Annotated in this window: 59 protein-coding genes, 3 pseudogenes and 1 riboswitch (2 of these 63 running past the window's edge); of the genes and pseudogenes, 30 read left to right on the plus strand and 32 right to left on the minus strand. The window is 59.3% G+C overall.

The genetic code is table 11. The features are described from left to right. Together ptsP and FYJ43_RS02930 are read right to left on the minus strand one after the other, a co-directional pair. Positions 1-2, minus strand: a 2-nt sliver of a protein-coding gene (gene ptsP / locus FYJ43_RS02925) for a phosphoenolpyruvate--protein phosphotransferase (RefSeq protein WP_154561760.1). Its footprint begins 1,672 nt before the window's first position; only 2 of the gene's 1,674 nt are visible here; only part of the start codon is in view: it crosses the left edge, with 2 bases visible at positions 1-2; the stop codon falls past the left edge of the window. Positions 3-6: 4 nt separating this feature from the next. Further along, positions 7-273, minus strand: a complete 267-nt coding sequence (locus FYJ43_RS02930) for an HPr family phosphocarrier protein (protein WP_154561762.1) — start codon at positions 271-273, stop codon at positions 7-9. A gap of 95 nt (positions 274-368) precedes the next feature. On the opposite strand from FYJ43_RS02930, the gene ispD reads away from it, so the two are divergent. Further along, positions 369-1,172 (plus strand): 2-C-methyl-D-erythritol 4-phosphate cytidylyltransferase, encoded by an 804-nt coding sequence (gene ispD / locus FYJ43_RS02935; RefSeq protein ID WP_154561764.1) that lies wholly within the window; start codon positions 369-371, stop codon positions 1,170-1,172. Beyond that, complete coding sequence (gene ispF, locus FYJ43_RS02940; protein ID WP_154562206.1) at positions 1,172-1,675, plus strand: 2-C-methyl-D-erythritol 2,4-cyclodiphosphate synthase; 504 nt, start codon at positions 1,172-1,174, stop codon at positions 1,673-1,675. Before ispD ends, ispF begins: the two co-directional genes overlap by 1 nt. Here the strand turns inward: ispF and FYJ43_RS02945 are convergent. After that, entirely contained in the window at positions 1,622-2,026 is a 405-nt protein-coding gene (locus FYJ43_RS02945) for a PTS glucitol/sorbitol transporter subunit IIA (protein ID WP_154561766.1), read from the minus strand. The two genes, ispF and FYJ43_RS02945, sit on opposite strands and share 54 nt — an antisense overlap. Before the next feature lie 252 nt (positions 2,027-2,278). Between FYJ43_RS02945 and FYJ43_RS02950 the strand changes: the two genes are divergently transcribed. Beyond that, positions 2,279-2,572, plus strand: coding sequence for a PTS sugar transporter subunit IIB (locus FYJ43_RS02950; RefSeq protein ID WP_326833257.1), 294 nt, complete (start codon positions 2,279-2,281; stop codon positions 2,570-2,572). Positions 2,573-2,697: 125 nt separating this feature from the next. On the opposite strand, the gene FYJ43_RS02955 is transcribed toward FYJ43_RS02950, so the two are convergent. Beyond that, positions 2,698-3,183: a CarD family transcriptional regulator gene (locus FYJ43_RS02955; protein WP_154561768.1), complete on the minus strand. Its 486-nt coding sequence runs from the start codon at positions 3,181-3,183 to the stop codon at positions 2,698-2,700. Between the two features lie 182 nt (positions 3,184-3,365). Between FYJ43_RS02955 and FYJ43_RS02960 the strand changes: the two are divergent. Next, positions 3,366-3,921 (plus strand): annotated as a pseudogene (locus tag FYJ43_RS02960) (hypothetical protein). A gap of 37 nt (positions 3,922-3,958) precedes the next feature. Here FYJ43_RS02960 and FYJ43_RS02965 read toward each other — a convergent pair. Continuing rightward, entirely contained in the window at positions 3,959-4,639 is a 681-nt protein-coding gene (locus FYJ43_RS02965; RefSeq protein ID WP_154561772.1) for a response regulator transcription factor, read from the minus strand. Then, positions 4,636-5,817: a sensor histidine kinase gene (locus tag FYJ43_RS02970; RefSeq protein WP_154561774.1), complete on the minus strand. Its 1,182-nt coding sequence runs from the start codon at positions 5,815-5,817 to the stop codon at positions 4,636-4,638. Before FYJ43_RS02970 ends, FYJ43_RS02965 begins: the two co-directional genes overlap by 4 nt. Before the next feature lie 161 nt (positions 5,818-5,978). On the opposite strand from FYJ43_RS02970, the gene phoU reads away from it, so the two are divergent. Continuing rightward, a complete protein-coding gene (phoU, locus tag FYJ43_RS02975) occupies positions 5,979-6,647 on the plus strand; it encodes a phosphate signaling complex protein PhoU (RefSeq protein WP_154561776.1) in 669 nt (222 codons plus the stop codon). 137 nt (positions 6,648-6,784) lie between these two features. Here the strand turns inward: phoU and FYJ43_RS02980 are convergent. Beyond that, positions 6,785-6,970 (minus strand): annotated as a pseudogene (locus FYJ43_RS02980) (hypothetical protein). 46 nt (positions 6,971-7,016) lie between these two features. On the opposite strand from FYJ43_RS02980, the gene FYJ43_RS02985 reads away from it, so the two are divergent. Then, positions 7,017-7,853 (plus strand): polysaccharide deacetylase family protein, encoded by an 837-nt coding sequence (locus FYJ43_RS02985; RefSeq protein ID WP_326833311.1) that lies wholly within the window; start codon positions 7,017-7,019, stop codon positions 7,851-7,853. Positions 7,854-7,924: 71 nt separating this feature from the next. Here the strand turns inward: FYJ43_RS02985 and FYJ43_RS02990 are convergent, their stop codons facing one another. From FYJ43_RS02990 to cysS, 13 genes are all read right to left on the minus strand, one after another. Beyond that, entirely contained in the window at positions 7,925-8,674 is a 750-nt protein-coding gene (locus tag FYJ43_RS02990; protein WP_154561780.1) for a phosphoglyceromutase, read from the minus strand. 143 nt (positions 8,675-8,817) lie between these two features. After that, complete coding sequence (locus FYJ43_RS02995; RefSeq protein WP_154561782.1) at positions 8,818-9,270, minus strand: PTS sugar transporter subunit IIA; 453 nt, start codon at positions 9,268-9,270, stop codon at positions 8,818-8,820. A 67-nt stretch (positions 9,271-9,337) separates the two neighbouring features. Further along, a complete protein-coding gene (locus FYJ43_RS03000) occupies positions 9,338-9,739 on the minus strand; it encodes a hypothetical protein (protein ID WP_154561784.1) in 402 nt (133 codons plus the stop codon). 18 nt (positions 9,740-9,757) lie between these two features. Continuing rightward, positions 9,758-11,242 (minus strand): PTS galactitol transporter subunit IIC, encoded by a 1,485-nt coding sequence (locus FYJ43_RS03005; RefSeq protein WP_154561786.1) that lies wholly within the window; start codon positions 11,240-11,242, stop codon positions 9,758-9,760. A gap of 73 nt (positions 11,243-11,315) precedes the next feature. Further along, positions 11,316-11,609, minus strand: a complete 294-nt coding sequence (locus tag FYJ43_RS03010) for a PTS sugar transporter subunit IIB (RefSeq protein WP_154562208.1) — start codon at positions 11,607-11,609, stop codon at positions 11,316-11,318. A gap of 230 nt (positions 11,610-11,839) precedes the next feature. Further along, positions 11,840-12,133, minus strand: a complete 294-nt coding sequence (locus tag FYJ43_RS03015) for a PTS sugar transporter subunit IIB (RefSeq protein WP_154561788.1) — start codon at positions 12,131-12,133, stop codon at positions 11,840-11,842. A 199-nt stretch (positions 12,134-12,332) separates the two neighbouring features. Next, the gene (locus FYJ43_RS03020) at positions 12,333-13,328 is read right to left on the minus strand and encodes an asparaginase (RefSeq protein WP_326833312.1); all 996 of its coding nucleotides are present in this window, start codon (positions 13,326-13,328) and stop codon (positions 12,333-12,335) included. Beyond that, complete coding sequence (locus tag FYJ43_RS03025) at positions 13,329-14,777, minus strand: amino acid permease (RefSeq protein WP_154561792.1); 1,449 nt, start codon at positions 14,775-14,777, stop codon at positions 13,329-13,331. A gap of 339 nt (positions 14,778-15,116) precedes the next feature. After that, on the minus strand, positions 15,117-16,592 hold the full coding sequence (locus tag FYJ43_RS03030) for a glycine hydroxymethyltransferase (protein WP_326833258.1): 1,476 nt from the start codon (positions 16,590-16,592) through the stop codon (positions 15,117-15,119). A gap of 115 nt (positions 16,593-16,707) precedes the next feature. After that, positions 16,708-17,808 (minus strand): sugar kinase, encoded by a 1,101-nt coding sequence (locus tag FYJ43_RS03035; RefSeq protein WP_154561794.1) that lies wholly within the window; start codon positions 17,806-17,808, stop codon positions 16,708-16,710. Next, complete coding sequence (eda, locus tag FYJ43_RS03040; RefSeq protein WP_326833259.1) at positions 17,805-18,452, minus strand: bifunctional 4-hydroxy-2-oxoglutarate aldolase/2-dehydro-3-deoxy-phosphogluconate aldolase; 648 nt, start codon at positions 18,450-18,452, stop codon at positions 17,805-17,807. Before eda ends, FYJ43_RS03035 begins: the two co-directional genes overlap by 4 nt. A gap of 98 nt (positions 18,453-18,550) precedes the next feature. After that, on the minus strand, positions 18,551-19,507 hold the full coding sequence (gene rlmB / locus FYJ43_RS03045; protein WP_154561796.1) for a 23S rRNA (guanosine(2251)-2'-O)-methyltransferase RlmB: 957 nt from the start codon (positions 19,505-19,507) through the stop codon (positions 18,551-18,553). 13 nt (positions 19,508-19,520) lie between these two features. Beyond that, a complete protein-coding gene (gene cysS, locus FYJ43_RS03050) occupies positions 19,521-20,951 on the minus strand; it encodes a cysteine--tRNA ligase (protein WP_326833260.1) in 1,431 nt (476 codons plus the stop codon). Between the two features lie 47 nt (positions 20,952-20,998). On the opposite strand from cysS, the gene FYJ43_RS03055 reads away from it, so the two are divergent. After that, positions 20,999-21,217 carry a hypothetical protein gene (locus tag FYJ43_RS03055; RefSeq protein ID WP_154561798.1) on the plus strand — a complete coding sequence of 73 codons (219 nt, stop codon included), beginning with the start codon at positions 20,999-21,001 and terminating at the stop codon, positions 21,215-21,217. A 10-nt stretch (positions 21,218-21,227) separates the two neighbouring features. Here FYJ43_RS03055 and FYJ43_RS03060 read toward each other — a convergent pair whose 3' ends face one another. Together FYJ43_RS03060 and FYJ43_RS03065 are read right to left on the minus strand one after the other, a co-directional pair. Beyond that, the gene (locus tag FYJ43_RS03060; protein ID WP_326833261.1) at positions 21,228-22,625 is read right to left on the minus strand and encodes a DUF4032 domain-containing protein; all 1,398 of its coding nucleotides are present in this window, start codon (positions 22,623-22,625) and stop codon (positions 21,228-21,230) included. 62 nt (positions 22,626-22,687) lie between these two features. Beyond that, the gene (locus tag FYJ43_RS03065) at positions 22,688-23,857 is read right to left on the minus strand and encodes a trans-sulfuration enzyme family protein (RefSeq protein WP_154561802.1); all 1,170 of its coding nucleotides are present in this window, start codon (positions 23,855-23,857) and stop codon (positions 22,688-22,690) included. A gap of 149 nt (positions 23,858-24,006) precedes the next feature. On the opposite strand from FYJ43_RS03065, the gene FYJ43_RS03070 reads away from it, so the two are divergent. The 8 genes from FYJ43_RS03070 to FYJ43_RS03105 are packed head-to-tail and all read left to right on the plus strand — an operon-like array spanning position 24,007 to position 27,911. Beyond that, a complete protein-coding gene (locus FYJ43_RS03070) occupies positions 24,007-24,534 on the plus strand; it encodes an Asp23/Gls24 family envelope stress response protein (protein WP_154561804.1) in 528 nt (175 codons plus the stop codon). Positions 24,535-24,545: 11 nt separating this feature from the next. After that, positions 24,546-24,731 (plus strand): DUF2273 domain-containing protein, encoded by a 186-nt coding sequence (locus FYJ43_RS03075; protein ID WP_154561806.1) that lies wholly within the window; start codon positions 24,546-24,548, stop codon positions 24,729-24,731. Next, a complete protein-coding gene (locus FYJ43_RS03080; RefSeq protein ID WP_154561808.1) occupies positions 24,731-25,144 on the plus strand; it encodes an Asp23/Gls24 family envelope stress response protein in 414 nt (137 codons plus the stop codon). The genes FYJ43_RS03075 and FYJ43_RS03080 overlap by 1 nt, the downstream gene beginning before the upstream one ends. Before the next feature lies 1 nt (position 25,145). Then, the gene (locus FYJ43_RS03085) at positions 25,146-25,700 is read left to right on the plus strand and encodes a DUF6286 domain-containing protein (RefSeq protein WP_154561810.1); all 555 of its coding nucleotides are present in this window, start codon (positions 25,146-25,148) and stop codon (positions 25,698-25,700) included. Further along, complete coding sequence (gene amaP, locus FYJ43_RS03090) at positions 25,697-26,413, plus strand: alkaline shock response membrane anchor protein AmaP (RefSeq protein WP_154561812.1); 717 nt, start codon at positions 25,697-25,699, stop codon at positions 26,411-26,413. The genes FYJ43_RS03085 and amaP overlap by 4 nt, the downstream gene beginning before the upstream one ends. A gap of 58 nt (positions 26,414-26,471) precedes the next feature. Then, entirely contained in the window at positions 26,472-27,041 is a 570-nt protein-coding gene (locus FYJ43_RS03095) for an RNA polymerase sigma factor (RefSeq protein WP_154561814.1), read from the plus strand. Continuing rightward, a complete protein-coding gene (locus tag FYJ43_RS03100; RefSeq protein WP_154561816.1) occupies positions 27,032-27,556 on the plus strand; it encodes an Asp23/Gls24 family envelope stress response protein in 525 nt (174 codons plus the stop codon). Before FYJ43_RS03095 ends, FYJ43_RS03100 begins: the two co-directional genes overlap by 10 nt. Beyond that, positions 27,549-27,911, plus strand: coding sequence for an Asp23/Gls24 family envelope stress response protein (locus tag FYJ43_RS03105; RefSeq protein WP_154561818.1), 363 nt, complete (start codon positions 27,549-27,551; stop codon positions 27,909-27,911). Before FYJ43_RS03100 ends, FYJ43_RS03105 begins: the two co-directional genes overlap by 8 nt. A gap of 54 nt (positions 27,912-27,965) precedes the next feature. Here the strand turns inward: FYJ43_RS03105 and FYJ43_RS03110 are convergent, their stop codons facing one another. Continuing rightward, positions 27,966-29,066, minus strand: a complete 1,101-nt coding sequence (locus tag FYJ43_RS03110; protein ID WP_154561820.1) for an ABC transporter ATP-binding protein — start codon at positions 29,064-29,066, stop codon at positions 27,966-27,968. A gap of 813 nt (positions 29,067-29,879) precedes the next feature. Continuing rightward, the gene (locus FYJ43_RS03115; protein ID WP_326833262.1) at positions 29,880-31,310 is read right to left on the minus strand and encodes an L-serine ammonia-lyase; all 1,431 of its coding nucleotides are present in this window, start codon (positions 31,308-31,310) and stop codon (positions 29,880-29,882) included. A 246-nt stretch (positions 31,311-31,556) separates the two neighbouring features. On the opposite strand from FYJ43_RS03115, the gene FYJ43_RS03120 reads away from it, so the two are divergent. The 3 genes from FYJ43_RS03120 (at position 31,557) to FYJ43_RS03130 (ending at position 36,261) form a co-directional block, all read left to right on the plus strand. Next, positions 31,557-33,857 (plus strand): ROK family protein, encoded by a 2,301-nt coding sequence (locus FYJ43_RS03120; protein ID WP_326833263.1) that lies wholly within the window; start codon positions 31,557-31,559, stop codon positions 33,855-33,857. Between the two features lie 138 nt (positions 33,858-33,995). Beyond that, positions 33,996-35,033: an L-threonine 3-dehydrogenase gene (tdh, locus tag FYJ43_RS03125; protein WP_154561824.1), complete on the plus strand. Its 1,038-nt coding sequence runs from the start codon at positions 33,996-33,998 to the stop codon at positions 35,031-35,033. 37 nt (positions 35,034-35,070) lie between these two features. After that, the gene (locus tag FYJ43_RS03130) at positions 35,071-36,261 is read left to right on the plus strand and encodes a glycine C-acetyltransferase (protein WP_154562212.1); all 1,191 of its coding nucleotides are present in this window, start codon (positions 35,071-35,073) and stop codon (positions 36,259-36,261) included. Between the two features lie 25 nt (positions 36,262-36,286). Here FYJ43_RS03130 and FYJ43_RS03135 read toward each other — a convergent pair whose 3' ends face one another. From FYJ43_RS03135 to FYJ43_RS03150, 4 genes are read right to left on the minus strand one after another with little or no spacing between them, the layout of a single operon-like run. Then, on the minus strand, positions 36,287-37,210 hold the full coding sequence (locus FYJ43_RS03135; RefSeq protein ID WP_154561826.1) for an ABC transporter substrate-binding protein: 924 nt from the start codon (positions 37,208-37,210) through the stop codon (positions 36,287-36,289). A gap of 11 nt (positions 37,211-37,221) precedes the next feature. Next, positions 37,222-37,917 carry an ABC transporter permease gene (locus tag FYJ43_RS03140; protein ID WP_154561828.1) on the minus strand — a complete coding sequence of 232 codons (696 nt, stop codon included), beginning with the start codon at positions 37,915-37,917 and terminating at the stop codon, positions 37,222-37,224. Further along, entirely contained in the window at positions 37,914-38,561 is a 648-nt protein-coding gene (locus FYJ43_RS03145) for an ABC transporter permease (protein ID WP_326833264.1), read from the minus strand. The genes FYJ43_RS03140 and FYJ43_RS03145 overlap by 4 nt, the downstream gene beginning before the upstream one ends. Beyond that, positions 38,558-39,406 (minus strand): ABC transporter ATP-binding protein, encoded by an 849-nt coding sequence (locus FYJ43_RS03150; protein ID WP_154561830.1) that lies wholly within the window; start codon positions 39,404-39,406, stop codon positions 38,558-38,560. The genes FYJ43_RS03145 and FYJ43_RS03150 overlap by 4 nt, the downstream gene beginning before the upstream one ends. A gap of 124 nt (positions 39,407-39,530) precedes the next feature. Between FYJ43_RS03150 and FYJ43_RS03155 the strand changes: the two genes are divergently transcribed. Then, on the plus strand, positions 39,531-40,355 hold the full coding sequence (locus tag FYJ43_RS03155) for a DedA family protein (RefSeq protein WP_154561832.1): 825 nt from the start codon (positions 39,531-39,533) through the stop codon (positions 40,353-40,355). Positions 40,356-40,592: 237 nt separating this feature from the next. On the opposite strand, the gene FYJ43_RS03160 is transcribed toward FYJ43_RS03155, so the two are convergent. Beyond that, entirely contained in the window at positions 40,593-41,108 is a 516-nt protein-coding gene (locus FYJ43_RS03160) for an O-acetyl-ADP-ribose deacetylase (RefSeq protein ID WP_154561834.1), read from the minus strand. Between the two features lie 127 nt (positions 41,109-41,235). On the opposite strand from FYJ43_RS03160, the gene FYJ43_RS03165 reads away from it, so the two are divergent. Together FYJ43_RS03165 and FYJ43_RS03170 are read left to right on the plus strand one after the other, a co-directional pair. Beyond that, positions 41,236-42,252 carry an NADP-dependent oxidoreductase gene (locus FYJ43_RS03165; RefSeq protein WP_154561836.1) on the plus strand — a complete coding sequence of 339 codons (1,017 nt, stop codon included), beginning with the start codon at positions 41,236-41,238 and terminating at the stop codon, positions 42,250-42,252. Between the two features lie 114 nt (positions 42,253-42,366). Beyond that, positions 42,367-42,665, plus strand: a pseudogene (locus FYJ43_RS03170) (ABC transporter ATP-binding protein); the annotation flags it as partial. A 106-nt stretch (positions 42,666-42,771) separates the two neighbouring features. Here FYJ43_RS03170 and FYJ43_RS03175 read toward each other — a convergent pair. After that, entirely contained in the window at positions 42,772-43,326 is a 555-nt protein-coding gene (locus FYJ43_RS03175; protein ID WP_326833313.1) for a histidine phosphatase family protein, read from the minus strand. A gap of 69 nt (positions 43,327-43,395) precedes the next feature. Here FYJ43_RS03175 and FYJ43_RS03180 point away from each other — a divergent pair, with 69 nt between their 5' ends. Both FYJ43_RS03180 and FYJ43_RS03185 read left to right on the plus strand, forming a co-directional pair. Continuing rightward, positions 43,396-44,427: a cobalamin biosynthesis protein gene (locus FYJ43_RS03180; RefSeq protein ID WP_154561840.1), complete on the plus strand. Its 1,032-nt coding sequence runs from the start codon at positions 43,396-43,398 to the stop codon at positions 44,425-44,427. Beyond that, a complete protein-coding gene (locus FYJ43_RS03185) occupies positions 44,424-45,896 on the plus strand; it encodes a cobyric acid synthase (RefSeq protein ID WP_154561842.1) in 1,473 nt (490 codons plus the stop codon). Before FYJ43_RS03180 ends, FYJ43_RS03185 begins: the two co-directional genes overlap by 4 nt. A gap of 12 nt (positions 45,897-45,908) precedes the next feature. Here the strand turns inward: FYJ43_RS03185 and FYJ43_RS03190 are convergent, their stop codons facing one another. Then, positions 45,909-47,336, minus strand: coding sequence for an MFS transporter (locus tag FYJ43_RS03190; protein ID WP_154561844.1), 1,428 nt, complete (start codon positions 47,334-47,336; stop codon positions 45,909-45,911). Between the two features lie 93 nt (positions 47,337-47,429). After that, positions 47,430-47,612: riboswitch (cobalamin riboswitch) on the plus strand. On the opposite strand from FYJ43_RS03190, the gene cobI reads away from it, so the two are divergent. From cobI to FYJ43_RS03215, 5 genes are all read left to right on the plus strand, one after another. After that, positions 47,605-48,360 (plus strand): precorrin-2 C(20)-methyltransferase, encoded by a 756-nt coding sequence (cobI, locus tag FYJ43_RS03195; protein WP_154561846.1) that lies wholly within the window; start codon positions 47,605-47,607, stop codon positions 48,358-48,360. (Overlaps the previous riboswitch by 8 nt.) Then, entirely contained in the window at positions 48,357-49,328 is a 972-nt protein-coding gene (gene cobM, locus FYJ43_RS03200) for a precorrin-4 C(11)-methyltransferase (RefSeq protein WP_326833265.1), read from the plus strand. The genes cobI and cobM overlap by 4 nt, the downstream gene beginning before the upstream one ends. Continuing rightward, on the plus strand, positions 49,325-51,913 hold the full coding sequence (gene cobJ / locus FYJ43_RS03205) for a precorrin-3B C(17)-methyltransferase (protein WP_154561848.1): 2,589 nt from the start codon (positions 49,325-49,327) through the stop codon (positions 51,911-51,913). The genes cobM and cobJ overlap by 4 nt, the downstream gene beginning before the upstream one ends. After that, on the plus strand, positions 51,906-53,174 hold the full coding sequence (locus FYJ43_RS03210) for a CbiX/SirB N-terminal domain-containing protein (protein WP_154561850.1): 1,269 nt from the start codon (positions 51,906-51,908) through the stop codon (positions 53,172-53,174). The genes cobJ and FYJ43_RS03210 overlap by 8 nt, the downstream gene beginning before the upstream one ends. A gap of 69 nt (positions 53,175-53,243) precedes the next feature. Continuing rightward, positions 53,244-54,074, plus strand: coding sequence for a VOC family protein (locus FYJ43_RS03215; RefSeq protein WP_326833266.1), 831 nt, complete (start codon positions 53,244-53,246; stop codon positions 54,072-54,074). Between the two features lie 98 nt (positions 54,075-54,172). Here the strand turns inward: FYJ43_RS03215 and FYJ43_RS03220 are convergent, their stop codons facing one another. Further along, a complete protein-coding gene (locus tag FYJ43_RS03220; RefSeq protein ID WP_326833267.1) occupies positions 54,173-54,826 on the minus strand; it encodes a precorrin-8X methylmutase in 654 nt (217 codons plus the stop codon). A gap of 303 nt (positions 54,827-55,129) precedes the next feature. Between FYJ43_RS03220 and FYJ43_RS03225 the strand changes: the two genes are divergently transcribed. Beyond that, positions 55,130-55,813 (plus strand): energy-coupling factor ABC transporter permease, encoded by a 684-nt coding sequence (locus FYJ43_RS03225; protein WP_154561852.1) that lies wholly within the window; start codon positions 55,130-55,132, stop codon positions 55,811-55,813. Then, positions 55,806-56,161 carry the 5' portion of an energy-coupling factor ABC transporter substrate-binding protein gene (locus FYJ43_RS03230; protein ID WP_154561854.1) on the plus strand. 79 nt of this gene lie beyond the right edge of the window, so only the first 356 of its 435 coding nucleotides appear in the window; the start codon lies at positions 55,806-55,808; its stop codon lies off the right edge, out of view. Before FYJ43_RS03225 ends, FYJ43_RS03230 begins: the two co-directional genes overlap by 8 nt.

Genomic DNA, 56,161 nt, shown 5'->3' on the forward strand with positions numbered 1-56,161 from the left:
ATGAGGTCAGGCCTCCGGATCAGTCTGCAGGTTCGCGACGAGGGCATCGAGCACTTCGTCAGCGTTGTCGCCCTCTGCGGTCAATTCGACGGTTTCGCCGTGCTTGGCTCCCAGCCCCATGACTGACAAAATCGAGCGGGCGTCTACTGGCTCTTCACCAGGACGTCCGATTTTGACGGCCAGGCCGGACTTCGACGCCGCCTGAACGAACATGGCTGCGGGACGGGCATGCAGACCGGCCTCGGCTGCAATGGTGGTGGTGCGGCTCGGCATGGTTGCCTCCTTAGTGGGGTGAAAACGTTAGGTTCGACGATAGCCGACTGTGTGATGATACGAAGTGGTGGGTCGGGGTCGATAGAGTGCGAAGCATGGTTAATGAGCACACGCCGCCCGTCGTCGCTGTTGTGGTAGCGGCTGGCCTTGGGACACGGTTCGGCGGCCCTGTTCCCAAGCAGGTGACGTCGCTTACCGGAAAGGCTGTCGTCGCCGTCGCAGTGGAATCCCTCGCCGCAGGTGGTTGCGACGAGGCCGTCGTTGTGGTCAAGGAGGGCATGCACAACCACCTACAGATAGCTCTGGCCGCATCCCCAATTCCGGTTCACTTCGTTACCGGGGGCGATACGCGCCAGGATTCGGTTCGCAACGGATTGAGGTTTATCGCCCAGCATCATCGGTTGAGCGACGCTACGACGGTGCTCATTCACGATGCCGTGCGTCCGTTGGTGCCGGCTTACGTCGTCGAGAATGTTATTGCGGCCGTCGACAATGGCGCTGTTGCGGTGACCCCGGTGATAGATGTGGTTGACACCATACGTCAGATTGACGGCGATACCTCGTCAGTCGTTGACCGTTCGACACTGCGCGCAGTCCAGACTCCGCAGGGGTTTAATCGGGCCGTCATCACTGAGTGTCACGAGCAGCTCGCTGTCGAAGGCGGTTCGGTGACGGACGACATCTCGTGTTGTGAGCGCTACGGCCACCATGCCACTCTCATTGAGGGCTCGAGAATGTCTCTCAAGATCACTGAACCAGTCGATCTCGACATTGCGGAGGTGTTTGCGAAGGCAACTGCTGGGGCTGGTCACCATTCCGGACGCCGTATTGGCAGGATGTTGCGCGCCGCCAAGCCCTCGACCGTTGCGCGAAGGTTGAGCCGAGGGAATCGACGGTGATGGAGATCCGGACAGGGATTGGGACGGACGTCCACCAGTTGAGCCAGGGCGTGCCGATGCACGTTGCCGGGCTTTTCTTTCCCGACGAGGAGGTCGGATTGGCAGGGCACTCTGACGGTGACGTCGCCTGCCACGCCATTTGCGACGCTTTGCTATCGGCTGCCGGGATGGGCGATGTCGGCTCAGTGTTTGGCACGGCGGATCCGACGTGGGCCGGGGCGGCCGGAGTCGCGTTGCTGAGCCATGTGGTCGCTCTCGTCACCGAAAAAGGATGGACGATCCAGAACGCTGCGGTGCAGGTCATTGGTCAAAGACCGCGTATGGCCGCCCGCAGGAGTGAAGCGGAAGCCACTCTGTCAGGCACTCTGGGGGCTCCGGTGTCAGTGTCGGCGACGACAACTGATCATTTGGGGTTTACCGGGCGTGGCGAGGGGGTAGCGGCTGTTGCGTCAGCCCTTGTTACTCGGGGGTTCAAAGGTGAGGATAGCTCCTTGCCCCGGTAGCTGAGGCGGTGGGCCAGACACCTTGATAGCTCCGGTAAGGAGCGACTGGTCTGGGGAATTGAAATACACCACGACGTGACCAAGATCGGCAAGGTTAGAGGTTGCTGCCTCTCCGACCTCGTCGATGGTGTAGCGAGTGCCGGCAAGGTTGAGGACATCTCCGGGAAGTAAGTTGCGTTGGGAGGCCAGCGGGGAGCGACCGCCGCGATTGTGGACGATGCAGATATCAGATAACGCCTCGGGGACGGGTTCTCCGAAAAGGACCATCACTCCGGTATCCAGCATCCCCTGAGCACCTTTTCCGGTGCGCAGCACCACAGCATTCCACAATGTGCTGGACGTAGTCGCCATGGCTGACCCCCTTGAGACGGACGCTGTGTCCTTGACGGCACCGTACCATTACTGGCCGTTCTCACGGTGCCATGATCGCAACGGCCCACCCCGTCGACGCGAGTCATGGGCCAGTGCTCCGGCGTCGTGCGCCAACTGTTCAGGCCCACCCCCCGTCGAAGCCGGAACAGGGGTGCGTTTACCATCGTGGAGGAATCCCTTGGTAGACCACATCCAAGGGGCGACGAAGTTTCCCGGAGAGGGGTGGTCACCGTGATCGACAAGAAGATTCTCGTCTGCTGCGGCACTGGCATCGCGACGTCAGTGCAGGTCGCCAACAAGTTGCGGCGGTTGTTGCGTGAGCGTGGGGTCAACGCTCGCATGGAGCACTGCCGTGTCGCGGAGGTTCCGCGCGTCGTTGAGGAATATCACCCTGACGCGATCGTCTCCACAACGGCTGTGAAGCAGCCCAACAAGAATGTGAAGATGTTCCGCGGCGTCGCATTCCTCACCGGCGTTGATGAGGGACAGTTGGCAGACGAGATTGCCGACGCACTGAAATCGTGACGATTCCCTCGTCCTTGAAAGCATAAAAACGGGAGTTCACTCAGGTGAACTCCCGTTTTCTCAGTACGTATGAATCAGCAGTACGTATAAATCAGGAATACGCAGAAATTAGCAATACGTATGAATCAGGAGGCGAGAACCTCGTCGAGCATCTCCTCAGCCCGGTCATCCTCGACCTTTTTGGCAAGGGCAAGCTCGGACACGAGGATCTGACGAGCTTTTGAGAGCATTCGCTTCTCGCCGGCTGATAGGCCACGGTCGCGCTCGCGGCGCCACAAGTCGCGGACGACCTCGGCGACCTTAAGGACATTGCCAGAATGGAGTTTCTCAAGGTTGGCCTTGTAACGACGAGACCAGTTAGAAGGTTCCTCAACGTTGGTCTTCCGAAGGACCTCGAAAACTTTTTCTAGGCCCTCGTCGTCAACAACGTCACGGACGCCGACAAGATCAAGATTGCTGGCTGGCACTCGCACAACCAAATCGTTCTGTCCGAGGATTCTCAGAACGAGGTAGAGCTTTTCCTCGCCCTTAATAGTGCGAGTCTCGATGTCTTCAATTACGGCAGCGCCATGATTCGGGTAGACAACGGTTTCACCAACATTGAAAGTCATTTGTGTGGCCCCTTTCGGCAGTTAATTTTATCACATATAAGTCATTGAGGTCAATAAAAAACTCATTCGGACGGCTTCGGCAGTGTTAGAAGGTTCTTTCTTCTCTCGCTGACTGATCGCCCATCCATCGGGGCTCCCGGGTACGACAGGTGAGCTGTCTCGGTCCGCCGGATGACACCCCCATGACCACCGATTCGGCTAAACTCAGCGGCGACTACGCACCCCCGAAAAGGAGATTCCACGATGATCGACCGTCGCCGGATGACTGCCGTCTTTGCTGCCATCGGGGTTTTCGCTTTGGCCGCCTGTGGTTCCGACCCTAAGGTCTTGACTAGTTACACTCCGGCAGCTGGGGTAAGTGGCTCCTCGGACACCGTCAAGGTGCAGAATCTCGTCCTCATCAACGGTGACGGGCTCGCCCGTGTTTCCGCTGCAGTTGTTTCTCGCTCCGACGACACAGTTGTGGGGATTACGGGGCAGCCGCTCAAACCGGACAATTCCCTTTCCGGGCAGTCTTTCGCCGTCAAGACGGTGGACGTCAAGCTTCCGGCTCAGACATCGGTCGACCTCACGCAGTCGAATCTTCAGGCACCCGTCGAAGGGCTGTCGGATGGCCTGTTGGCTAAGGTGACGATCACGTTCGCTCACTCAGCACCGATTATTCTGAATGCCCCGGTCGTGCCGTCCACCCATCCGGACTTCGAAAAACACGCGCCCTCTGCGTCGGCTCAATCCTGAGTCGGCTCAGTCCTGAGGGAGAAGACGCGCCAGTGGGTCAGGCTTGAAACTTGTAGCCCAGCCCTCGCACGGTCGTGATCCGCACCGGATGCGATGGGTCCTGCTCGATCTTCGCGCGCAGCCTCTTAATATGGACGTCGAGGGTCTTGGTATCACCGACATAGTCGACCCCCCAGACCCGGTCGATCAGGGCCGCTCGGGTCATGACGCGTCCCGCATTGCGCAGCAGCACCTCGAGTAGGTCGAATTCCTTGAGGGCCAGTTGTACGGCCGTCCCGTCGACGCTGACTTCGTGACGCTCGACGTCCATACGGACTCCGCTCTCCTCAAGTACGTCGGGGGAGAGCTCGATCTCGGGGCCGCCTCGACGAGTAACGGCGCGGATTCGCGCGACGAGTTCTCGGTGGCTGAAGGGTTTGGTGACGTAGTCGTCGGCTCCCAGTTCCAGACCGACGACTTTGTCAATCTCTGAATCCCTGGCTGTCACCATGATGATCCCGACGTTGCCGCGCTGACGCAGCTGGCGGCAGACTTCGGTCCCTGGGATGCCGGGCATCATGAGGTCGAGCAGTACGATGTCGGCGCCGTTGCGCGAGAAGCTTTCAAGACCTTCAGTGCCATTGGCGGCGGTGTCGACTTCAAATCCCTCCTTGCGCAGCATGAAGGAGGTGGCCTCGCGGTAGGACTCTTCGTCCTCGATGATGAGTACGCGGGTCATGATTTCTCCTGATCGGATTCGTTGTGGTGGTTGGCGTCAAGGGTTGGAAGTCGCAGTGTGAACGTGGACCCCTGGCCCAACTTGCTCCACACGTCGACGGATCCCCCATGTGCCTGGCAGGTGTGTTTGACAAGCGACAATCCCAGGCCGGTTCCACCGTTGTCTCGAGAGCGGGAGTAGTCCACTCGGTAGAACCGTTCAAAAATTCGTTCTTGGTCGGCTTCACTAATACCGATTCCGTTATCGGCGACGGCTATTGCAATGACGTCGGTGTCGACGTCGCGGACTCGTTGGGCCGAGACTGCGACCCGGGCTTTTGGCTCTGAATAGACGATAGCGTTATGAATAAGGTTGGCAACGGCCTCGGTGAGCTGGCCTTGATCCCCCAGAACCCACAGATCGTCATCACAGCGCACCACCAAGGACACGTCTCGGTTGGCGGCCTGCTCGCGGTGGCGCGAGACAGCTTCATCAATGACGTCTTTGACGGCCACTGGCTCGGCTCGCAGTAGCGGCTCGTCGGCTTGGAGCCGGGACAAATCGATGATCTGGGTGACGAGAGCAGATAGTCGTGAAGATTCTGCTGTGAGGCGCTGTGAGAAATGGCGGACGGCATCCGGATCATCAGCGGCACCTTCGATGGCTTCAGCGAGGATGGAGACAGCACCAATGGGGGTTTTCAGTTCGTGAGACACATTGGCGACGAAGTCTCGGCGCGTTTCAGCCAGCCTGACGTGTCGCGAGCTATCGGTGGCAGAGATAATCGCGTTGCCGTGGTCGTCAAGGGGACCGACTCGCACGGTAAGAATGAGATTGGCTCCGGTGGACGCCCGTTTCATGTCCATAGTATCGACGATGTCGCGCCCCTCACGTCGGGCAGTACGCACTAGGTTGAGCAACGCCTCGTCAGCGATACGTGAGCCTCGGACGAGTTCCATTGATCGCGCACCCACGGTGGTGTGGAGGACCTCGTCGTGAGGCCCGACGATAACGGCGGCCTCAGTGGCTAGGTCGAGAGCCCGGGCGAGGGTCGGATCAACCTCGATCGCTTCGATGTCGGTGGCGAGAGTGTCCACCGGGTGACGAGATGACTCCACCGCGCGAATGATAAGTACCGTCAATCCGGCGCCGACAACGGCACCAATAATCGCTGACAGAATCATGCCCACGGTCCGCATAATAGGGGGATCGTCGTCTTGCCCGTTACCCGCGCGTCACAAAGCGCTGACGAGGTTACCGGCCGTTCACCTAAGGTTCATAGTGGCGCCACACTGGAGAAATGTGCCAGTCGGAGAGGTCGATAGGCTTGGCGTGGATCCCACTACGGAAGGACACCGGCATGCGCGAGAGCTACCACGACGAGCTCAATGCCACCAGCGGCAGAATTCTGACGATGGCCGAACTAGTTCGGGTCGCTGTCAAAGATGCCACGGCGGCTCTCATCGGCGCGGACCTGACCACCGCTGAGCGCGTCATTTCTGACGATTCCAAGGTTGACGCTCTGAATGAGGAGATCGAGCGTCGCTGCTTCGACCTGCTAGCCCGCCAGGCCCCGGTCGCTGGCGAGTTGCGCACTGTTGTCGCAGTGCTGCGGATGTGCTACGAACTCGCTCGCATGGGTGATCTTGCCGCTCACGTCGCTAAAATCGCGCGTCTTCGCTTCCCTGAGGTTGCAGTGCCTCCCCAGGTTGCCGACCAGTTCGTCGAGATGTCGAAGATCGCTGATTCCATGATCAGCAAGGCCGAAAAGACTCTTGCTGATCGCGATGCTGAGGCGGCTGAATCTCTGGCCTCTGAGGATTCCAAGATGGATGATCTGCGACGCGAACAGTTCCGTCTGCTGCTGGGCGACGACTGGGCGTATGGAGTAGAGAGTGCCGTCGATACTGCGCTGCTTGGTCGCTACTACGAGCGCATCGCAGATCACGCCGTGGCTGTCGGCTCCCGTGTCATCTACATCGTCACCGGTGAGGGGCCGGCAGGCGAAGACTGGCCGAGCGCGTACTAATCGTCTGGGCTCCCTGCGGGGGGGCTCGCCTGCCGTCGTGAGCGATTCGCTGTGTCGCAATTGGGATACCTTGTACTGAGTAGGTACAATCAGATTACCCAGTTTTCCGTAGTACGCGGCTGATCAGTGAGGTCTTGTCACATGGCTTTTGCCTTCTCCAGGAAAACGATGGCTGGTGCCGTCGTTCTCGTCACTACCGTTTCGATGGCCATCGCCGGATGCGCGAACAGTGATCCGGAGTCTGCTAGCTCCCCGTCGAAATCAAGTGCTAGTGCGGCTCAGTCGTCTTTGCAGCCGTCGAAGAGCTCCGTCGCGAAGCCCACCGTCTCGAGTGGTGCCAGTATTCCCGCCGGGATGCCGAGTGGCGCTGTGCCTTCCGGTACATACGGTGTGGGTGCGGCTGTTACGAAGCCCAATTGCCCTGAGCCGCCGTCGAATTATTCTCCTTTTCAAGCACCAGGGACTGTCGTCAAGGATATTGACGGTCTGGAGCCAGGAACGAACCATGGCACTGCTGCCGACAAATACGCCTATCCGGCTTCGGTGGTGAATCAGTGGTTGCAGAAGCCCTCCACCCAGCCTAAGAACAAGAAGATCGTCTTCGTCACCTTCGACGATGGCCCAACTACCAAGTTCACTGGTGAGCAGCTGGATAATCTAGAGAAGGCTGGTGCGCGCGCCACTTTCTTCATGATCGCCCCGCAAATCCGGGATGTAAATAAGAACATGCTCACCCGTTCGCTCAAGATGGGGAATGCGCTGGCTATCCACTCGTATTCTCACGATTACAAGTACCTGTATCACGGCAGCGCTGCGGACAAGGCCAAGCACATCTCATGCGACTGGGACTGGGCAATCGCTCAGAATCGTGCCGTCCTCGGATCGGACTACTTTTCCTCAGCTTTCCGTCATCCGGGCGGCCACATGTCGTGGAGTAATTTGTCCCAGTCCGACGCCGCCTTGGCTAAGCGTGGGGTTAGCTGGATCGATTGGAACGCGATGAGCGGTGACGCAGATGTGCAGCGTCCCACGACTGTTCCCGGCTATCTTGAGATGGTCAAGAAGAGCATCAAGGAGTCCGATAATCCGAACGTCGTCGTGATTCTCAACCACGACACCTTTGGCAAACAGATGACGGCCGAAGCCATGCCGTCCATCCTCTCGTGGCTCAAGAGCCAGGGCTACGAGTTCGGCGTCATCTCCTGAGCGCAATACAGTGGTGCCCCCCAGAAAACTCTGGGGGGCACCACTGTATTTATGCGACCGACTGTCAGGATTCACTTATTTCCCTGGTTGGCAACCGCCTTAGCGCCAGCGGCAGCAGCCTCAGGATCTAGGTAGCGGCCCCCCCTAGTTACTGGCTTGAGGTCATCGTCAAGCTCGTAGAGCAGCGGGATACCGGTCGGGATGTTGAGACCGGCAATGTCTGCGTCACTGATCTCGTCGAGGTGCTTGACGAGGGCGCGCAGAGAATTACCATGGGCAGCCACGAGCACCGTCTTGCCGTCCTTGAGATCGGCCGCGATATCAGAGGTGAAGTACGGCACCATGCGGGCCACAACGTCTTTGAGGCACTCGGCAACAGGGCGCTCAGACTCCGGAATATCGGCGTAGCGGGGATCGTTGAATTGGCTGAACTCGCCGTCGTGGTCGAGGTCCGGGGGACGAACATCGTAGGAGCGGCGCCAGGCCATGAACTGGTCATTGCCGTACTTCTCCTTGGTTTCAGCCTTATTCAGGCCCTGTAGCGCGCCGTAGTGACGCTCATTGAGGCGCCAGGAGCGATGCACCGGGATCCAGTGACGATCACAGCCGTCAAGAGCCAGGTAAGCGGTGTGGATGGCACGACGCAGTAGCGAGGTGTGGACGACGTCGGGCAGGAGATTCTCCCGCTTGAGGAGGTCTGCGGCGTGACGAGCCTCGCCCTCGCCCTTCTCGTTGAGGTCGACGTCCACCCAGCCGGTGAAAAGGTTCTTGGAGTTCCACTCGCTCTCGCCATGGCGGAGCAGGATGAGCTTTGCAGTCATGGTTCCACCATAGTGGTCCTCGGAAACCGCGTTCGCGCCCCCTACCCGGTTGACGTTGCCTCTCGGCAGCGCGATTCCGTAGTTTCGGTGATGGCATCGTCACACTGCTCTGGGGCGAGTAAGGGGGGATGTACGCATGAGGCTTATACCGTTGCGAGGACGCCCGAGAGCTTGTCCGCGACCTCCTTCTGGTTGCCGTGCAACAGAATGTGGTAAGACGACTTGTCTTGAACGAGCTCGATGACGGCCCCGAGCATGTCGACTTGATTTTTGGGATCAGTAACTAGGGGCCAAATACTGAGTTGAACGTCGAGTTCACGTTCCGGATCGTCCATAGCGTGAAATGTGGTTGCGGTGCTATTTCGGCACACCAAGATACCGGGGGAAATCACGTGTTCGGGATCAATGTGCGGAATAGCGATAGATACATAGCCGAAGTCAAGCCCGGTCGGGAACTCCTTCTCCCGGGCACTCACCGCGGCAAGGAATGTCGGCCTTACCATGTTGTCTGTAGTGAGACGATTATTGACCTGGGCGTAAAGGTCTTGTTGGCTGGTGGCCGTCACGTCGGCCACGATGAGACGAGGTGTCGTCATTGTCGAGTTCCTGTTCTGGGTGGCAATTTTCGTACCGGCAATCTTTGTAGCCGTCTGTGATTGAGGTTTAGCGGACGCGGATGCCTTTGCGCGCCCGAGTCCGGATTCCTAGGGCGTCGTCCCGGAAATGGATGAAATAATGCGGCATCCGCGTCATGTAGGCGACGAGGGAGTCGGCATCGCAACGCTTTAACCACAGACCGTTGGCGGCAGGCATCCAGCGATGTCGGGCAGCCTCTTGCCGGATTATGGGGGTGAGGTGATCAGCTAAGAGGTTGGGCCCTGCCCGACGAGCTTTCGACCATCTTGTGAGCTCAGATCTCATCGCTTTCTCCGCGTCCTTGACGACGCGGTTGCCGATGATCATGACGGCCATCCACGCAAGTAATGGCACGATAAGCCAGAGGAAATGGTCTTGGAATCCGCCGATGGCTGCGCGCCACCAGTGACCAAGAACTACGTCGAGCATGGACTCAACCACGTGAAATCACCATCCAGCTTCTGCTGCTTCTTTTTCAGCTGCGAGTTCCTCATCGCTCATGTACATCTCGCGGTCGGTGATTCCGGGAGTGTTGCCCTTAGCAATGTAGACAAAGAAGGCGACGTAACACACTGCAGCGAAAGCAAGAAGAAAGATGCTGAACACAATGAATGCGGTGCCATATGTCTTGGCTTGTCCGAATACAAAGAAGAAGGCTATGAAATACGCAATTAAGTGAGCACCGGAATCAATGGCAGAGATTTGGCTTGCGCCATTAGGAATCGTGAAATTTGCCTGACGTGCAAGCTCAGTCGTAGCTGGGGCCATGAAGGTCCCGATTGTTAGCATGCAGGCGACGAAGAACGAACCAATAACCGTCCCACGGGCGATATTGCCTCTACACCATGTGGTAGCCCACACCGCGAAGAATGGGGTATCAGCGAGGTCGGTGAACGGGAGCATCTGGTTGAGGTGCAGATAGCTCATGAGAATGCCAAGGAGAAGTGTGATAGGAACAAGGATGATGGCGACAGACATGTTTGCCGGGTAGCCGACAAGGATCGCAGCGTCCAAGCCAATGTTGAGTTCCCGGTCAGGATAGCGTGCCTTGATCCATTCTTGGGCTGAGTCAGATAACGGAATTAGGCCTTCCATGAGAAGGCCGACCATCCTGGGCAGGAGGAGCATAACGGCTCCCATTGAGATTGAGACCATGAGGATGCTCTTAATGGCGGTTCCCCATGAGCCATTGAACTGCGGGTAGTAAGCGAGGGCACCGATAATGAGGCCGAGTATGGTCCCCATGACCATGGGTTCGGCCCAGGACCCGTATTTCTCCTGGATGTGCTCCGGCGTCATCTTGTTATTCTTGAAGCCAGGAACATGATCAAGGATCTTGTTGATAGTCCATCCCACTGGCGCCCAGGACACAGTGTCAGTGTGAGCTGTCGTGACGCCAGGAATTTTGTAGTAGTCCTGGATGATTGGGGCGACGATATCAGCAAGCTTGAGAACCACGATAAGGGTAATAATACCAGCAGCGAGTCCGAGCCAGAAATTCTGCGTAACCATATAAACAAAGGCTGCGGAGAAAATGAAATGCCAAAAGTTCCACATGTCGACGTTGAGAGTTGTAGTCCACTTCAACGCGATCATGACTAGGTTAATGGCAATGCCAAGAATGAAGATCCAGGGGACGATTTTCGCCGTTCCAAAAGAGATTGCTGCCGCTACCGGCCAGCCTGCGTCGATGATGGGAAGGTCAAGTCCGGTATTGCGCACCATTGCCTCGGCTGCAGGGCCGAGACTCTCCGTCAGGAGGCCAATGACTAGGTTAATTCCGATGAATCCGATACCAATGGTGAGCGCGGCTCGGATGGCCTTGCCAATCTTCATTCGGAAGAACAGGCTCAGCAAGAAAATGATAATAGGAAGGACGACGCTTGCCCCTAGGTTCAGAAAATATTGAATAACCGTTGTGACGTGATCCATGGTTCGGATTCCTTTTTACCAGGCGAGTCCTCGGATGTGCTGGAGAGTAAAAATTTCATCCATACGCTGCCGATTAATCCTTGAGGTAGTTGGCAATCTCGTCCGCGAGTTTATCGGCACCGACTCCGGTGAGGAAAGCAACTCCTTTGAACACTTTGATGCCGTCAGCAGGGGATCTCACCATCGTCGTCGAAACGATGGCATCAGGGTGGAAAGACGCGGCGATAGCGGGTACTTCCATGGCTTTGCATTCCTTCGTGGACGCATTGATGCCACGCTCCCTGAGCATCTTGTTGAGCTTGTTCGCAACCTGAACTGACGTTGCGATACCGGTGCCGCAGCAAACCAGAACCTTTTTGTTGATCATCATGTGACTCCCTTGATGAAAAGGGGAGCGAAACTCGCTCCACCTGCCGCGATGAGGGGATGGGCAGTCGGGCATCGCTGTCCTAGCTACCTGGCATCTGACAAGAAGATCCTGCCCGACGGGTAGGGACAGGAGTCAAGCATGGGAGTCGCATGCACTTATGTGCATTTATGATCGCGTGGCCGGCGATGAGACGTGTTGCCGTCCTGTCTGTGCTACACGGGTCGCGGTCAGGCCTGGAGATCGCTGGCGATCCGATCGGCGAGCTCCTCAGCTCCAACACCAGTGAGCAGCGGCGTCCCTCGGTACACCTTGATCGCCTCGTTTGGAGGGGTAATGGCGGTGGTGACGACGATGGCGTCAGGCTGGAAGGTTTTCATTTGGGCAGGGACGTTGGCTGTTTTGCATTCCTTCATCGTCGCGGCGATGCCCCGATCGCGTAGCATCCGCTGCAATTTGTTGGCCACTTGGACGGAGGTGGCAATGCCAGTGCCGCAGCAAACCAAAACCTTCTTGTTGACCATGAATGCCTCTCCTCACATGATGCCGAACCCACCACGTCGGTCATTTCGGGGTGTGGTGACGGAGGGGCACCGATGCCCCATGTGCACTGCATCCATGATCGTTCACGTACGGGCTGTTAGCCAGGGTGAGCGGTAAATCTCACACCTCTTCGCGACGAACGTGCATCAAGCTGGGATCATCGTGAGAAAAGTACGACACTTACACATTGATCTCACCGGCGATGTCAGTTTCGATCCATCGCCCAAGTTGTTCGCCGCGTATGCCTTGAGACAGGAGAAAGATCAGCTTGGCGTAGAGAGCTTCGAGGGTCATGTCGTGGGCGCTGATGGCCCCGCCCTCGGTGAGGGCATGACTTGACTGATATTTACCCAGTTGGACGTCGGCGTGCATGCATTGGGAGGCGACGACGACGGGGGTGCCAGCGGAGATGACGTCGAGGATGGCGTCGACGAGGCCGGGCTCATCGCTGGGGATGTTTCCGACGCCGAACGAGCGCAATATCACGGCTTCTGGTAGAGGGTCGAAGGCAGCGCGGAGGCGACGAGCGCTAATGCCAGGGGATACATCAACGACGAGAACGTCGTGGCGCTGATAAGGTGCGGGGTCGAGCCAGCCGCAGCCCGTCGACTCATTGTCGACCCATTGCCACGGCGCACCGGTCCGCGCCAGTACTGGGACAGCGGGGGAATCGAACCCGTTAAATGCCCACGAGGAGACTTTCGTGACGCGATTGCCACGCAGCAGTTTGTGACCGAAAAACACCGCGACTCCATTGACGCGACCGCTTGTGGCGGCTCGTAGCGCTCCCGTGACGTTCGGTGCGGCATCTGTCCCAACGACCCCCAGAGAGTACTGGGCCCCGGTGACGACGACTGGTTTGCCGAACCCGGTGAGAGCGTAGGACAGCGCTGCCGATGTATAGGCCAAAGTGTCGGTCCCGTGGAGGACGATGAAAGAATCTGCGTCGTCACGGTATTGCCACAAGTCGTCGACAATTCGACGCCAGTCATCGGGAGTCGCGTTGGCTGAATCAATGAGATGTTCGAAACTCAGAATATCGAAGGTTCCGGCGAGTTCGGTGCCGGATAACAATTGGTTGAGCCAGCCCGTCAGATCAGCGCCCGGAGCTAAGCCGTCGGGGGTGGATACCATGCCCAAGGTTCCGCCGGTGTAGAGAATGTGGGTTCGCATGATTTATACCCCTTCGTCGCTCGGGACGACATTGTCGAGCAAATCAGGTTTGATTTTGCCACGGACCGCGTACCATCCGGCAACCATGGCTACCGCGACGAGGGCGAATAAGGCAAGCGTCCAGCGTCCCGATTCCGACGTGAGGTTCGACAATACGACGATCAACAGGAAGGCCAGCGAGACGTAGTTTGTTACTGGAGCTCCGGGCATACGGTATTCCGGTCGGCTTTCCTCGCCTCGTTTGACCGCGCTTACAAAACGAGTATGGGAGAGCAGTACCATCGCCCAGGTGCCGGCGATACCGATACCAGCGAGATTCATGACGATCTCAAAGGCATTATCCGGCAGGAATGCGTTAAGGGCCACGCCTAACAGGCCGAGGGCGGCAGTCATAGTGATGCCGCCAGACGGTACGTGATGACGATTGAGTTTGGCGGCGATCTTGGGAGCTTCACCGGCCATCGCCAGCGACCTCAGCGTGCGCCCGGTCGAGTACAAACCGGCATTGAGCGAGCTGAGAGCGGCCGTCAAGACGATGACCTGGATAATGTCGCCGGCATAGGGGATTCCAATCCCGGCGAAGAAGGTGACGAACGGGGACTCATTGGTTGAGTAAGCGGTGTACGGCAGCACCAGCGCCATCAGAATGATCGAACCAACGTAGAACACAAAGATACGCAGGATCATCGAATTGATGGCCTTGGGCAAAATCTTGCTCGCGTCCTTGGTTTCTCCTGCTGCGACGCCGACCATCTCTGTGCCACCAAAGGCGAAAATCACTCCCAAAGTGAGCGCGAAGACCGGTGCCAATCCAGCCGGGAAGAATCCACCGTGCTGGGAGATATTGTGAAAACCTGCCGTGGAATTGCCAACTCGCGCACCTATGACGATGGCCCAAATAGCCGCGATCATGAACAGGATAATTGCAGTCACTTTGATGGCGGCAAACCAGAATTCAGCTTCGCCGAACATCTTCACGCTCAGCATGTTGAGAGTAAACACAACGCCGAGGGCGATGAGTGCAAGCACCCACTGTGGAACGGAGCGTAGGGCCGTCCAATAGTGCAAATACAGTGCCACTGCGGTGATGTCGGCCATCACCGTCACCGACCAGTCCAGGAAGAAGAACCATCCAGTGGCATAGGCGCCTTTCTCGCCCATGAACTCGCGTGCGTAGGACACGAATGCACCCGAGGATGGGCGGCGGATGGCCATCTCTCCGAGAGCCCTCACCATCAGGAAGGCGAAGATGCCGCAGACGGCGTAACTGATAGCTAGACCCGGGCCTCCTTGGGCTATGCGTCCCCCAGTGCCCAGGAATAGCCCGGTGCCAATTGAACCGCCGATGGCGATCATCTGCAGGTGCCTGTTCTTGAGGGCTTTGTCGTAGCCGCTATCACCCTTGTCGACGGTTGCGCTGGTCTGCGGGGTAACAGGATCGCCTTCCTGCATAGGAACCTCCTTGTGGCTGGATCGCTCGGTCTCGCACGCGCCGTAGCAGGGCTACTCTGCACCGAAAATGAGTCACGTTACAACCTGATTAGAACGGTATGGGGCGGTTCAATTAGCACAAGGACAGTGTGGTAAAGCCCAGAAGGTGGTCCCTCGAGACGCTACAGAGCCACAATCACAGAGCCGCAATCAATTAGGGCTACGTAGCCATAGGGCAAATAAATCAAAGAAAGCGGTGACGAAAGGCGGTCCATGCGCTTTTGCGCAGCACACGGACCGCCGATCAAAAATGACGCTCAATGCGTGTTTGGTTGCGTCGCAGACGAGGACCGGGCCTCGTCAGGCAAGATCCAATCCTGGGTAGAGCGGGAAGTTGCCCAGCAGCTCGTCGGCAGCGTCATGGACCTTCTGGGCCACACCGTCGGCAATGTGGTACTTGGCCTTGCCAGGTTTGCCGGTGGAGGCCGTCGCCGGAGTGGTGGCTTTCAAAGTAGTGACGATGAGGTCGGCAACCTGGTCAAACTCGTCGGATCCGAATCCGCGAGAGGTTAGCGCTGGTGTGCCGATGCGGATGCCTGAGGTATACCAGGCACCGTTAGGGTCAGCTGGAATGGAGTTGCGGTTGGTGACGACGCCCGAGTCCAGCAGAGCAGCCTCAGCCTGACGACCTGTCAGTCCGAAACTTGTGGTGACGTCAAGCAGGTTAATGTGGTTGTCTGTGCCGTCTGTGACAAGTTTGACGCCACGCTTCATGAGCCCCTCGGCTAGGGCCTTTGAGTTGTCGGCGACGCGCTGCGCGTAGTCGCGGAAAGCCTGGGTGCGGGCCTCTGCCAATGCGACGGCTTTAGCGGCCATGACATGGGACAGTGGTCCGCCGAGTACCATCGGGCAGCCGCGGTCGACGTCGTCGGCATACTCCTTGGTGGTGAGTACCATGCCTCCACGCGGTCCGCGCAGCGACTTGTGGGTTGTCGTCGTCACAACTTGGGCGTGGGGAACCGGATCCTCGTCACCGGTAAATACTTTGCCAGCTACCAGACCAGCGAAATGGGCCATATCGACCATGAGCACGGCACCAACTTCGTCAGCAATCTCGCGCATCTTGGCGAAATTCACCCGGCGTGGGTACGCGGAATATCCGGCGACAATGACAAGCGGCTTAAATTCGCGGGCCAGTTTGGCCACGTTGTCGTAATCGAGCAGACCGGTGCGAGGATCGGTGCCGTATGAGCGTTGGTCGAACATCTTTCCGGAGATGTTGGGGCGGAAACCATGGGTGAGATGGCCGCCGGTATCGAGGCTCATTCCGATGGCGCGCTGGTCATTAAAACGGTGACGCAATGTGTCCCAGTCTGCCTGGGTGAGGTCGTTAACGGTGCGGGCACCAAACTCTGACAAGGCAGGAGTCTCGACGTGGTGGGCAAGGATCGTCCAGTAGGCGGTCAGGTTGGCGTCAATACCTGAGTGGGGTTGTACGTAAGCATGGTCAGCGCCGAATAGAGCGCAAGCATGCTCGGCGGCAATCGTTTCGACGGTGTCAACGTTCTGGCAACCGGCATAAAACCGGTGGCCAGCAGTACCTTCAGCATATTTGTCAGAAAACCACGTTCCCATGGTTGCCAGCACTGGCAGCGAGGCATAGTTTTCGGAGGCAATGAGTTTCAAGGAATGACGCTGATCGGTGAGCTCGGCACGGGTGGCCTCCGCGATCCGTGGCTCGACTTGAGCGATTGCGTCAAGCACGGTGCGGTAGGCCGGGGCAAGCTTCTCGGCAATGTCACGGGCGGTGGGATCGACGGCGCTGGGCTCACTCACGAATGGCTCCTGTCGTGGCGGAATGAATAAGCACGAATCTACTCGTACTGGGTGTCCCGTGGGGCTATAGGCGGAAAGGACGGCGATGAGTTCGCCGTCCTTTCCATACAGTAGATCAACGTTTCACGCGTGCCGATCCGCCTGCTGCGAGCGATTCCACCTCGTCACGGGTAGCCATCGAGGTATCACCGGGAGTTGTCATAGCGAGAGCGCCGTGGGCGGCTCCCCACTCGACGGCCTGCTGCAAATCGCCAGATTCCATGAGCCCAGCCACCAGACCAGCAGCAAAGGAATCACCGCCACCAACGCGGTCCAGAATCTCTAGGTCCGGACGTTCGATCGACCGAACTAAGCCGGTATCCTTCGACCACGCGATTGCTGACCAGTCATTACGGCTAGCAGTACGCACCTGACGCAAGGTTGTGGCGACGACGGAGATATTCGGGAACTCCGCGACGACCTTGTCAATCATGGCGGCATACGAGTTGACGTCGAGGTGGGAGAGATTCTCGTCGTTGCCCTCCACCTCGAATCCCAGACATGCCGTGAAGTCCTCCTCGTTACCAATCATGACGTCAACGAAGCTCGCCAGTTCGCGATTGATGCGGCGGGCCTCATCCTGGCCGCCGATCGATTTCCATAAACTCGGGCGATAGTTGAGGTCGTAGGAGATGACGGTGCCGTTAGCGTGGGCGGCCGCCATGACAGCTTTTGCAGTCTGGGCACTTGTCTGTGACAAGGCGGTGTAGATACCACCAGTGTGTAGCCATCGCACCCCCAGTTCACCGAAGAGACGATCTATATCAATGTCCTCGGCGCGCAGTTGGCTGGCGGCAGTGTGACCACGGTCGGAGACGCCGACGGCGCCACGGACACCGAAGCCACGTTCGGTGAAATTGAGCCCGGTGCGCACGGTGCGTCCAACTCCGTCAGAGGGCACCCAGGTGACGAACTGATCGTCGACGCCACCGGCTGTGATGAGGTCACCGACAAGGTGGCCAACTGGGTCGTCAACAAGGCCGGTAATGACGGCAGCGCGCTTACCGAAGACGCGGGACAGGCCTCGGCTGACGTTGTATTCGCCGCCACCCTCCCACACGTTGAAGGACTTCGCGGTACGGATGCGCCGCTCGCCCGGGTCTAGCCGCAGCATCACCTCACCGAGGGAGACCACGTCGTAACGGCACTGATCTGCAGGACGAAGGGTGAGACTCATGACTGCTCCTTGACGATGTGGCGGGCGCTGCGGGTGGCTTCGCGGGCTAAGTTGGCGATGGCATCGCTGTCCCGGGCGGCGACCGCATCAGCTGGGGTGAGCCAGGTGCCTCCGACAGCGGGAATGTTGGGGAGGCAGAGAAAGTCTGCAAGGTTGTGCGGCTTGACGCCCCCGGTGGGCACAAAGCGCAGGTTCGGGAAAGGGCCGCCCAATGATGCGATGGTAGCGGCGCCGCCAAAGTTACCGGCAGGGAAGAATTTGAAGGTGTCGAGTCCCATATCGACGCCAGCCATGATGTCAGTTGGGGTGATGACCCCCGGCAGCACTGGAATGGCATGGTGACGGCACCGATCGACGACCTCGCGGGAAAGGCCCGGGGAGACGATGAAGGTAGCCCCGGCACTCACCGCCTCATCGACTTGACGGGCATTGATGACGGTTCCGGCGCCGACACTGATCCGACCGTCACCGGCCATGGACTCAATCGCGGCTGGTGCGGCGTCAGTACGGAACGTTACTTCGGCGACGGGAAGACCACCGGCGGCCAGACCGTCGGCGACGGCAGGGGCGGTGGCGGCGTCATGGATGACGACTACGGGAATGACGAGATTCGCCAGGACTTTGTCGAGTGCTTCGTTGCTCACTTTCGATCTCCGACCTTGGGGGTTTGTCAGGACTCTACGTCGGAGGCATTGACTGGTTCGAAGACTTGCCACGGTTTCCCGTGGAGTTGGTGTGACAATCAGCTCGATGGCGAACCCGTTCGCCTCTTTGCCGCCTCATACAGCGCAATGGATGCTGCGACTGAAGCGTTGAGGGACTCAACGTCGCTGCTGATCGGTATTGATGCCAGAACGTCGCATGATTGCCGGGTAAGTCGGGCTAGGCCTTCCCCCTCTGAACCGACAACAATCACCAGAGGACCGTCAAGTCCTGGAGCTGACGCGAAATCCAACTCGGCTTCGCCAGCAAGTCCGACGATCATCCAGCCAGCCGCGGCGAACTTGCTGAGGGCCTGATTGAGGTTCGTTGCCATCGCTACCGGTATGCGCGCCGCCGCCCCGGCTGAGGTCTTCCAGGCCGCAGCCGTCATTGATGCCGACCGCCGCGACGGAATGAGGACGCCTTGGGCACCGAAGGCGGCGGCAGACCGGATGATCGCTCCCAGATTGCGCGGATCTGTGACCTTATCAAGGGCTACTACGAGACCCCCGCGGTAGGTCTGGGGACCAGCGGCGATGAGATCGTCGACGGTGGCGTACTGGTACTCGGGTAGCCGCAGGGCCACTCCCTGATGGTTCGACCCGCCGGTAATACGGTCAAGCTCGCCACGAGTGGCCTGCATCAACGCAATGCCATGATCGGCGGCAAAGGTGAGAATCTCCCGTAGTCGTGAGTCATGCTCAGCTCCCTCGGCCACGTACGCAGTGCGCACTGGGAGGCCAGCGTGTAGGGCCTCGAGCACTGGGTTGCGACCGATAACCCACTCTGGGCCGACCCCCTTGGGTTTCGCCGGTCTGCGGGCTGCGGTCCGGGCTAACCTTTCCTGCTTGGCTTTGTACGCTTTGTGGTAGACGCGATCCTCAGCCTTGGGAGTGGGGCCTCGACCTTTGAGGGCTTTGCGTCCTCGCCCACCGGAGCCAACGGTAGGGCGCTTGCCCTTGGGGCCCGTGCTCCGGCGCTGGGAATTTCCTGCCATGTCAATCTCCTCGTCAGCTCAGCGACCAGTGGGCGCCAGCGGGGGTGTCCTCGATCGTCAGCCCGAGGCTCGTCAGGGTGTCACGGATGGTGTCAGCTGTAGCCCAATCCTTGCGCGCGCGGGCCTCCGAACGCTGGTCCAACATGGCCTGCACCAAACCGTCAACGATTGGCTCTAGACGGGCGTCGCCGCCAGCGGCATCGGCCCACTCGGGGGCCTGCGGGTCGAGTCCGAAGACCGCGAGCATGGCTTTCACCTGGGCCAGGTGGCGACTCGTGGCTTCGACGTCGCCGGCCGACACTGACTTATTACCGTCGGTGATCTCGCTGAACAGGGCCGCCACCGCCTGCGGGGTACTTAAGTCATCGTTCATCGCTGTGACGAATGCTTGCGGTAACTCACGCGAAGCCGTCACGTGTTCGCCAACGAGATTGCCAGCGCGGTCCAGGAAAGAGTCGATGCGCTCGATGGCCTTGGTGGCTTCGTCTAGTGATCCCTTCGTGCTTTCGTCGGAGGGGCTGAACTCGATCATGGACCGATAATGCGGTGCTAGCAGAAAATACCTTACGGCGCGCGGGCTATAAGCCTTGGTGACCTCAGCCACTTGGGCAGTGTTGCCCAAGGATTTGCTCATCTTCTCCCCGGACATCGTCACCCAAGCGTTGTGCATCCAGTAACGGGCGAAGGGTCGTCCCGCCGCTGCTGACTGGGCCAACTCGTTCTCATGATGAGGAAACCGCAAGTCAATGCCGCCACCATGAATGTCGAAAGCCTCGCCTAGGTATTTCCCTGACATCGCCGAGCATTCGAGGTGCCAGCCTGGTCGACCTCGTCCCCACGGAGACACCCACGACGCCGTCTCGGGTTCGCCTTCCTTATGACCCTTCCATAGCGCAAAGTCACGCGGGTCGCGCTTGCCGCGCGGGTCGGAATCTTCGGCTGGGCTCATGTCGTCGATTCGCATCCCGGACAATTCCCCGTAGCGTGGCCAGGATCGAACATCGAAGTAGACGTCACCGGAGTGATCGGGGGCGGGGTAAGCGTGGCCCTTATCAATGAGGGTCTTGATGAGCTCGATCATCTCGGGAATATGGCCGGTAGCCCGCGGCTCGTAGGTCGGCGGGCGGCATCCCAACGCCTTATATGCGGCATGAAGCTCGTTTTCGTAGTGGTAGGCGTGGGCCCACCACGGGGTGCCTGCGGCAGCGGACTTCGCGAGAATCTTGTCGTCAATATCGGTGACGTTGGCGACGACCGTTACCTGGTAGCCAGAGCATTCCAGCCAGCGCCGTAGCACGTCGAAAACCACCTCCTTGCGGATGTGGCCCAGATGCGGACTGGACTGCACTGTCATGCCACAGTGGTAGATCGACACCTGGCCCTCGTGAAGAGGTTCGAAGGTCTCAATACCATGGGTAGCAGTGTTGTAGAGCTTGAACGTCACGCCACTAGGCTACCGGTGGTTCCCGACACATCGTTTACCATGGCCGTATGGCCGAGATTCGCAAACACAAGCCGTCGTTCAGCCCTATCGCTCGGGCTTTGGAGGCCGCAATGGGTGAATCCATTAAGCCGGTTGTGCCAGGATCGCGTCCTGACAAGGGTGTTGAGGAGGCTGAGACGAAGTCCGAGTCCACCCCATCGGCTGCCGCACCTGCCACCCAATGGGGGTCTTTCACTGTGACGAGGCCGCCGAAACTCTCCGAGTGAGACGGCTGATCTAGCCTTTCATTCGGGCCCGCAAAGCGTCGATGTCCAGACGCGATGCGGATTCCACATCGACGTCCTCGGCGTGGGCCTCCCACGGGTCGTAGGGGGCGTCGTCGTCTTCATCTTCAACGTATCCCAGCGATGGGTCATAGACGTTAACCAACTCATGGACGGTGCCCGTTTGGCCACCGTCCACAGGGACGACAGACTCAGTACTCATGGCTTCGTCAGGCAGTTTGGCGAGGATATCCCGGACGTAGCCTTGGGCCGCTTCGACGTGTGGAACTTCCCGCTGCTGGCGCTGGGACTCATACCACCGATAGTCGAGCACCTCGTGGTAAAACTGCGCCCGTTCGCGTTTTCGGGAGAGTTCCGGAGGAATTTGTTGCACGACCGGCTCGAAACACTCGGTGAGCCAGCGGTGAGCCGCGACGGCCTCGTCAACTCCATGGAGCCCGTTGCGTGCCCGGAAAGTGTCAAGGTCGTTGAGCAGCCGCCGTGCCTGAAATTCTTCGGTGTCTAGGCCAGTGAGACGCAGCAAGCGTCGCTGGTGGTGCCCGGCGTCGACGACCTTAGGCTGGATGCGTAACCGCTGGCCGTCGGGCGACGTTTGAATGTCCAATTCTGCGACGTCGAAACCAAGAGCGTTGAGGCGTCGCACCCGTGACTCCACTCGGGAATAGTCGCCGCCATCGAATTCCTCTGCAGCGGTGAGTTCATTCCACAGGTCGTGGTAACGGTTCTCGATCGTCGTCACTAAGCCCAGCGGCTCCAAGGCGTCATCGAGCATGTCGCCCTCTTCAAGGTCAAGGAACTCCCCATAGAGGTTCGTTCGGGCGATCTGCAGATCGTGTTCGCGTTGTCCGGTGGTCAGATGATCGTGCAATTCACCGGTTTCAGCGTCGACTAGATAGGCCGCGAAGGCCTCGGCGTCGCGTCGGAACAATACGTTCGATAGCGAGATATCACCCCATAAGAAGCCCACTAGATGAAGTCGCACTAGCAGAACGACGAGGGCATCAAGAAGCCGCATGACGGTTCCCTGACGTACACCGGAATGGAAGAGAGACCGGTACGGCAAAGAAAACCGTAGATGGCGGGTAAGGATAATCGGCTCCAGCGGCTCCCCGTTGGAGGCAACTCGGTCAGTGATAACGCCGATGGGTTCGACCGACGGGGTATCCAGTCGTGTGAGGTCGTGCAGCAAGCGGTACTCGTGAATCGCTAGCTGCTCGACGACCTCCTTGGCGGCGTAGACGTCGTCACCGACAGTGATGAAGCGCACTACGTGACGTGAAATGCCCCTGGGCAATGCGACTAGCCGCTCTTGCGGCCACTGTGCTAGCGGTGTGCTCCACGGCAACGGAAGCAGGCGGGAGTCGGGCTTCGCGCTGAGGAATCGGGTCACGGGGAATAGTCTGCCACCTGTACTCGCCAGAGACGTGTCCCCGTCAGATCGCGTTCAGGGGGTCAGACGGCTGCCGCCCGGTCGAGAGCCTCGAATAGGCACGACGCGAGGTCATCAACGGGATCGATCCCTGGGCTCATCCGAATCATGGCATCGTTGACTCCTGCGGCGTCGCGAGCCTCCTGACTCATCGCGGCGTGTGTCATCGTCGCCGGATGGCAGACCAACGACTCCACTCCGCCCAGCGACTCAGCGAGGATAAAACCCTCCAGCCCGGTCATAAAAGCTTCGACGGCTGCTCGTCCCCCGGCCAGCTCAAAGCTCAGTAGGGATCCGAAGTCTTTCTGCTGACGGGCGGCCAGGTCGTGGCCGGGATGGTCGGGCAGGCCAGGCCAGTGGACGGCTGTGACGGCCCGGTGACTTTGGAGAATCTCCACCATCCGAGCAGCGTTGGCGCAGTGAGCCTGCATTCTCACCGCGAGGGTCCGCAACCCACGTAAGGTGAGCCAGGAGTCGAGTGGGGATGCTGTGAGTCCCATCATGTTGGCGTGGAAAGCCAATACGTCGACGTCCTGCTGGTTTGCGGCGACCACTGAGCCGCCGATGACGTCGGAATGGCCATTGAGGAACTTGGTGTCAGAAGCAATAACGAGATCCGCATCGAGGCTCAGTGGTTGCTGCAGTATCGGTGAACAAAAGGTGTTATCAACAGCGACGACGGTGCGTTCCCCGGCAGAGGAGTGCGCTATTTCAGCCGCTGCCGCGATGTCGGTGATACGCAGTAGGGGGTTTGATGGGGTCTCTATCAGGAGCAGATCGGTAGGAGTTTCCAGGGCTGCTCGCAGCTCGTCGAGATGAGTTTCGTTGACCCAATCAACGCTGAGACGCCCAGCGCTGGCCCAGGTGTCGAGGATGCGCCAGGTGCCCCCATAGCAATCGTGCGGGGCGACGACGTGGCCGCCGATGGGTACGAAGGCTTGCAGCACCAGCATGACTGCCGACATTCCCGATGAGGTGACGACAGCTCCAGCGCCACCTTCGAGGGTCGTCAGAGCGTCGGCAAGTAGCGCCCGGGTCGGGTTGCCGCCTCGGCCATAATCGAAGACCGGGCGCTCCCCGAACGTGTCGTAGAAGTAATTAGAGGAGAGGAAGGCTGGCGGGGTGACGCTGGAGTGGGCATGGTCTGAACACAGCCCGGTCGTCAGTCCCTGCATCGTGGTGGACGTCGGCATAGTCCCTCCTGTCATCGGGTGGTTATGAGGGTAGCCGAGATAGAACGCCGGATGTTTTTCGACCAATTTCCGGATTTTCCGTGACGAATGATCTCCTCAGGCATCTACCCACATGAAGGTGCCCACACCTGGAATGGAGAGGAGCCGACATGGCTGACAACAAGACCGCTTCGCCTAAGACCAACACTACGAACTCCACTGCGGCGAAGGCTGAGAACCTGCCAGAGACGACTACGGAGACTCTGCCCCCTTCCCCGTTGCATACCGATCATGGCTCAACTCTCATCGCTGAGCAGGTAGTACAAAAGATCGCTGGCATTGCTTGTCGCGAGGTTCCCGGAGTGCACGCCATGGGCTCCACGGGACGTCGCATGCTCAGCTCCATCACCGATCGCATCCCCGGATCGACCACCAATGTGTCAAACGGCGTCCAGGTTGAAAAGGGAGAGCGTCAGTGCGCCATTGATCTGTCGGTGGTTGTTGAATACGGCTATTCAGTCGTTGAGGTTGCCAACAAGCTCCGTGAGACCATTATTGACGCCGTGGAGTACGGCACTGGCCTTGAGGTCGTTGAGGTGAACGTCCAGGTCACCGATGTCTACATCCAGGGCGAAGATAATGACGACGAGCAGCCCGCCAATGCTGTTAACCAGCGTAAGAGCACCGAGCTTTCCTGAAAGGCGGCACTATGAATGCATCGCAAATAGGAGCACTCGTTGGATTGTTGTTGGGTGTCATAGCGGTCTGTGTCGGTGTCTGGCAGGCCATCGTCGTCCTCGTGTTGGGACTGCTTGGTCTCATCGGTGGTCGGATCATTGACGGCCAGCTCGACGTGCACGACATTTTCGGCAAGCCACGTCAACGGAACCGTTGATGTCTGCCGGCACCACACGTGTACGGTCGGTGCCGTCGCTGGCGGTCCATAACCGTGAGAAGGCCAGTCGTGGCACCCTGACGGTCACGACGGCGGTTGTCGAAAAAGTCGCCGCTCGCGTGGCGGCCCAAAGTGAGGTCCTTGGGGCTCCCACCTCATCCTTCTTCGGGTCGGGGTCGCGTGCCGACTTCGACCGAGGCCCAAAGGTGAGTGCGGTCCTCACCGGTCGTACTGCTGATCTTGAAGTGGAAGTTGCCATTGGCTATCCCGCTCCTGTCCAGGCGCAATGCGATGAGCTGCGAGCCAGATTGACTGAGCAGGTGCCGAAACTATCTGGCGTGGATATCGGCACGATCGACATCCTGGTGAGCCGGGTCGTCAGAAGGGCCTCGACGACGAAGGAGTTGACCTGAGATGAGTAAGCAGTACATGTCTCCGCCACTCGTTCGTCGTCCGTCCCGGACGATTCCGATGACGATTCTGGCCGTTGTGTTTGTGGCCGCCGGAGTGATGGCCGTTATCGCTGCTATCCAACGGCTTCAGCACGGCTCCTTACCGCAATGGATGGCTTGGGCACGTGGCCGCATGGCCACCGTGACGTGGCTTAGCGACACTGCTCTGACGGTAGCCATCGTTATTGGCGTCATTGCGTTGCTACTGCTGATCTGGGCCTTTACACCAGGGCGGACATCCGGGGTGTTTCTCAAACCGGGAGCCGATGCCCCTGACAATCGGGAGATCGTCATGGATAACTCGGACCTGACAGGTTGGCTGTCTCGATGGCTTAACGACGAGGACGGCGTTGCATCGTCGGGAGTGAAACGTCGTGGCAACACCCTTAAGGTCACCGTCGAGACTGATGTCAAAGACCCCGAGGTGATGCGCGAGCAGCTCACGGCGAGGATCGCTGATCGCGTTGACTCGCTGGGGTTAGAGCGGTCTGCGAAGGTGGAAGTGAGGTTGCGATGAAAGGCCGTGCAAATAGAGCACGACTTGCCGTCATCGGGATTATCGGTCTGGTGGTGGTTGCATGGTTCATGCTGGTGCGGTTCAACATCGCATCATCGTGGGGATGGTGGCAGCCCGAACCTGACGCTCCTATCGTCGATGTGCCGAAAGCATGGCGAACTGACTACGCATCATGGGCTCTGCTCATCGTTGGGGCTCTAGCCGTGGTGATCGGGTTGATCTGGTTGCGGCGTCAGTTTTCGTCGAGCAATCGGGCCCACACCTACGGTATTAGCCATGAGGCGGACCACGGCTCAACCGTGCTATCCACTGATGCTCTAGGAAGGGCTGTCGAGGAGCAGATCGAGGAATTCCCTGGCGTCAGTAGCGCCAGCGTGAGGTTCTTTGGCGCCCGCGTGGCTCCCGAAATGATGATTCAAATTGACATCGATGACCATGCCGACGTGCGAATGCTCGCTGACAGGTTGGAGTCCGACGTGGCTCGCGATGTCGAGATGACTCTGGACGCGACGTTGGTGCGGTTTGGTACAAAATTGCGGACCGGGGCGCACGTAACCGGAATGGGCGTGAGCCACGTCGGCGTGACCGAGGTGTCCAATATTGACGATTCGGGAGATAGCCTGCCCGCACATCCGATGCCGAAACTGACATTTCTTCAGGAAAAGTCCGATCGGGTCAAACCGAGGACTCGTGAAGGGAAAGTACTCGCCTGAGGCGCGTTCGCGGTCGAGGATGCCCAAAGGTGTCCTCGACCGCTGCTAGCGTCGAGTCATGGTCAGCGGAGTCGATGGGCATGGCGACGACGAGGCCGTCGACATTCGCGCTGCTCAGGGCGGAGATGCCAGTGCTTACGCTCGTCTCGTAGAGTCATGGGGTGGGCGGCTGCTTCGGTTTTGTCGCAGTAATCTTCCGGCCACGATTGATGCCGAAGATATTGTCCAAGACGTTTTGCTCACTGCCTGGCAGAAGTTGCCGGGGCTCGACGATCGGTCCAGGTTCAGGGCGTGGATGTACACCGTCGCTCGTAACCGGTGCCGGGAGGTTATCCGAAATGCAGGTAGGCGCGCCACAGACCCAGTGCCTCCCGAAGAGGTCGCTGTCAGGATCGATTCCAGGCAGGATCCGGCAAGGGCCCACACCAGAGACGCTGCAATGATTGCGTTGCGACAGTGCGTCGCTCGGTTGCCAGATAGCCAGAGGCGTATCTGGGTTATGGCTCAGATAGACGGTCTGGGATATGCCGAGATCGCTGATATTGAAGAACTACCACAATCGACTGTCCGAGGCCGTCTAGCTCGGGCGAGGACCACCATTGCGAAGGAGATGGAGCCATGGAGGTGAAACTCGCGTGTGGTGCAGACATGAACCGTGTCTGGGAGAGGGCGGCGCAGCCTCCCACTGAGCATGAAACCGAGTGCCCAGCGTGCCAGGCCGTGCGCACTGAGGCTCGTCGTGCTGATCGTCTGCGTGACGACGCGGTGGCCGAGGACGCGCAGACGAAAGTGGTCGTCAACCCACTAAAGCTGAGGTCGGCGTGGAGGTCCTACAGCGCTGATCTCTCGCCGCGGCACTGCGTCGTCAATGACGACGGTGGCCAGGTCGATGTCCGCGAGACCGTGTTGGCTGCGATAGTGCGTCATAGCATCGCCGACTGCGAGAATGGACGACTCGACCGAGTCCGATTCTCGGTTCCTCACACACCACTGAGGCTCCGTATCGAGTTATCTGTCGCACGAGGTGTGCGAATACCTGAGTGCGCTGAGAACGTACGCCACCGCATTTCGACGGCGATGATTCGCGAGCTCGGTGCTCGTCCGCAATCTATCGACATCATCGTGGAGAATGTCCATGTCTGAGTCTGGCAATGACGCCATTGTGTCCGGGACACTGTTGACCGGCGATGAAGCCGCTGACGGTCTAGCGGAGGTCATCGCCACAACCGTCTGTCACACCCCAGGGGTGACGCGAATCGTGAAGCCGTGGTGGCGTCGAATCGGTAGTGACGACCGCTCAGCGATACGGATCAGCGAGGAGGACGGGCGCAGTGACGTGGATATGGAGATTGCCGTCGACTTGACGGTGCCGATTGTGCAATTAACCCAGGATCTTCGTCGCCGCGTTTCTACCGCTATCACGCAGGCCGGGCGCACCCCAGGGAAGGTCGACATCGTCGTCTCGAAAGTTGAGGTCAATAATGATCTGATGCTGTGAAACGTTTCGAGACCCACGGATTTACCTGCGGGCCTCGAAGCGTTCGGCTGAGGATCAAGAGATGCGCTCAGAGGTTTCCTGGCTGAAAACGTGGACGGCGGCTGGGTCGACGCCCAGACGCACTTGCTGGCCACGCTGCGGAGGACGGCGTGAAGAGATACGGGCGACGACCTGGTGAGCCTCGCCGTCTTCGACCGAGGCTTGCGTGTCGGATCCCACGAGAGAACCGTACAGGTAGGCGTCAGCTCCGAGCTCCTCGACGACGGCAACGTCAAGCCCGATGCCCTCGCTGGTGAGGGTGAAGCTCTCGGGGCGAATGCCGAGGGTCAGTTTGGTTTCGTTCGGGGCCTTAGCGAGAACTTCGCGAGGAACCGGGACGACGTAGTCGCCGAGCTTGACGCCGCCGTCAACGACATCGCCCTCCATAAGGTTCATAGCGGGAGAGCCGATGAAACCAGCAACGAAGAGGTTCTTCGGGGTGTCGTACAAGGCGAGCGGGGAATCGACTTGCTGCAGGACGCCATCCTTCATGACGGCGACGCGGTCACCCATCGTCATGGCCTCGACCTGGTCGTGGGTCACATACACAGTCGTCACGCCAAGGCGCTGCTGTAGAGCGGCGATCTGGGTGCGGGTCTGAACACGCAACTTGGCGTCAAGGTTTGACAGCGGCTCATCCATGAGGAAGACCTGTGGGTTACGAACGATGGCCCGGCCCATGGCGACGCGCTGACGCTGACCACCGGAGAGTGCCTTCGGCTTACGATTGAGGAAATCTTCCAAGCCAAGGAGCTTGGCAGCCTCCAAGACGCGCTGCTGACGTTCAGCCTTCGGCACGTTCTGCATCTTGAGGGCGAAACCCATATTGTCAGCCACGGTCATATGGGGGTACAGAGCGTAGTTCTGGAAGACCATGGCGATGTCGCGGTCTTTCGGGGGCAGATCGGTGACGTCGCGGTCTCCGATCCAGATAGAGCCAGCGTTGACCTCTTCGAGCCCAGCCAGCATTCGCAGGGAGGTCGACTTACCACAGCCAGACGGCCCGACGAGGACCATAAACTCGCCATCACCGATGTCGAGGTTGAGCTTGCTGACGGCTGCGCGATCGGTGCCTGGGTAGACCCGAGTCGCCTCCTTGTACTGCACGGTTGCCATGACCGTTGGTCCTTTCCACGGGCAGGTACGTGCCCGACGATCCGTTGTGGAAACTCGGTGACGGAATGTAGTCACCGGGGCTCTCCGAGGCTTCGGGGAGCTGAAATTGATCATAATGGACAGTGGGCACACAGGTGCGATGGGGACACGTGAACGGTGTGTCACTCCTAGTCAATAAATGATCTGACTTCAATTACCACTCAACGACGGTGATCGCGAACCGTGTACTGTTCCGCGGCGTTGTGCCCCAAGGGCAGGGTGCATCACCGCGTCAGTCGTCGAGCCGGGGTTTAGGGCTGGCCTCTCCATTCGAGTACCGCACTCATCGCACATCACCGCCACAAGGTTGACTTCGACGATCAAAAAATAATCTACCTGGAATTCTACAGCCCCACGTGGACCGCTATCTGAGCATGCGACAATTGCATTTACGTGACCCCGGCAATATGAACAACACTATGACGACGGTCGCCAATGCCCATGCGAGAATGGTTCACTGTGAGTTTTTCATCTGGGGGTTGACGCGACGTGGTGCAGCGATTTGATGGAATACTGGCCTGCTGCAAATGTCATGGGTTCATGCAGCGAGTGGCCCCAACCATGGTCAGAAGTCCGCAGCTCGATTTGGTGGCATCTCATCGCTCCTGTGCAATGGCATAGGATTCCAGATTGGGCGGGTGAATCACCCGCCCAATCTCTCTATGATGCATGACAGATACTGTCATAGGGTTTTGGCACCGAGAAGCGCGTTATTGTTGAATCGTCACGACGCCCCTGTAAAGGAGCACACCTCAGGGGTTAATCCGTCGGGTTTTAGCACTCGACGATATTGACAGCCAACCCGCCGCGCGCCGTCTCCTTGTACTTCACTTTCATGTCGCGTCCGGTCTCCATCATCGTCTTCATGACCTGATCCAGGCTGACGATCTGGGAGCCGTCGCCAGCCATCGCTAGACGGGCAGCCGTCACTGCCTTAATAGCGCCGAGGGCGTTGCGCTCGATACACGGAATTTGCACAAGACCACCGACGGGATCGCAGGTGAGCCCGAGATGATGCTCTAGGCCGATCTCGGCGGCATTGCAGACTTGGGCTGGTGTGCCACCCATAACTTGAGCGAGACCAGCCGCGGCCATCGAACATGCCACGCCGACTTCACCCTGGCAGCCGACCTCTGCCCCGGAAATTGACGCGGACTGCTGATAGATCTCTCCGACAGCGCCGGCTGCCAGCAGAAAGTCGACGATAAGGTCATCGTCGCCAGTGTCAACGCCGGGGGTGCCCGAATCGATATCGGAGCCGGGGGAAAGGAACTTCACCGCAAAGTGTAGGCAGGACGGTATGATGCCGGCCGCACCGTTTGTCGGTGCGGTGACAATACGGCCACCTGCGGCGTTCTCTTCGTTGACGGCCAAGGCCCACACTGTGAGCCAGTCAACTGAGCCGAACGGTTCTGGTTTGCCTGGGGTGATCCGTTCCCGGGTGACAAGATCGCGATGCATCTTCATGGCACGCCGTCGCACGTGCAAACCGCCAGGAAGAACACCCGAGCGTGAGCAACCGCGCTCGACGCAGGCGTGCATGACAGCCCAAATATCAAGGAGCTGGCTGCGTACCTCCTCTTCGTCCCGAACGGTCATCTCATTAGCCATTGCGACCTCGGGGATGCTCATCCGATAGTCAGAGCATTGTTGGAGAAGCTCCGCGCCGGTTTTGAAGGGGTAGGGCACGGGAGCGGAATCGCGCACGATGGCTGGATGTTGGTCTTCTCCGTGTTCAACGACGAAACCGCCGCCGATGGAGTAGAAAGTGCGCTCGACGACGACGTCTTCGCCAGACCAGGCGGTGAACGTCATGCCATTGGGATGGAATGGTAGAGACCGGTTGCGGTACAAAATGAGGTCCGTCACGACGTCGAACGGAATCTCTCGGCCACCATGGACGGCATCTAGGGTGAGGCGGCCGTCACTAGTGATGGTGGCGGCGCGCTCTGGAGTCCGGTCTGTGTCGACAGTCGCCGGGTCCTCACCCTCGAGCCCCAACAACACTGCTGCTTCGGATCCATGCCCGTGCCCAGTCGCTCCCAGTGATCCAAAGAGTTCTGCGCGCACACGTGTGACGTCGGGCCATACCGGCGACTGAGCAAGATCAGTCACAAAGATTCGGGCGGCTCGCATGGGGCCGACGGTATGAGAGCTGGACGGACCGATGCCAACCTTGAAGATGTCGAAAACGCTGACTGCCACGACATCAATCTTGCCAAAGACTGGGTGGCACTGTCAGCGAAGTGCGGTGGCTTGGTCCTAACAAGTTGTGTTCGTCAGCTCTCCGGTCGGCAACGTCGTGGGTGAGCGAAGTGGCAATAAATTTCGCTTAACCTCTTGACCAACTCAACGCAGTGGTTCATGCTCGTTCCAAGCAAGATGTGAAACAACATTTTGAAATATGCCTTTATAAGGGTTGTGAAGGCGTCGACGAATGGAGTGGCGACAGTGGCGAAGCGTGATCGACGTAGCGAGCGGGCTGATGACGTCTTGCGTGAGCTGCGTGCTGGCGACGCGATGAGCGCTGCTGACTTAGTGGATGCCACGGGTCTATCCCGCCCGACCGTGATCTCGATTCTCAATGACCTGGAATCGTCTGGGTGGGTGAGTCGTCGTGCCTCCGACCCTGATGGTGTGGGTCGACCTGCTACCACATGGTCTTTGGGAGACGACGTCGGAATCGTCATTGGTGCCGACATCCTCGTTGATTCCATGCTGGCGGTGGCAGTCACTTTTGGCGGAACCATCCTTGCCGCACAAAGCTCACGGCTTAAGCACCATCAATCCGACGCTCGCCTTGAGGCCGTCGTTAGCGCTATTGAGTCGGTGCGCGCCTCCTGCCGGGCTAAGGGGCCCCTGTTGCACCTGGCGGTCTCCACCACCGGAGTCGTCGACGGCGAGGGGCGCATCGTTCGAAGCGATCTGGTGCCGCAGTGGACGGGGCTGAATCTTGGTCATGTACTCTCTCAGCGCCTTGATGTCCCCGTAACTGTCGATAACGACATCAATATGGCTGCCTACGGCGAGTTCTGCCAGCGTCGCCAGCGTGGTGCACTCAGCCCTGACGCCGACATGCTGTTGGTGCGGATGAGTCGCGGGCTGCACACCGGGCTGGTGCTCAACGGGCAGCTTCATCGGGGGCGGACATGGAATGCCGGTGAGATTAGCGACGTGCTCGATCTACGTCTGGACGGGAACGAGGCGCCCGATGATGACTGGATTGATCGAGCAGCCCTGACGACCGGCTCAGTGGCAGCAGTCATAGACCCGGACGTCATCGTCATGTCCGGTCCTACAGATGCGTCGGTCACGGTGATTCGCCGGATCATTGCTCGGCTCATGTCAAGGCGTCCGTGCGACTCAGAATCAATGATCGCTGAGGTTGAAGGGCTGGGCCGGGCTGCGTCAGTCGTGGGGGCTGTCAACACCGCATTAGAGGTGGTGACGATGAAGGCACTAGGTGTCGAACACCCACATCCCGTGGCTCTGCGGGGCATGGACAAGGTTGTTTCCGAAGTCGAGAGAGGACAGCACACTGTCATGACGACATATCAAAAAGAGCATTCCGGTGACCCCGTGAGGGTGGGCATCGTCGGAGCTGGAGCTCGCTGCCGGCTTGCCCTCAACGCTGAGATGGAGGGCAACGAAGGCGTTGTCACTGCGGTCTGCGAGCCGCATCATCTCGCCCGCAAACGGGTCGCAGAACGATTGGGTAAGGACCCCGATTCCATCACGATCACCCCTGACGTCGCCGGACTTATTGCCTCGGGCATCGACGTTGCTTTCGTGACCTCCCCCGACGATACTCACGCTGACGTCACCTGCCAGCTCTTGGAGGCTGGGATTCCGGTGTACCTGGAAAAGCCGCTGGCTATCACAATGTCCTCGGCGACCAAGGTCTTGACCACCGCTTTCGAGACCGGCACCAAGCTTTACGTTGGCCACAACATGAGGCATATGAACGTGGTCAGGTCCATGCGTCACCTCATCCGCACAGGTCGGATCGGTGAGGTCAAGGCGATCTGGTGTCGTCATTTCGTCGGGTCGGGTGGTGATTTCTACTTCAAAGATTGGCACGCAACCCGAGAGCACGGCACAGGTCTGTTGTTGCAGAAGGCCGCGCACGACATCGACGTCATGCACTGGTTCGCGGACTCCTACACCACCGATGTCGTCGGTATGGGTGGGTTGACTCTCTATAACCAGATTACCGATCGTCGTGATAACTCAGACCAACTCATGGGGGATTGGTACTCGTTAGATAACTGGCCTCCGCTGACCCAAAAAGGCCTGAATCCGGTCATTGATGTTGAAGACATTTCGATGATGTTGATGAGGATGGAATCGGGAGTTTTCGCGTCCTATCAGCAGTGCCATTACACGCCAGATTACTGGCGCAACTATACCGTTATCGGCACAGAGGGGAGAATTGAGAATTTCGGCGACGGAGAGGGAGGTGTTATCCGATTGTGGAATAAGCGAACCCATTACAATGCCGATGGCGACGAGACATTCCCGATTGTTGGGGATGCCAATGGGCACGGTGACGCCGACGTTTTGACAGTCACCGAGTTTCTCAACTTTGTGAAGAACGGAACACGTACGGATACCTCACCCTTGGGTGCTTGGTATGCCGTCGCTGCGGGAATTGAGGCTACCGAGTCGTTGCGGCATGGCTCGACGCCGCGTCAGGTGCCAGCCCTGGACGACGAGCTCATCAGATACTTCAACAATAACCAGGTCAAGTGATCGAGGGCCTAGCCAGCTCTGGGTTGAAAGGTTGAACTGGTACTTACCGACTGGGTGTGCATCCCTGATCAGGTAGTGGCACAGTTGTGTTGTCACAAGGATGTGGTTTGGGGCGATCCCCAGGAAAGGTGAACGGCTATGAAGGCCTTGGCAAAGACCCGGCCAGAACCAGGACTTGAGCTCATTGACATTCCTGACCCTACACCAGGGCCCAATGATGTCGTCGTCAAGGTGCTGCGCAGCGGAATCTGTGGCACCGACGTTCATATCGATAAATGGGACGGCTGGGCCTCCAAGACGGTGCATACCCCACTAGTTCTTGGCCACGAGTTCTGCGGAGAAATCGTTGAGCTCGGATCAGAAGTGAGTGATCTGAAAGTTGGGCAGTTTGTCTCCGGTGAGGGTCACTACGTATGTGGGCGGTGCCGGGCCTGCCTTGCGGGCAGACGGCATCTGTGCCGCAATACTCGAGGTATCGGGTATGCCGTAGATGGGGCCTACTGCCAGTATTTCGTCATGCCAGCTGGAAATGTCTGGGTTCATCACATCCCCGACCTTGACCCTGATGTTGCGGCGATCTTTGACCCGTTTGGCAATGCCGTGCACACCGCTCTGCAGTTCCCCTGTCTAGCGGAGGACGTCCTTGTCTCAGGTGCTGGGCCTATCGGCATCATGGCGGCCCTGGTGGCCCAGTTCCAGGGCGCGCGGAATGTCGTCGTTACCGACCTGTCTAATGAGAGGCTGGAGCTTGCCCACCAACTCGGCTTGAAGAACACCGTCAATGTGTCGCGTGAAAGTCTGGAAACGGTGTGGGATCGCTTCGACATGAAGGAGGGCTTCGACATTGGCCTGGAAATGTCCGGGTCGGGGGCGGCACTGACCTCCATGATCGGCAATATGACCCATGGCGGGCGCATAGCGCTATTGGGAACTCCTAGCAGCGACATCACCCTCGATGTGTCCAAGATCATCTTCAACATGATCACAATTCAAGGAGTAACTGGACGTCAGATATTCGAGACCTGGTACACCATGGCATCCCTTATCCGCTCCGGTCTGGATATTTCCGGAATCATCACGGATCGGTACCCGATTACGGAATTCCGGGAGGCTTTTGACGTCGCAGGTTCGGGCCACGGCGGCAAGGTCGTCATGAACTGGGAATGCCTCGACTGACAAACGACGGACAGGAAGGATAATTATGTACGGATCTATGAAGGATGAGCTCAGCGCCAAGATCGCTGCCCTTAAAGAGGAGGGACTGTATAAGGCTGAGGCTCCGTTGACTAGTCCCCAGGCGGGCGAAATTACCGTTGATGACGGGCGTGAAGTTATCAATCTGTGTGCGAATAATTACCTTGGCTTGGCTGACTCCCCAGTACTCATTGAAGCTGCTAAAAAGGCTCTCGATGAATGGGGATTTGGTATGGCATCAGTGCGATTCATTTGTGGCACTCAGACTCTCCATAAGAAACTTGAGCGAGCCATAACTGAATTCCTTCATCCTGACGATCCTGATGACTGGGACACCATTCTCTACTCGTCATGCTTCGATGCCAATGGCGGCCTATTTGAGGTTCTCCTTGGTCCTGACGACGCGATCATTTCTGACGAGCTGAACCATGCTTCAATTATTGACGGTGTCCGGCTGTGCAAGGCCCAGCGGTTCCGCTACCGCAATCAGGATATGGCTGATCTTGAAACGCAGCTTAAGGATGCTCAGGCCAAGGGCTGTAAGCACATCATGATTGCTACCGACGGCGTCTTTTCCATGGATGGGTTTATCGCGCCGCTGCCGCAGATTTGCGATCTCGCTGAGAAGTATGGCGCCATGGTCATGGTCGATGATTCCCATGCCGTCGGGTTCGTCGGTGACCATGGTGCGGGAACCCCCGAGTATTGGGGTGTGCGCGACCGGGTAGACGTCCTCACGGGCACTCTTGGTAAAGCGCTGGGTGGCGCGTCGGGAGGCTACACCTGTTCCCACCGGGAGGTGGTCGAGATGCTGCGTCAGAATTCGCGTCCGTACCTATTCTCTAACTCGCTCGCCCCATCAATTGCCGGAGCGTCGCTAGCTACCCTCGAATTACTGAAGACCTCTGGCGATCTGCTCACACGACTACGCGAAAATACTGAGTATTTCCGTTCTGAGATGACGCGTCGTGGATTCGATATTCCCGAGTCGACGCACCCGATCGTGCCGGTAATGGTGGGAGATGCCGTGAAGGCTGCCAAGATGGCCGACGTCATGCTCGCCAAGGGCATTTATGTTCGCGCGTTCAGCTACCCGGTGGTGCCCAAGGGAAAGGCCCGCATTCGTACCCAAATGTCTGCCGGGCTCACTCGGGAACAGCTTGATAAGGCCATCAAGGCTTTTGAGGAGGCTCGCGAAGAAATTAAGTGAGTATATTTTATGAAGGGGCTGGCGATCAGGTCAGCCCCTTCATGGCTAGCCAATCTTTGGCGATGGTGGCTGGTGAGGCTTTCTCGTCTCCTTGGGAGCGCTGATTCATTGCGATGAGATCACTGGTGGTCAGCGCTTGTGACACTTTGGATAGTTGCTGCCGAGCCTTGTCGTCAACATTTCTATTCATAAGTGGGACGACGTTTTGCGGGACGATGAGGTGTTTGGGGTCGGAGAGGACGACGAGGTGCTGGTCCTTAATTGCCGGGGTAGTTGTGTAAAGGTCGACGAGATCAACCGTCCCTGACGTCAGTGCCTTGACAGTGAGCGGACCGGACGAATCGGAGAGTGCAGTGAACGTGATATCCGACACGCCATACACCTTCGCCAACCCCTTCGGGCCGTACGGGCGTTCTTTGAGCTCGGGGTTTCCTCCTACTCTGAGGGAGCCCAGCTTTGCCAGGTCGGCCAGAGACGTCACGTTATGGGATTGTGAAAACTTTTCGGTAACGCACCAGGAATCGGCATCTTGGGCTGCCGAGGGTTCTCCGACTGCCATACCTGTCGGCACTGCTTTGCGCAGCGCGGCCATGACGGATTTCTCGTCGCGTGCCGACGACGTCCCCTGGAAGAATTGCAGCAGATTTCCTGAGTATTCGGGGACGAGGTCGACCGAACCATCTTTAAGTGCTTTGATGTAGACGTCTCGGGCGCCAATCTGCATGCGGCGTTTTACCGTAATCCCGGCTTTTTCAAGACTCTGGGCGTAAACTTCGGCAATGATTTCAGACTCGGTAAAATTAGCCGAGCCGACAGTCACACCGCCGTCAGAACCCGAGTTGCCCGAGTCAAGTGGATCGCTCGAAGAACACGCTGACAGTCCGGTCAGCAGCGCCGCTGTGAGCAAGGTGCGGCGGGTCATGGGCATTGTGATCATGGGGTGCTCCATTCGATAAGGGATCACTGCTGAGTGAGGGCTAGGGCATGTTTGACACCCGGGCTAATCAGTATGCGAGAAGCAAGGGAGAGTAGCCCGTCAATGGCTAGGGCCAACACGATGATGACGATGGCCCCGGAGAGCATCTGCGGATAGTCGGAGACGGCTAGCCCATCGAGGATGAAACGGCCAAGGCCCCCCATGCCTAGGTACGAGCAGATTGTCGCGGTTGCAACGACTTGCAATGCGGCTGACCTCAGTCCTCCCAAGAGCAAGGGGGCGGCCAAGGACAGCTCGACGCGGCCCAGAATCTGCATTTCTGTCATCCCGCAGGCTCGGGCCCCGTCCGTGACCTCGTCGTCAACGGCTTCGACGCCCGAATAGCTACCGGCCAGTAGAGGCGGGATTGCCAGAATGGCTAGCACAATGGTGGAAGGCCAGATGGGATTCTCTATTCCAGCTGTCGTCGAGATCGCAAGCAGAGTGAGCAAGCCAAGAGAGGGGAGAGCACGCAACGCACCAGAACAGGCCACCGCAATGGTCCTTCCGCGGCCGGTATGGCCGATAGCGAGTCCGGCAGGAACGGCGATGATGGCGGCGACAGCCAGTGCGAGCACGGTGTACCACAGGTGTTCGCCGATGCGAACTCCAATAGATCCGGAACCGGTCCAGTGGGAGGAGGCCGTCAACCACGTCATAGCGGCTGCGATGTGATTCATGGTGTTGCCCCTTTCTGCCAAGGGGTTAGGAGCCGACCCATGGACACGATAACGATGTCGAATATGATCGCCAATACCAGGGTTCCGATAATCCCTACCCAGATTTCGGTGGGGAAAGAGCGCTGATACCCGTCGGTGAAAAAGTACCCCAATGAAGGCACTCCGATGAGAGCGCCGACGCTCACCAAAGACAGGGTAGACGCCGAGACTACCCGCACTCCCGCGACCAAGGCCGGAACTGCTAGCGGTAGGGCTACCCGCCAGAATACTTGAGCATCCGAATGACCCATGGCGACGGCATTAGCGCGCACCGATCGCCCCACTGAATCAAAGGCGTCAGTAGCGGTGCGCATCAATAGGGCAATTCCGTACAGCGTCAGCGCGACAACAACGTTAGCTGGATCAAGAATCTTAGTTCCGATGATGAGCGGCAATAAGACGAATAATGGCAGAGATGGGAGAGCGTAGAGGACTGACGCGCTCGGCACTAAAATGCGTCTGGCATTTCGCGAGCGGTGCGCCCACCACCCAAGTGGAATTGACACAAGAAGGCTAGCTATTATGGGGATAACGCCTAACACCGCGTGATAACTCGTTAACTGCCAAATCTGGGCGCTGTTTTCGCTCACCCATCGGGTATTCACGAATTCTCTCTAACAATAGGGTGGCTGGCCGCAGTGGGCTGGTCAGCGAGGCGTCCCACGAGTCGACCACCGGCGTCGACAACGGTGGGGTGGTCGTCATGACGCTCCACGTGGAGGCTGCGGCGATCACCGCCGATGAAAGAAGAGACGAAGTCGTCAACTGGATGAAGCAGAATGTCGTCAGGTCGTCCTCGCTGCGCGACGTGGGCTCCTCGGCGTAAGACGAGCACATCGTCGCCGAGGAGGAATGCTTCGTCAACGTCATGGGTGACGAACACGATCGTTTTTGCTAGATCCGCTTGAATTTGCAGCAGACCCTGCTGCAAATCGGCTCGCACTACCGGGTCGACGGCACCGAAAGGTTCATCCATAAGAAGGATGTCGGGGTTAGCGGCCAGGGCCCGTGCCACCCCGACCCGTTGGCGCTGGCCGCCCGATAGCTGCGTGGGGTATCGACGTGCCAACGACGAATCCAGACCGACCCGTTCCAGTAAATCCATCGCCCGGGTGCGCGTGGCGGCTCGGGACGTTCCTGAAAGACGAGGCACAGTGGCGATGTTGTCGATCACAGTGCGATGGGGGAGCAGCCCGCCCGACTGCATGACGTACCCGATCCGACGTCGCAGTTTGACTGGATCGACGGTAGCGACATCAACTCCGTCGATGAGCAGTCGACCTTCAGAGGGTTCGACCATCCTGTTGACCATCCGTAGCAGGGTCGTTTTGCCGCACCCGGAAGATCCCAGCAGGACGACCAGGCGGTGTGATTCCACCTCTAAATCGAAGTCGTCTACGGCGACCGTCCCGTCATCGAAACGCTTGCTGACGTGGTCGAAGCGGATCATATGGTCCTTCCTCGCCCGGCGGGGTTCACATGTGCACGGTGACGTCGACTAGGTAACTACGCTACCGCTGCGAGTAGGCCATGAGTAGGGTGTTCCCCTCTCAGCAGATATTGCTCACGCAGGGTTGTCACTGGCTCTGGGTATCCTCAACGGCGTGCAGGATGAGATGAGCACCGCGGTGGCGGGCGAGAAGGATTCCTTCGCCGTGGTCGCCACCGCCGTGGCCGTAGCTGAAGAGGAGCGGTCTTCTGTTGGGTCTGACTCCGTAGCAGGCGATGAGTGGTGGAAAGCCGAGGGGATGCCCTGGAACCACAAGCCAGGGCGCTCTGATTACTGGTGCATGGGGTGGATCGGTTTCCTTGGCATCTTTTCCCTGGCGATGCTTCCGTTGCGCGGTTGGCTGCTTGGCCTTGATCCGCCCATCCTTATGGGAGTGACGGGATCCCGAACTGGTGCGGCGGCGACGGGGGCACTGGCGTCAGTCGGGCAAGCTCCGCACTGGATCTGGTGGCTGCTCCTGGGGTCAGTCATGTCGATCAAGCTCGACTGGGTCTACTGGTGGGCTGGCAAGCTGTGGGGCCGAGGCATGATCGAAGTCTGGGCTGGGCGGTCCGAGCGGGCTCATCGAAGGTACAACCAGGCAGAGAAATGGGCTCGCAAGCTTGGTTGGTTAGGAGTGCTCGTCGCTTATGTGCCGATTCCGCTTCCGATCATGCCCGTTGTGTTCGTCTTGGCTGGCGCATCCAAGATGAAGGTCAGATGGTTCGTTGCTCTGGACTTTATTGCCGCGACTATCTGGAATCTGGGATACCTAGGGTTGGGCTGGGGAGTAGGTGACCCCATCGTTGGTGCTCTTAAGTACTACGCCAAGATTGCTAACTGGGTCGCTATTGCGCTGCTAATCGTCATCTTGGCGCCCATCTTCTTCAAGAAGAAGAAAAAGGCTTAATCTTTACGCGGCACAGACGACCTTCGGTGCAGTGAATATTCGCGATGACCTCAAGAAGTGGTCTTCCAAGGGATACTGAATATTTGTTGATTGTATGTGACCGCCAGGGGTCGAGAAGGACGGTACTAATCTTGACGAACGCCGTGTCGAGGTGTCGGCGATCGCGGAATCAATCGCGTTATTGGGTTTGAGAGGATTCGTGCCGAATTGGCGAGCTAAATCGGTCGAATGTCCAGATCACTTTTCCTTAAGGGCGGCTCGATAGCCGGCTTCGGCTTCAGCATTGAACGCAACGAGATAAATCGTTTCCACCTTGGTGGTAGTCTGTTGACAGGTCTTGACTGCAATCCTGGTGGCCTCGTCTATCGGGTATCCATAGACACCGGCAGAAATGGTCGGAAAAGCAATTGTTCGCGCGCCAATGTCGTCGGCAACCTGCAGAGAGGTGCGATAGCAGGAGGCGAGCTGGTCAGACTTATCGATGGTCTTAGCCCATACCGGGCCGACGGTGTGGATGACCCACTTCGCGGGCATCCTCCCGGCAGTGGTGGCCACCGACTGGCCAGTGGGTAGACCGTCGGGAAGGGTAGTCTCGCGTAGTCTTTGGCAGGCGGCTGAAAGCTCTGGACCAGCGGCGTGGTGGATCGCTCCATCGACCCCGCCGCCCCCAGCTAGCTGACGGTTCGCTGCGTTGACGATGGCCTCGACGTCGAGGGTGGTGATGTCTGCTCGAAGGACAGTGATATCGGCCATGACTCCTATTGTGCCTTCCCCGCATGTGTATTCCCCGCGATCACCCTCCGCAAAATCGCCTGGTGTGGGCGTGATACTCGCGCAAAAGTTAAATTGCCATAGCAGTGTCGAGAACAGGAGTTTCTCTATGAACACCACGCGTCCCACAACTACCCGCGCTGTCCATCTTGCGTCCCGTCCACACGGTGCGCCGACTGAGGACAATTTCCGCATCGAAGAGGTCGGTCTCCCCAACCTGTCTGACGGACAAATCCTGGTCGCTAATGACGTCATGTCAGTGGATCCGTACATGCGTGGTCGAATGGACGACGTCGAGTCCTATGTTCCGCCGTTCCAGATCGGCAAACCCCTCGACGGCGGTGCCGTCGGTACCGTCATCGAGTCGCGCAGCGAAAAGATTCCGGAAGGCAGCCACGTCGTTCACCAGCTTGGCTGGCGGGAGCACGCCGTCCTCGGTGCCGATGATGCGCACATCATTGACACCGGCATCGCCCCTGCGTCGGCATATCTGAGTGTGCTGGGAATGACCGGACTCACCGCCTATGCTGGCCTAACCCGTGCCGCTGAGATGAAGGCTGGTGACGTCGTCTTTGTTTCCGGGGCCGCCGGGGCCGTCGGATCAATGGTTGGCCAGGTGGCGCGGCTGCTCGGTGCTTCACGGGTGATTGGTTCAGCAGGCACGGATGCGAAGGTTGCTCGGTTGCGCGATCTTGGTTTCGACGCTGCTTTCAACTACCACGACGGTTCGGTGACGGACCTTCTCGGACGCGCTGCTCCTGACGGTATCGACGTCTACTTTGACAATGTCGGTGGCGATCATCTTGAGGCCGCCATTGACCATCTCAACAACGATGGTCGGGTGGCGATGTGTGGGGCGATCTCTCAGTACAATTCGGTCGAGCCGCCGTCTGCTCCCCGAAATCTCGCATTGGCCATTGGGAAGCGTCTCACCCTACGCGGCTTCGTTCTCGCTAAGTACGCCGAGGAAACCCGTCCAGAGTTCCAACAGCGGATGGCCGGATGGCTGTCTGCCGACGAAATTCACTGGGACGAGACCTTCCGTGACGGCCTTGACGCCGCTCCCAAGGCGTTCATCGACATGCTTGAGGGTGCCAATACCGGGAAGATGCTCGTCCGGTTGTGATGGGGGGCTAACTCCTCACCACGTGGGGATCCCACGCGACCGTGACGAATGTCATGGCCACGTTGTGACATTGAAGGATGGTGGCTCCAGTCTTGTTGATTCGAGACTGGAGCCATGGACAATCCAGCGATAGAGATACGCGATCTCGTCAAGTCGTTCCCCCAAGCTGGCAGCCGCGAACACCTCATTGCCGTCGACATGCTCCTTGGCATGACCAGACCCGACAGCGGGAAGGTCACTGTCCTGGGCTCCGATCCGAAGCCGCACGTACTGGTTGCATCAGCGCCGTCTTTCAAACCGGCGGACTGCTACCCGACTTCATCGTCGCAGAGACCATGAAGGGCATCGCTGCCGCACACGGGCAGCGTTCGAGTCGGTCGCAAGTCTCCCAGTGCTACGGGAAACATCCTTTCGGACGATCGTCGAGTACGCGCTCGATGACGTGGAAAGTACAGTCTTGCGGGCTTCGGGGGGTGGGGCATGGAGCGTCCGGTTGACTGGTTACGAGCGCAAAGACCGTCAATGTAACTCGCCCAGGTCCACATTTCGTACCATGACGCTTCCGTTGGTCAACGAGAGATCCCAGTCGAGGTCCCGATGGCTGCGGCCGTCGAGAATCCCCAGCAGGACCCGCATAGTGTCACCATGGGTGACGAGTACGGTCTGCGGCAAATCACGAATTGCCAAGTCGTCCAGTAAGTTGCGGCACCGCTCGGCCACATCTGCGAGCGATTCACCGCCAGCCCAACGCACGTCGGCCGGGTGGACGCCCTCTGGCTGGGGGAGAGGATCGAGCTCATCGGCGGTGTGTCCCTCCATGGCCCCTAGGCCCTGCTCTCGCAGCCGCGGATCCGTCATCACCTGAACTCCCAAAACTCGTGCGATGGGACGGGCCGTTTGCACTGCGCGCTTCTGGTCTGAGGCGATGACCGGTGTGCCGTGGGCGACCAGACCTGCCACTGTGCGAGCGGCCTGGCGAGCCTGACGTTGCCCGCGCATCGTCAGCCGAACGCCCATGGTCTGTCCTTGGATACGTCCTTGACGATTCCATGTCGACTGTCCGTGCCTGACGATGACGATGCGGCTCACCTTAGGAAGGCTATCGGGGAGGCTCGATAACTCGAGCTCGATAAGGTGTGAGGCATGTCGATCACACCACGCCGCCACGTTGCCGTCGGTCTGCTCTGCCGTGCTGCCGGTCTGGGCTTGGGCGTTGTCGCCGACCGCATCGTGCCTGACCCGCAGACCCACCATCCAGTGGCGGCCTTCGGCACAGCGGTCGCCCGGCTGGAAAAGACCATGTACGCGGATTCGGTGCGACGCGGCACCCTCTTTACTGCCACGTGCTTGACGCCTCTTGCGGTGATCGGCGGCACCATTGATCGCCTCACCCAACGCCGACCAGTACTGCGTATCGCCACCACCGCCCTGGCAACGTGGGCCGTCGTCGGGTCCGCATCTTTGGCTCGTGAAGGTCGAGCAATGGCCGACCACCTGGCCAATGACGACCTAGCTGCCGCGCGGAAACGGCTACCGAACCTGTGCGGGCGGGCCCCTGATGCTCTCGACGCCGCCGAGATCGCCCGAGGAACCGTCGAATCGATGGCTGAGAACACCTCCGATGCCGCAGTCGCATCACTGTGGTGGGGTGCGATCGCCGGGTTACCCGGACTGCTCGTCCACCGCGGGGCCAACACACTTGACGCCATGATCGGCCACCACAACGATCGCTATGAGCGTTTCGGCAAAGTGGCCGCTCACTTTGATGACATCGTCAACTGGGTGCCGGCCCGACTCACCGGAGCCTTGGCCGCTGTGTGTGCCCCGACTGTGGGAGGAGATCGCGCAACCACGTGGCGTATGGTGCGGGCTGAGCACAGCCATCACCCCAGCCCCAACGGCGGATGGTGCGAGTCAGCCTGGGCAGCTGCCCTTGGTGTTCAGCTTGGGGGACGTAACGTTTATTACGGCAATCGGGTGGAATTCCGTCCCCTGCTGGGATCAGGTCCCCGCCCCGACGCCGACAAGACGGCCGACGCGGCGCGCTTAGTCACCACCGTCACGACGACTGCAACGTGGTGCGCTATCACAGGGCTAGCCAGCGTGGCTCACCTGCTATTTCACGGTGGTGTAATTCCGCGCAATCTACTGCCGCGCAGCCAGGCGCGTCGTTGATAAGGAGACGTACAGTGACTGGAATCCTCATTGCTGGAACATCCTCGGACGCAGGCAAATCGCTCGTCGTCACCGCCTTATGTCGGGCCGCCCGCCGCCGCGGCGTCGATGTGACGCCCTTCAAAGCCCAGAACATGTCGAATAATTCGATGGTGTGCGCAGACGGTTCCGAAATTGGTCGGGCCCAGTACCTGCAAGCCACTGCAGCCGGGATCGAGCCGACGTCTGCCATGAACCCGGTCCTGCTTAAACCGGGCACGGATCGGCGCTCCTTTGTCGTGCTGCGGGGCAAGCCTGGCGGAGTGTTGGAGGCGGGTGAGTACACCACCGGACGGCGACACCTCGCCGAGGCCGCGTGGGCTGCCTATGACGAGCTTGCTGCGACCCACGACATGGTGATCTGCGAGGGGGCTGGATCGCCGGCAGAGATCAACTTACGTCGCGGCGACTATACGAATATGGGTTTGGCTCGTGCCAAGGGTCTACCCGTGGTGCTCGTCGGCGACATTGACCGTGGCGGAGTGCTTGCCTCACTCTTTGGGACCTGGGCACTTCTCGACGATGACGACCGGGCCCTGCTAGCCGGGTACATCATTAACAAGTTTCGCGGTGACGATGCCATTCTCGCTCCTGGACTTGAGGAGATTACCCGGCGCACCGGTATGCCGAGCTTCGGTGTGCTGCCGTGGGTGCCGGGCGTGTGGCTCGACGGCGAGGATGCCTTGGAGGTAGGGCGGTGGCGACACGAGGGAGACGCCGTTGACCCGTCGGCTTTACGGGTGGCCGTGGTGCGGTTCCCGCGCATTTCCAACGCCACAGACGTCGACGCCATAGCCGGTGAAAGTGGCGTCGACGTCCAGGTGACGACGGACCCGCAAACCTGCGAGGCTGCCGATGTCCTCGTCTTGCCAGGGTCGCGGTCAACGGTGTCGGACCTAGCGTGGTTGCGGCGCTGCGGTATTGCCAAGGTTGTGACCCGTCGCGCCGAACAGGGGCGCACAGTGGTGGGCATATGCGGTGGGTATCAAATGCTGTGCCGTACCATCCTCGACCCCGACGGTCAGGAGACGGCTCCTGGCAGCGTCGTCGAGGGGCTTGGATTGTTGCCGGTGGAGGTCGATTTCGCCGCCACCAAAACTCTTACCCTGTCGCACGGGACATGGCGGGGGATTGAGGTTGGTGGCTACGAGATCCATCATGGCGTCTGTCGTTTGCTCGACGACGCTGAAGCCTTCCTTGACGGCGTGCACGTCGGTGCGGTGTGGGGGACGATGTGGCATGGAGCCTTCGAGCATGACGAGTTTCGACGCACGTGGCTGGCCGAGGCAGCCCGTCACGCTGGTTCATCGTGGCGTCCCAATGGCGACGAGAAGGGTTATCAGGCTCGGCGTGAGGCAATGATTGAAACTCTCGCTGACGCAGTGGAGGCCCATGTTGACGTTGACCGGATCATGCGTCTTGCACGTTGAGCTGGCGTCGTGCTAGTCGGCGATGAGCTCGGCCACTGTGTTTTCAGACGACCTGGCCCAGGGTGTGCCGCTGATGATGGCTAGTGTCAGAATGATTGCTGCTGAGCCAACCATGATCCACCAGTTTGGGAGGGCAGCCTGAGCGGCCGACGTGCCACTGCGAAGCCCGGCGTTGTACAGGGCGCCAAAGATTGCTACCCCTACGGCTTGACCCGTTTGTCGTGCGACTCCCATCGTGGCTCCGGCCACCCCAGCTTGTGAACGGGGCATACCCGACAAGGCCGTGTTATTGAGGGCGGCGTTGGCCGCGCCCATGGCCGATCCGAGAAGGATCGAGGCAATGAGGTAGACAATCCACGGATTGTCCACTGATGCGGTCGTCAAGAGTGCGCCACCGGATAGTCCGATAAGAATGGCATGGAGTATGAGGGAGGGTCGTGCTCCCCGCGCCGCCACCATGCGCCCCGACACCATCGCCAGCGCGCCGGTGCAGATAGCCATGGGAACCAGAAATGCCCCGGCGGCCAAGGGTGAAAAACCCATCTCGTTTTGCAAGAACAGGGCGTTGATGAACGAGAACCCAGTATTTGAGGCGAATGCAAACAGGGCGATCAGGTTCGCCAGTGTGAAAGGCATTGACTTAAAGAATCGCAATTCCAGCATGGGCTCGTTAACAGTGCGTTCAACGACAACGAATCCTGCCAGTGACAACGCCGCTACCGCAAAAAGGATGGACGAGACCAGGTTGGAACCATGTTCTCCGACGCGGATAATCGCGTAGCTCAATGACACTAACAGCACCATGGCCAGAACCTGGCCTGCTGGATCGAATTTGCGGGCGTGGGCGGCTTTGGTTTCGGGAACGGTGCGCATGATGAGAAATCCGGTGATAGCCACGATCGGAACGTTGATACCAAAAACCCAACGCCAACTGGCTACGTCGGTGAGTACGCCGCCAATGAGCGGTCCGACGGCCAGTGATATTCCCTGGATGGCCCCCCAAACGCCGATGGCCCGGGCTCGCTGTGCGTTGTCGAGGAAAACATTTCCGATGATGGCTAAGGCCACCGGAGGCATCGTCGCCCCGCCCAATGCTTGCACGGCTCGGGCGGCAATGAGCATCTGTGGGCCGATCGCGATTGCCGACAGTAGGGAACCGAGTCCAAAAATCGTCAAACCCTGTATGAGAGCGCGACGTCGACCAAATCTGTCGCCCATCGATCCAGCGAACATGAGTATCGAAGCCAGCACCACCATAAAGATGTCCACCACCCATTGCAGTTGCTCAGTGGTGGCGTGTAGATCGCGCCCAATTGAGGGCAGCATCACGTTGACAGCTGAAATATCCAAGATTGACACGAAGAGGACCATGGACAATGACAGCAAGGTGATCCGGCGATCTCGGTCGGTCAGCTCCGCGACAGACTTGGTTTGAGCCATTCAGTAGTCTCCTTGATCGGGTCAGGGCATCCCCATAACGCGACATGTCGCGATTGTCTTCCCGAGGCTGCGGGGACGCATTCGTGACAGTCGCGGGTGTGTGCGGTCCTCCGTCTCGGCTATGCTCAATACGCAATCGAGCGATGAGCAATCCGGTGTAAGTCCGGAGCGGTCCCGCCACTGTGAGACACCCCATGCGGTGCAGCCAGACGCTCTGCCCGATTCCTGCTGACTAGACCGTCAGGCGAGGATACCTGAGGAGACCTACATGAATGATGCCACGTCACGCACGCTCTTCGGAGTGGGAGTTGGCCCGGGCGATCCGGAACTCGTCACCGTGAAAACTGTGCGTATCTTGCGTGAGGCAGACGTCATCCTCGTTCCATACACTGAGGCCACAACGGATGGTCCAGGGCGTGCCGAGAGCATCATCACGGCTATCGCCCCCGAGCTCGCTGAGCGCATCAAACGCATACCGTTCTCGATGCGAGAGAGGTCTGGCGTTGGCCAGATGCGAAGGGCTTCGTGGCAGGTCTCTGCAGACGCCGCAGTGACGGCCTTTGATGAGGGAGCTCACACCGTTGCCCTCGCCACCGTCGGAGATCCCACTGTTTTTTCGACCTTCACGTATCTACGCGCCAACGTTGAGGAGAGGCTGCCTGACGTCACCGTCAAGTTGAGCCCTGGCATCACCGCCATGCAGGCCTTGTCAGCGGCGTCAGGGCGACCGTTGGTGGAAGGCAGGGAGATCCTGGCACTTGTGCCCGCCACCGTCGGCATAGACAAACTTGGGCACGTTCTTGACGTCGTCGACTCAGTGGCCATCTACAAGGGTGGACGCAAACTACCCGAGGTCGTCGAGCAGCTGCGCAGCCGTAACCGTCAAGCCGTCATCGGAACCGACGTCACCTTGGAATCCGAACAGATCATCACCCTTGACGAGGTCTCCGACGCACAGACCTTGCCGTACTTTTCAACTGTCCTCACAACTCCAGAGCGCACCACCACAGGAGGAAAACTGTGAATAAACCTCAGGCCGCACGACCCACCCAACACGCGTCTGAGAAGGCCCTGGAGGATGTCGACCACAACGCCATCGAACCGCCACCGGTGCCTCGCCGCGACATTCCCGACGGGGCGGGCAGGATCGTCTTCGTCGGTGCTGGCCCGGGGGCTCCTGACCTTGTGAGTGTGCGTGGCGCTCGGGTTATTGAGACTGCCGACATCATCATTTGGGCCTCCAGCTTGGTACACCCCGACATGGTCGCTCGCCACAAGGAGGGCGCCGAGCTCATTGACTCAGCTTCCATCCCGCTGGAAGACCTTGAACCCCTCTACACTCGCGCCCGCGACGAGGGTTTGGTGGTGGCGAGGGTCCACACCGGTGACCCGTCCATTTACGGGGCCACCGCCGAGCAGCGCGACCTGTGCCGTCGCATCGGCATCGACTTTGAAACTATCCCTGGTATTTCAGCATTTTCGGCGGCTGCAGCCCGGATGGACGTCGAGATTACCGTTCCAGAAGTCTCCCAATCCCTCATCCTTACCCGGCTTGAGGGTGGACGGACGCCCATGCCTGACGGTGAGACAGTTGCCTCTTTCGCCCGCCACGGGGCGACGATGGCCATCTACCTGTCAGCGGCCCGCAATAAGGCGCTTCAGGAGGCCTTGCTGGAGGGCGGCTATTCGCCCGAAACCCCATGCATTATTGGATATGCGGTGACGTGGCCTGAGGAGATGATGTTCCGCTGCGACCTGGCCCACTTGTCGGAGACGATGCGCAACCACAAGCTATGGAAACACGCCGTCGTCCTGGTGGGCCCTGCGTTAGCCGATGGGCCGATCTCCACCCGCAGTCACCTTTATCATCCCGGTTTCCGCCATGAGTACCGCGGAGCTGACGCCCAGGCCCATGCTGACCTTGAAGCCCACGGCACTCGCGGCGTCTACCACCAAAACTCTACGAACCCCGACACGAAGGGCAATTCATGATTCGCGTCCACGGATACCTCGGCACTATTAGTGACGCCTTGCGCGAAGAGGTCGCTCAAGCGGAACTGGTTGTCGGTGGTCAGCGTCACCTCGACGCCCTCGACGTCCCCGCCGATAAGCGTCAGAAACTCGGTCTCATCGGGCCCGCTATCACCCGAATCCAGTCCTTGCCTGATGACGCCAGCGTCGTCGTTGTTGCCTCCGGCGACCCACTCTTCTTCGGTGTAGTTCGTCGCATCCGGCAGGCTGGTTTGCCCGTCGAAGTAGTGACGGCCCCGACATCTTTACAGGCGGCGTTCGCAGCCGTCGCCCTGCCGTGGGATGACGCCCAGTTCGTCTCGTCTCACTCCAAGAACATCGAGACCGCTATTCGGCTAGCGAAAATCCACCCCAAGGTTGGCGTGCTGACGGCTCCCAATCGAGGTCTGCCCGAGCTGGTTGAGGGTCTTGCCGGGCGTGGCAAGATCTTCGTGCTCGCCGAGAAGGTCGGCGAGGAGGATCAGCGGGTGCGCATCCTTGACGACGCCGCTGCCAAGGCCGTCATTGCACACGAGGACATCCTCACCCCCAACGTCGTGTTGGTGCTCGACCACCACCCGGATTCCCCGAACGCGCTCGGCGTGAACCCTGAGCTTGCTGGTGACGTCAACGCCAATGGCCCCGATGATCCTCAGCCCGGCACCGACACGAACCCTGACGGTTCCGATCGCGACCCCATCATCGGACAAGTCATCAACTCCGACGCTGCTGCGGCTCACGCCGAAGCTATCGACGGTGCCCTCGGGCGGAAGACGAAAAAGTACGTCGGACCGTCGCGCAGCGGGTTGGCTGCAGCGTGGGGGGAGTGCGATCTCATCATCTCCCACCTGGCCCTGGGGGCCACCACCCGAATCATTGCCCCGCTGCTGGAGTCCAAGAAAACTGACCCCGGTGTGGTCGTCGTTGACGAGGCTGGACGCTTTGCCATCCCCCTCGTGGGTGGTCACGTCGGTGGGGCTAACGAGCTTTCACGTACTGTTGCCGAGGCCCTGGGGGGGACTGCAGTTGTCTCCACCGCAACCGACTCGTTGGGCGTACCCGCCCTCGACCAGCTCGGCTGGGCTTACGAGGGTGACGTCGCGGGCGTGACCGGCTCGATCATTGCTGGACGGTCGGTGCTCGTCGTCCGCGAGCAGCCTTGGCCGCTGCCCCCGCTACCTAAAAATGTTACTGAGGACGCCGAGACCCCAGCTGCCCGGATCATTGTTTCCGAGCGGGTCGCAGAACGCGTCCTTGCCGATCACGGCGATGATGTGCCCACCGTCGTCTTGCACCCGAATTGTTTAGTCGTCGGGATGGGGTGCAACAAGGGTACCGACGTTGAGCCGCTGCGCGACCTCCTCACCACGACGTTGCAGGACGCGGGCCTTGCCCTTGGCTCGGTGACTCGTTTGGTGTCTCACGAGGTCAAAGCTGGTGAGCTCGGGCTGGTGAAGCTAGCCAACCAACTCGGTGTGGAGTACCGCACCGAGCCCGCTGAGGCACTGGCTGCTCAGGATGTCCCGACTCCCTCTGACGTCGTTGCTCGTGAGGTCGGGACCCCGAGCGTCAGTGAGGCTGCCGTGCTGTGTCAGGGGGCCGAGTTGCTGGTGCATAAGACAAAAACTCCGGAGGCTACCTGCGCCATTGGTCGCATTCCGGCTCGTGGACATCTTTCAGTGGTCGGACTTGGACCTGGCTCCCGCGATCTGCTGACTCCGCGAGCCGTCGACGCTATTCGTAACGCAACTTTCATTGCTGGTTATGCCCCCTATGTGCGGCAGATACGTGACCTGGTGCGTCCGGGGGCCACAATCCTCGCCACTAAAATGGGCACTGAAGAGGAACGCACCCAGGCCGCTATCGACGCCGCCCGGGATGGCCGCAATGTGGCCTTCGTATGTGGTGGCGACCCCGCCATTTACGCGATGGCCTCCCCGACCCTGGAGATGGGCACCGACGGTATCGACGTCGAGATCGTCCCAGGAGTAACCGCAGAACTTGCCATCTCGGCTATCCTCGGCGCCCCGCTGGGACACGACCACGCGACCATCAGCCTGTCCGACCTCCACACTGACTGGGACCTCATCCTCAAGCGCGTGAAGGCTGCTGCTGAGGGAGACCTCGTCACCACCTTCTATAACCCGCGCTCGCGCACTCGTACCCACCAGCTCCCCGATGCTTTAGCGATCATGGCCGAGCACCGACCGCCCTCCACTCCGGTGGCCTTGGTCTCGCACGCTGAGCGTCGTCAGCAGCAAGTGATTATGTCTACCCTCGAACAGTTCAAGCCCGAATGGTGTGGCATGACAACCTTGGTCGTCGTCGGTTCGACGACGACCAAATACGTCAGCTCTGGTGACGGGCGACGTCTTATGGTCACGCCGCGTGACTATCACTGGATGGACGGGCGTGTCTCGGGTGAGGCTCACAAGAACTACACCCACAAAGACTTACCGAAGGCTGACGACGAGACGTACCTCTCCAAGCCTCCGGTCCACTCCACTCGTATGCCCCAGTCCACAACCGATACGAACGAACCGATACAAAGGATTCGAAATGACTGACCCTCTCGCTAGTGGAACCCCGCTGGTCATCGCTGCCCACGGCACCCGTGACGAGGCAGGCATAGCTGAGTGTCGCGCTTTGGTTGAGCGCGTTGCTCGCAAGTTGCCCGGAATCCCGGTGGAGCTGGGATTCGTTGAACTTGCCGAGCCCGGTATCCCCGAGGCCGTCCGTGCGGCCGTCGCCCAGGCGCCGGACAGGCCGGAGGAGGCCGATGGAGACGACGAGGCGGCGGCTGTTGTTGTGCCGCTCATGTTCAACACCGGCGGTCACGTCCGCGAGGACATCCCGGCGGCTATCGACGAGGGCCGAGGCAACGCTCGGGTGATGTATTCAGCCCCGCTCTTGCCGGACGTTCGGATGCGCAAAGCCCTCAACCGTCGTCTTGCACAGACCCTTGCTGCTGGCGAAGGACGCCAGGAGTGGAAGCTCCGCGACACGTCGGTGGTATTGGTGGGGCGCGGCGCTTTGGTGCCCGACGCCAATGCTTCCCATTACGCTTTGACGCGGATGTTCTGGGAGGACAATGACCTGTCTCGGGTCGAGCCGGCTTTCATCCAGGTGACCCGCCCATCGGTCCCAGAGGCGCTGTCCGCCTTGGTCGCGCAGGGGGCCGACCAGATTGTTGTGCAAGGCAATTTCCTGTTTCCAGGCCTGCTGCATGTGTGGATGACCGAGCAGGTAGAGGCCTGGCAGGCCAGCCACCCCGGCGTCGAGATTCGTATTGCCCCGGTGATCGGTGACTGCGACGAGGTTGCAGACGTTGTCGTCGATCGTTATCGCGAACCCCTCGACGAGGTTGGTCTCGGGGAGGGGGCCCCGGTTTATATGTCGGGCCTGAGATTGCAAGGGCGCAAGGTGCTTGTCGTTGGTGCCGGGCATGTGGCGGAGCGTCGCGTCGTGCGATTGTTGGACGCTGGAGCCGACGTGCATGTCGTCGCCCCAAACTCCGGCATCCAGCTCACTCGGATGGCCCGAAAAGGGCTGGTGAGTTTGGAGCGTCGAGCCTTCCGCGTCGAAGATCTCGACGGGGTCTGGTTTGTTCAGGCGCTCACGAACGATCCACAGGTCAATGCTCTGGTGGCTGAGCAGGCTGATAAGCGGGGTATCTTCTGCGTGCGCGGCGATAAAGGCCGTAAGGGCAGTGCGTTTACCCCGGCTACTCAGCAGGCTGGCGGGATGACGGTGAGCGTCGTCGGAGATCGCACTCCGCGCCGTTCTGCCAAAGTGCGTGACGAGGTGCTACGAGCTTTGCAGGGCTGAGTGGCAGTCGTTCATGACATGTCAGGGGGCCACCTGGCCGTGGCGAGCGGTGACGAATATCATCGTCGCGTGATTTCTCACGACCTGCATGCCCTGGGCTTCGATGCTCCGGATCTCGATACTCTCGTCAACTCTGTCGCTGAGGCTGGTGCCGTTGGTGTGGAGGACGTCGGCGGATTTGACTTGCTGGCCGCCTTCACTGATCCGTCTGGGGCTCGGCTAGCCCTCATGAAGCAGAAGGGTCACGACGAGATGGAGACTATGGCCTCCCTCGTTGCTCCGACGACCCATCCGGCAGATCTGGTGCGGTTCAGCTCGGCGGTGGCTTTAGTTGACATCTATTCCCATGCCAGCCTCGCCTCGATTCTGACCGGGGATTCTGTCCTTAAGCTGCCGACGGCGAATCGAAAACATTTGGCGCGGTTTCTGGCCAACGTCGATGACCCGGTCGAGATTCCGTTGTGCCCTGAACCCGGCGACGACACTCCGCGTTTCGTCGAGAACCTGCGAGTGGGTGCAGTGGCGAATCAGATGTTGCGGGTGTTTGAGTCCGAGGACGACTATGGGCGTTCCCACGAGGGATCGCTGGGCAGCGAGCTCCAGTTCGCCGCCGGCACCCTGATTAGTCCTTGGCTGATGGAGATCAACGCTGGGCGCGCGACCCGTCGTGAGGCGAGCGCTGTCGCTGAGATGACGATGGTGTGTAAGAGAGTCGAAAGGCGCACGAATGCCCTTACCGGGGTGGACTGGTACCGAATCGTGGGTGACACGTCAATTCCCATGACCCTGGCTGTTCCTGCGGATCTGCCACGGGCGCCGCATGAGGGATCAGTCGTTACTGGGCAGGTCGTCCCAGTCGTGTCGACGGGAACCTGGGAGGGCGACGCCCTCTGGGGGTGAACTCCGGCACGGTCATGATGGGCTGGTCACAGCTGAAGCAGCGGAACGCTGTAGCTAGAGTGACTAGTCGCCGTCGCGGACAGAGCGATTCGCTGCCGTCAGCGATGACTGTTGGTCAACTCGTCGGTCGAGGCAATGGCGTTAATGGCGGCCACTGCGATCGCCGACCCACCGCGTCGTCCCAGCAAGGTGAGGTACTCCAGTCCCAGCTGCGAGTCAACGAGGGCCTGCTTGGACTCCGCTGCACCGACGAACCCGACCGGGATACCGACGACGGCTGCCGGGCGAGCGCCGGTCTCTTCGCATACGTCAAGCACGCGAAACAGCGCGGTGGGGGCATTGCCGATAGCGACAATGGCTCCGTCGAGTTTGCCTTCCTCGGCCCACAAGTCCACTGCGGCGCAGGTCTTCGTCATGTTTTTCGTGTGAGCGATTTCGGCCAGGCGAGGATCCTTGATGTAGCAGATCGTGTCGTTGTCGCGCGGAAGTCGGGATCGGATGATACCAGTGGCCGTCATGGAGGAATCACACAGAATCGGCGCACCATCCCCTAGGGCTTTGCGAGCTGCCGTCACCACTGCCGGGGTAAAAGCGATGTCGTCGGCGATGGCCGGATCGGCAGCGGCGTGGATCATTCGGACGACGACACCCTCCACGTCAGTAGGGAAGCGATCCAGATTCGCCTCGGAGCGAATAATGCGGAAAGACTCGCGGTAGATGTCGGATCCGTTATTGACGTACTCGTGGGCCACGATGTTGCTCCTGACGGCAGGGAAGGCTTAGGGTAATTCCTTGGAAGCGTAACACCAAGCCACCGCCTAGTAATACTGGCGGAATACTGCTTAGGCAATCCTTGGATTTAGCCTTGGGAGCGGCTGTGTTTGACTGGCTTCTGTACAACTCAAGAATGTCCTGATGACGTGGTTGAAGCCGGGGAACGCCGGCACGGACGCGCCACTGTGAACGATCCTATTGTGGATCGGAAGTCAGATCTGCTGCGTATATCAGGCCTTTCCAGGACGGGACGCGAATCCCGAGAAAGGAGATGACACCTCATGCACATTGCTGAGGGGATTCTCTCACCCACCCAGTGTGCAGTCTGGTATGCCGCAGCTGCACCGTTCGTGATCCATGGCGGCTACCGAGTCGTCAAGGAAGTCAAGGAGCACCCCGAGAACAAACTTCTACTCGCTACTGCGGGTGCTTTCACATTCGTACTCTCGGCCATCAAGCTTCCCAGTGTGACAGGATCGTCCTCGCATCCCACGGGAACCGGAGTCGGTGCCGCTCTGTTCAAACCGCCGGTCATGGCATTCTTGGGAATGATCGTGCTGATCTTCCAGGCCCTGCTGCTGGCCCACGGGGGAATCTCGACGCTGGGGGCCAACACGTTCTCGATGGCTATCGCGGGGCCGTGGGCTGGATACGCCTTCTATAAACTCACGAAGAAACTTCGTGGGCCTGACGCGTTGGCGATCTTTCTATGCATGGTCTTCTCTGATTTCATCACCTACGTCGTCACGAGCTTCCAGCTAGCTTTTGCCTTCCCGGATCCTGCTAGTGGTTTCTGGGGTGCCGTCGGCAAGTTCCTCGGCATCTTCGCCACGACCCAGATCCCGCTGGCCCTTATCGAGGGCCTCGTTGGCATCTTGCTGTTCCGTTTCCTTGCCAAGGTCGCAGCCCCGCAGCTCCAGCAGCTCGGCGTGCTCGGCAACACCAAGGAGGTGGCTCATGCCTGAGAACACTGTCGCTAAGGCCCATCAGGACAATTCACTGACCGGCAAAAGCACATGGGTAACCCCGGTCATCATCGTTCTCGTTGTTGCCCTCTTCGTCATCAGCATGGTTCTCGGTGCCAAGAAGACCAGTGGCGGTGAGGAAGGTTTCGGGGGAACTGACGACGCCGCAGCTGAGGCCGCAGAGCAGGCCGGTGCCAAGAAATGGATCGAGCCGATCTTCGAACCGAACTCGGGTGAGGTTGAGTCCGGTCTGTTCGCGCTTCAGGCGGCTCTCGGCGCTGGCATCGCAGGGTATGCTCTCGGGCGCATGAGCGGTCGCGCGAAAGGCCGCGAGGAGGCCGAGCGCGC

The sequence above is a fragment of the Cutibacterium porci genome, from assembly GCF_009696315.1.
Classification (GTDB): domain Bacteria; phylum Actinomycetota; class Actinomycetes; order Propionibacteriales; family Propionibacteriaceae; genus Cutibacterium; species Cutibacterium porci.

Bases quoted from the DNA above. Each gene is read 5' to 3' on its own strand.
- FYJ43_RS02930 (WP_154561762.1), bottom strand. From the start codon at position 273: ATGCCGAGCCGCACCACCACCATTGCAGCCGAGGCCGGTCTGCATGCC.
- ispD (WP_154561764.1), top strand. From the start codon at position 369: ATGGTTAATGAGCACACGCCGCCCGTCGTCGCTGTTGTGGTAGCGGCT.
- ispF (WP_154562206.1), top strand. From the start codon at position 1,172: ATGGAGATCCGGACAGGGATTGGGACGGACGTCCACCAGTTGAGCCAG.
- FYJ43_RS02945 (WP_154561766.1), bottom strand. From the start codon at position 2,026: ATGGCGACTACGTCCAGCACATTGTGGAATGCTGTGGTGCTGCGCACC.
- FYJ43_RS02955 (WP_154561768.1), bottom strand. From the start codon at position 3,183: ATGACTTTCAATGTTGGTGAAACCGTTGTCTACCCGAATCATGGCGCT.
- FYJ43_RS02965 (WP_154561772.1), bottom strand. From the start codon at position 4,639: ATGACCCGCGTACTCATCATCGAGGACGAAGAGTCCTACCGCGAGGCC.
- FYJ43_RS02970 (WP_154561774.1), bottom strand. From the start codon at position 5,817: ATGCGGACCGTGGGCATGATTCTGTCAGCGATTATTGGTGCCGTTGTC.
- phoU (WP_154561776.1), top strand. From the start codon at position 5,979: ATGCGCGAGAGCTACCACGACGAGCTCAATGCCACCAGCGGCAGAATT.
- FYJ43_RS02990 (WP_154561780.1), bottom strand. From the start codon at position 8,674: ATGACTGCAAAGCTCATCCTGCTCCGCCATGGCGAGAGCGAGTGGAAC.
- FYJ43_RS02995 (WP_154561782.1), bottom strand. From the start codon at position 9,270: ATGACGACACCTCGTCTCATCGTGGCCGACGTGACGGCCACCAGCCAA.
- FYJ43_RS03000 (WP_154561784.1), bottom strand. From the start codon at position 9,739: ATGCTCGACGTAGTTCTTGGTCACTGGTGGCGCGCAGCCATCGGCGGA.
- FYJ43_RS03005 (WP_154561786.1), bottom strand. From the start codon at position 11,242: ATGGATCACGTCACAACGGTTATTCAATATTTTCTGAACCTAGGGGCA.
- FYJ43_RS03010 (WP_154562208.1), bottom strand. From the start codon at position 11,609: ATGATCAACAAAAAGGTTCTGGTTTGCTGCGGCACCGGTATCGCAACG.
- FYJ43_RS03015 (WP_154561788.1), bottom strand. From the start codon at position 12,133: ATGGTCAACAAGAAGGTTTTGGTTTGCTGCGGCACTGGCATTGCCACC.
- FYJ43_RS03025 (WP_154561792.1), bottom strand. From the start codon at position 14,777: ATGCAGGAAGGCGATCCTGTTACCCCGCAGACCAGCGCAACCGTCGAC.
- FYJ43_RS03035 (WP_154561794.1), bottom strand. From the start codon at position 17,808: ATGAGTCTCACCCTTCGTCCTGCAGATCAGTGCCGTTACGACGTGGTC.
- rlmB (WP_154561796.1), bottom strand. From the start codon at position 19,507: ATGGCAGGAAATTCCCAGCGCCGGAGCACGGGCCCCAAGGGCAAGCGC.
- FYJ43_RS03055 (WP_154561798.1), top strand. From the start codon at position 20,999: ATGGCCGAGATTCGCAAACACAAGCCGTCGTTCAGCCCTATCGCTCGG.
- FYJ43_RS03065 (WP_154561802.1), bottom strand. From the start codon at position 23,857: ATGCCGACGTCCACCACGATGCAGGGACTGACGACCGGGCTGTGTTCA.
- FYJ43_RS03070 (WP_154561804.1), top strand. From the start codon at position 24,007: ATGGCTGACAACAAGACCGCTTCGCCTAAGACCAACACTACGAACTCC.
- FYJ43_RS03075 (WP_154561806.1), top strand. From the start codon at position 24,546: ATGAATGCATCGCAAATAGGAGCACTCGTTGGATTGTTGTTGGGTGTC.
- FYJ43_RS03080 (WP_154561808.1), top strand. From the start codon at position 24,731: ATGTCTGCCGGCACCACACGTGTACGGTCGGTGCCGTCGCTGGCGGTC.
- FYJ43_RS03085 (WP_154561810.1), top strand. From the start codon at position 25,146: ATGAGTAAGCAGTACATGTCTCCGCCACTCGTTCGTCGTCCGTCCCGG.
- amaP (WP_154561812.1), top strand. From the start codon at position 25,697: ATGAAAGGCCGTGCAAATAGAGCACGACTTGCCGTCATCGGGATTATC.
- FYJ43_RS03095 (WP_154561814.1), top strand. From the start codon at position 26,472: ATGGTCAGCGGAGTCGATGGGCATGGCGACGACGAGGCCGTCGACATT.
- FYJ43_RS03100 (WP_154561816.1), top strand. From the start codon at position 27,032: ATGGAGGTGAAACTCGCGTGTGGTGCAGACATGAACCGTGTCTGGGAG.
- FYJ43_RS03105 (WP_154561818.1), top strand. From the start codon at position 27,549: ATGTCTGAGTCTGGCAATGACGCCATTGTGTCCGGGACACTGTTGACC.
- FYJ43_RS03110 (WP_154561820.1), bottom strand. From the start codon at position 29,066: ATGGCAACCGTGCAGTACAAGGAGGCGACTCGGGTCTACCCAGGCACC.
- tdh (WP_154561824.1), top strand. From the start codon at position 33,996: ATGAAGGCCTTGGCAAAGACCCGGCCAGAACCAGGACTTGAGCTCATT.
- FYJ43_RS03130 (WP_154562212.1), top strand. From the start codon at position 35,071: ATGAAGGATGAGCTCAGCGCCAAGATCGCTGCCCTTAAAGAGGAGGGA.
- FYJ43_RS03135 (WP_154561826.1), bottom strand. From the start codon at position 37,210: ATGGAGCACCCCATGATCACAATGCCCATGACCCGCCGCACCTTGCTC.
- FYJ43_RS03140 (WP_154561828.1), bottom strand. From the start codon at position 37,917: ATGAATCACATCGCAGCCGCTATGACGTGGTTGACGGCCTCCTCCCAC.
- FYJ43_RS03150 (WP_154561830.1), bottom strand. From the start codon at position 39,406: ATGATCCGCTTCGACCACGTCAGCAAGCGTTTCGATGACGGGACGGTC.
- FYJ43_RS03160 (WP_154561834.1), bottom strand. From the start codon at position 41,108: ATGGCCGATATCACTGTCCTTCGAGCAGACATCACCACCCTCGACGTC.
- FYJ43_RS03165 (WP_154561836.1), top strand. From the start codon at position 41,236: ATGAACACCACGCGTCCCACAACTACCCGCGCTGTCCATCTTGCGTCC.
- FYJ43_RS03180 (WP_154561840.1), top strand. From the start codon at position 43,396: ATGTCGATCACACCACGCCGCCACGTTGCCGTCGGTCTGCTCTGCCGT.
- FYJ43_RS03190 (WP_154561844.1), bottom strand. From the start codon at position 47,336: ATGGCTCAAACCAAGTCTGTCGCGGAGCTGACCGACCGAGATCGCCGG.
- cobI (WP_154561846.1), top strand. From the start codon at position 47,605: ATGAATGATGCCACGTCACGCACGCTCTTCGGAGTGGGAGTTGGCCCG.
- cobJ (WP_154561848.1), top strand. From the start codon at position 49,325: ATGATTCGCGTCCACGGATACCTCGGCACTATTAGTGACGCCTTGCGC.
- FYJ43_RS03210 (WP_154561850.1), top strand. From the start codon at position 51,906: ATGACTGACCCTCTCGCTAGTGGAACCCCGCTGGTCATCGCTGCCCAC.
- FYJ43_RS03225 (WP_154561852.1), top strand. From the start codon at position 55,130: ATGCACATTGCTGAGGGGATTCTCTCACCCACCCAGTGTGCAGTCTGG.